The organism is Streptomyces axinellae (assembly GCF_039532135.1).
In the GTDB taxonomy this organism is placed as follows: Bacteria; Actinomycetota; Actinomycetes; order Streptomycetales; family Streptomycetaceae; genus Streptomyces; species Streptomyces axinellae.
Genome location: NZ_BAAARJ010000014.1, coordinates 57,203 through 114,372, shown reverse-complemented (window position 1 = coordinate 114,372; position 57,170 = coordinate 57,203). Strand labels below are relative to the sequence as shown.

The following is a 57,170-nucleotide window of genomic DNA, read 5'->3' as shown; positions in this document are numbered from 1 at the left end:
TCATCGGCGCCGCGCCGGCCCCGTTGAAGAGGTAGTCGGGCCAGTCCCGCTTCTTCATCAGGTATTCGAGGCGGTCACTGCCCTTGGGGTCGAGGTAGGTGGTGGAGGCGTCCGGGTCCTTGCTCATGAGGCCCAGCACGCCGTCCAGGGGGTCGTGTTCGATGCCCTTCTGGCCCGGTTTGCCGTTCCACTGGTCCCACAGCCCGCGGTCCTTGTTCTTCTCCTCGGTCTCCCGGATGTCGTCACCCAGCGACTGGAGGAACGAGCCGTCGTAGGGGCCGCCGCGCTTCATCAGGGTGACGAACTCCTGGTAGCCGCGGACCGGCTCGGTGTTGCTGCCGAAGTTCTTGGCGCCGATCTTCTGGAGGCCGCCGAGGAAGTCCTTGGTGAACTTCCCGTCCCCGCTGTCGAGCCAGGTCTTGTACTCCTTCGAGGTGACCGGCAGCTTGCTGATGTCCTTCGGCGCGCGGGTCGCGGTCGCCAGCGTGGTGGCGACGCTCTTCTCCAGCGAGTCGCCGTCCTTGCCCATGCCGCGCAGCTCGCGGCCCAGCTTGACGGTGTTCTCCGGGCCCAGGCCGTTGAGGAACGTCTGGCTGAACGCCTTGTCCCCCTCGTTGCCCTTCACCAGGGTGCGGAACTCGTTCAGGTCCTTCGTATCGACGTCCTCGCCGCCGGCGATTCTGGTGCCGATGTCCTTGGCGCGCTGCGCCTCGTACCACTCGGGGTCGTCCTTGGCCGCGCTGTTGAAGCCGCCGTTGACGCCCTTCCCGTCGACGTCCTTGGTGACGTCCTCCAGAGCCACCCGGTGGCCGAAGTCGGCCCTGTCGATCGCTTTGACCTGCTCCTTGATGTCGTCGCTCCAGCCCTGCTCGGCCTCGGCGATGTCGCCGGTCTTCTTCTTGTAGGCCGCCAGCTCTTCCGGCGTCATGTCGCGGAACTTCTTCGCGTCGTAGTCGGTGGTGACCTTCCCGGTGACGGGGTCCACCTTGTAGCCCTTCGCGCGGGCGTCCTTGACCAGTTCCTTCAGCGCCTCCTGGAGCCGGTGCAGCTCCGTGTACGCCTCGTCCAGCAGTCCGGCGACCTTGTGCGCCTCGATCTTGGCGGCGGACAGTTCGTGCGCGGTGACGGCGCCGCTCTTGGCCGCGGCACTGTAGCCGAGGCCGATCCAGTTGCCGTTGCCGAGGGAGCCGCGTACGTGGGTGTCGTAGTTCGTCTTGAGGGTGCCGAACTTGTCGCCCATCTCCTTCCACTCGTCGGCGGCGGAGCTGAGGACCGACAGGTCCGTGGTCATCGCGTCCTGATAGGTGAGAGCCATGACTACCTCGGCGGGGCGGGGAGGGTGGGCGCCAGCGGGCCGTTCGGATTCCTGGCCGGATCCGGCTTCGCGATGAGGGAGGGCGTGTCCTCGGTGACGCCGCCGCCGGGGGCTCCCGGCGGGAAGAGGCCGGTGAGCTGCGAGCCGGTGAGATCGTCGTTGAGCAGGTAGCCGTTGTGGGCGGCGCGCAGCGCGCCCATCTCCCCGTTGAGGCGCGCCAGCACGTTGTTGACCTGCTGGCCCCAGTGCTTCATCGCCGTGTTGAGGCCGGTCTTGACCTCCCACTTGTCCAGCTCGCCCGGCCCGCCGAAGGGGACCACGTCGGTGCGTCCGGCGGGAGCCGCGCCGGTGGCGGTCTGGGTGGCGCCGCCCGCGTGCTTACCGGCCTTGACGGTGTCCGGAAGCAGGTGTTCCTCGACGTATTTCGCGGCCTTCTTCTTGGCCGCCGGCGTGGTCAGCACCCCCTGGCCCTCGGCCGGGAGTTCGGGGCCGCCCCCGCCCCCGCCGCCGTCCGCCTCGTTGAGCCGCATGCGCGTGGCGTCCTGCCGTGCGCTCGCCGCGGCTTTGTGCTGCGCCCACTCGTCCTCGAACGTCATCGCTGACCCACACCCCCGTGCCGCCGACGCCTTGGTAGCGGGGCTCACTCGGCAGGAGCCGGCCCCGCCAGCCGACGGTATAGGCATTCCGCGACTCTGACACCCCCTGCCCCAGAACGGTCCCCGGCCCGGGACGGTCTCGTGACGAAGCAACAAGCAGCGGACGCCGGCGAAGTGACACGCGGCGGACGCTTACGCCCGCGGGGCGACCTTCGCCAGGCCGTTGATGATGCGGTCCATCGCGTCGCCGCCGGTGGGCTCGGTGAGGTTGGCGAGCATCTTGAGGGTGAAGCGCATCAGCAGCGGGTGGGAGAGGCCGCGCTCGGTGGCGACCTTCATGACCTTGGGGTTGCCGATGAGCTTCACGAAGGCCCGGCCCATCGTGTAGTAGCCGCCGTAGGTGTCCTTGAGGACCTTCGGGTAGCGGCGCAGGGCGAGTTCGCGCTGGCCGGGGGTGGCGCGGGCGTGCGCCTGGACGATGGTCTCGGCGGCGATGACACCGGACTCCATCGCGTAGGCGATGCCCTCGCCGTTGAACGGGTTGACCAGGCCGCCCGCGTCGCCCACCAGCAGCAGGCCCCGGGTGTAGTGCGGCTGCCGGTTGAAGGCCATGGGAAGTGCGGCACCGCGGATCGGGCCGGTCATGTTCTCGGGCGTGTAGCCCCACTCCCCGGGCATCGAGGCGCACCACGCCTTGAGGATCTCGCGCCAGTCCAGTTCCTTGAACGAGGAGGAGGTGTTGAGCACCCCCAGCCCGACGTTGGAGGTGCCGTCGCCCATGCCGAAGACCCAGCCGTAGCCGGGCAGCAGCCGGTCCTGGGCGCCGCGCCGGTCCCACAGCTCCAGCCAGGACTCCAGGTAGTCGTCGTCGTGGCGGGGCGAGGTGAAGTAGGTGCGCACGGCCACCCCCATGGGGCGGTCCTCGCGGCGGTGCAGGCCCATCTTCAGCGACAGCCGGGTGGAGTTGCCGTCGGCCGCGACCACCACGGGGGCGTGGAAGGTGACAGGGGTCTTCTCCTCGCCGAGCTTCGCGTGCACGCCGGTCACATGGCCCGTCCGCTCGTCCAGCACGGGGTCGGAGACGTTGCACCGCTCATACAGCCGTGCCCCCGCCTTCTGCGCCTGGCGGGCGAGCTGCTCGTCGAAGTCGTCGCGCTTGCGCACCAGGCCGTAGTCCGGGTAGCTGGCCAGCTCGGGCCAGTCGAGCTGAAGGCGCTGGCCGCCGGCGATGATGCGCAGGCCCTTGTTGCGCAGCCAGCCCGCTTCCTCGGAGATGTCGATGCCCATCGCGACGAGCTGTTTGGTGGCGCGCGGCGTGAGCCCGTCGCCGCACACCTTCTCGCGGGGGAAGGCCGTCTTCTCCAGCAGCAGGACGTCCAGGCCGCTGCGGGCGAGGTGGTACGCGGTCGTGGACCCGGCGGGGCCCGCACCGACGACGATCACATCGGCGGTCCGCTCGGAGGCTGGCTGCGCGTGGGGATCGGCCACGAGGACTCCCGCGTCACTTGCTGGATTGAGGCTGACTCCCGCAGTCTATGCGCGCATTCCGGACTCCCCCGGCTCGCCCCCGGCATACATCCCCTCCGGGCGTTCCGCGCGGCTCTGCCCGCGTTCGCGCCGAATGCAGGAGGGCGCCGCCTCTGGAGCGCCGCCCCCGGAGGAGGGCGCCGCCGCCCCGCGCCGCCCGCCCCCGTCTCAGCCGACTCCGGGCTCAGTCGGCTCCGGGGCTCAGTCGGCTCCGGGCTCGCTCCAGGTGTCCAGAGCCGTCTCGAAGACCGGATCACCGGCCGACTCCTCGCCGGGAAAGGCGCGGTGTTCCGAATAGATGCTGTACTCGGTGCCGTCCTCGGCCACATACGCCTGGTCGGTCGCGTGAATGGTGTTCCCCGAATCATCGGACGTGTAGGTGAATTCCCAGCGTGCGCCCGGACGGCCCCGGAAGGTGTTCTTCTTCATTTCCAGCCGCTGGTAGTCGTCCCTTTTCTTGGCGCCCTTCTCCAGAGTGCGGAAATTGGCGTACGAGGACTGACCGGCGTTCTCGATGATGCCGATGCGCAGATAGTCGCCGCCGGTAGGAGCCGCGTAGTCGATCTGGGTGCCGTTCGGCTCGCGCTGCCAGCCCTCCATCACGCCGACGCTGAACCCCTTGGAGTCCTTGACGAGGTGGAACCCGTCCGGCAGGAGGCCCCTGCCCGGAAGTTCGGGGGAGCCGCCGGGGCCGCCCTGGGCCGCTTGGGAAGCGCTGGGGTCGGGGAGGGAGCCGGGCCCGGTGGACTCGGTGGGAGTGGGGGTGGCCGTGGGGTCGGCGGAGGCGGACGGGCCGCCGGCGGGCTTCTCCTTGACGGTGCCCTTGGCGCTCGGCTTCATGTCCTCGTCCTTGTCGCCCGCGAAGTAGAAGGCGCCCCCGGCCGCGGCCCCGCCGACGAGGAAGGCGGCCAGAAGCAGCCCGACCCAGGTGGCGCCGGGACCGCGCCGCGAGGGCGGCGGAACGGCGCCGCCGCCGGGTCCGGCTGGTGCGCCGGGCACCGCTGGTGTGCCCGGTGTGCCCGGTGTGCCCGCCCCGGCGCTCAGGTTGACGGTCCTGGAGTCGGGCGCCGCCGCCTCCCCGGTGGCCGGGGGCGCGGTCGGGGGCGCGGTCGGGGGCGCGGTCGGGGCCGCCCCGGGGAACGCCCCCGCTCCCGGGACGGCGCTCTTGCCCAGCAGCGTCCGTGCGAACGGCACCAAGAGCACCGCGCCGAAGGACCACAGCAGCGCGAAGAGCAGCAGTTCGGCTCCGGCGGCGGCGAACTCCCCGTGCAGGGTGAAGCTCTCCGCGGTGGTGCCGAACTCGCCGCTGTCGGGCACGGCCGCCCCCTCGTGGAAGCCCGCCCGCACGCTCGCCCCCGCGAGCGGGACGAGCGCCAGGACCGACAGGACGAAGAACACCGCCGTCAACAGCTGTTCGCGGCGGTCGGCGGAGCGCCGCACGGCCAGCGTCCCGAGGAGCAGCGCGCACACCAGCCCGCCCGCGAGCGCCCCGACGACCGCCCAGGCGCCGCCCGCGTCGGCCAGCTCCCCGTACCCGAACGACTCACGCACGCCGCCCAGTTGGGTGGCCTCCCAGCGCACATCGATGGGGGCGCCCCAGGCCATGGCCAGGGCGAGGGCACCCAGGTTGGGCAGCAGCACCAGCAGGGCGAGCACGTCCTCGCCGTGGAGATCGTCCACGGTCGTCAGGCCGACGACGAGCATCACCACCGAGCCCAGCGCGACCACGAGCACCAGCGTCAGCAGCGCGGTCCGCAGCGCGCCGAGCACCATCCGGGGTCCGGGCCCCGGCCGGGCGGCCGGCCAGGCGTCGATCACGGCCCGGCCGAGGACCGCGCCCACGACGACGGTGGAGAGCAGAAACGCCCACAGCAGTGTGAGCCCCGGCGAGGTGCTGAGTTCCAGACCCTCGTACGAGGGACGCGCGTACAGGCCGAGCACGAGCCCCCCGAGGCCGCAGAGCGCCCCCACGCGCAAGGCGGCCTCGAACCCGGCCGAGGGCCCGGCGTCCGCGAGCCGCACCCGCTCGCGCCGCGCGGCCACGACCAGCGCGCCCACCCATACCGCGGTGGCCAGCAGCGGCAGCCACGAGAGCGTGGCTCCGCCGACGACCCGCTCGCCGCCCAGGGGGACGCTGCCGTCCGAGGTCACACCGAAGCCGCCGCCGACCCCCTGGAGCAGTCCGGCCAGCGCGACCCGCATCCGCGTGCCCCAGCCGATGTCGAGGTCGTCCAGATCCTCGTTGGACCACATCCCGATCGCACTCGCGAGCACGAACAGCAGCCCGAGCGGCCACACGGCGATCCGCAACGCGCCGGCCCAGTCCCCCTTGACCGTACGCGTGAGAAACAGGCCCACCGCGGTCGGCTGACCCGGCTGACCCGACTGAAATGGAGCCCCCGCCGGCCCCATCGGCTGCACGCCGGGCGGCGGCGGAACGGACGGTTGCGCTCCGAACGGCGGAGGCGCGACGGGCGACGGGGGTGCGGCAGGCGACGGAGGCGCGGCGGGTGACGGAGCCGCGGCCGGAGGCGGCGGGGCCGCGGGCGCGGGCGGCGCCACGAAGCCCGGCGCCACCACGTCCGGCCCCACCGGCACCCCGTGGCCCGCCGTACCCCCAGGCGCACCCGCGTCCCCAGGCGCACCCAGGTCCCCGGGTGTTGCCGTCGGGGCGCCGCAGGCCATGCAAAAACGGGCTTCAGGCGGTGAGCTGGTGCCGCATTTCGGGCAGGGCGCTGACGACGGGGACGACATGGCGCTCCTCTGTTGGCTTCGAGGGACGGCCACGGCGCCCGCGACCGGGCACCGTGCGTGTGCGGGGAGACACGAATGTCGCGTACATGGTTCCCGCGACACGCGACAGCGTCCATCGTTCCCGCTCAACCACCGCCATGGGAAGCGGAGTTACGCAAGCGCAACCGCCGCTCCGCGTCCTGCCCGCCGCCCCCGCGCGCGGGTCACGCCGGCTTGACGCCCCGGTGGAGCGCGACGATGCCGCCCGTCAGGTTGCGCCAGGCCACCCGCGACCAGCCGGCCTCCTGGAGCCGCAGTGCCATGGCCTCCTGGTCGGGCCAGGCGCGGATGGACTCCGCGAGGTAGACATAGGCGTCCGGGCTGCTGCTGACCCGGCGCGCGACCGGGGGGAGCGCTCGCATCAGGTACTCGGAGTAGACCGTGCGGAAGGGCGTCCAGGTCGGGTGGCTGAACTCGCACAGGAGCACGCGCCCGCCGGGCCGGGTGACCCGCAGCAGTTCGGCCAGCGCCGCGTCCACATCGCCGACGTTGCGCAGCCCGAAGGAGATGGTGACGGCGTCGAAGACGCCGTCGGCGAACGGCAGCCGCGTCGCGTCGCCCGCCGTCAGCGGCATCCACGGGTGCCGCCGCTTGCCCTCGCGCAGCATGCCGAGGGAGAAGTCGCAGGGCACGGTGAAGGCACCGGCCTCCACGAACGGCAGCGCCGAGGTGCCGGTGCCCGCCGCCAGGTCGAGGACACGCTCGCCGGGGCGCGCGGCCACGGAGTCGGCGACCGCCCGGCGCCACAGCCGCGCCTGGCCGAGCGAGAGCACGTCATTGGTCAGGTCGTACTTCTCCGCGACCTCGTCGAACATCGCGGCGACGTCCTGCGGCTTCTTGTCCAGGGATGCGCGGGTCACGGAGCGTTCCGTTCCTGTGAGTCGGCCTGCCGGCCGGCCTGCGAGCTTGTCTGTCGGGGCGGCCTGTCAGTTGGCCTCTGCGAGCCGCAGCTCGGGGTGGGCCGTGCCGCCCTCGATCGCGGTGGAGGAGAGGTGCGAGACGACCTTGTCGTCCACCGGGTCGCTGGCCGGGTCGTCGTGCACGACCAGGTGTTCGTAGGTCGTCGCCCGCTGTGCCGGTACGCGCCCCGCCTTGCGGATCAGGTCGATGATCTCCATGCGGTTGGAGCGGTGCCTGGCACCGGCCGAGGAGACGACGTTCTCCTCCAGCATGATCGAGCCGAGGTCGTCCGCGCCGTAGTGCAGCGAGAGCTGGCCGACCTCCTTGCCGGTGGTCAGCCAGGAGCCCTGGATGTGGGCGACGTTGTCCAGGAAGACGCGCGCGATGGCGATCATCCGCAGGTACTCGAAGAGCGTGGCCTGCGTCTGGCCCTTCAGGTGGTTGTTCTCCGGCTGGTAGGTGTAGGGGATGAAGGCGCGGAAGCCGCCGGTGCGGTCCTGCACGTCGCGGATCATCCGCAGGTGCTCGATGCGCTCCGCGTTGGTCTCGCCGGTGCCCATCAGCATCGTCGAGGTGGATTCCACCCCGAGGTTGTGGGCGATCTCCATGATCTCCAGCCAGCGCTCGCCCGACTCCTTGAGCGGGGCGATGGCCTTGCGGGGCCGGGCGGGCAGCAGTTCCGCGCCGGCGCCGGCGAAGGAGTCGAGCCCGGCCGCGTGGATGCGCTCGATGGCCTCCTTCGGCGTGACCTTGGAGATCCGCGCCATGTGCTCGACCTCGCTGGCGCCGAGGGAGTGGATGACCAGCTGCGGGTACGCCTTCTTGATGGCGGCGAAGTGCTCCTCGTAGTACTCCACGCCGTAGTCGGGGTGGTGGCCGCCCTGGAACATGATCTGGGTGCCGCCCAGCTCCACCGTCTCGGCGCAGCGGCGCAGGATGTCGTCCAGGTCGCGGGTCCACACCTTGTCGCTCTTGGGCGAGGCGTAGAACGCGCAGAACTTGCACGCCGTCACACAGGAGTTGGTGTAGTTGATGTTGCGCTCGATGATGTACGTCGCGATGTGCTCGGTGCCCGCGTAGCGGCGGCGCCTGGCCTTGTCGGCGGCGGCCCCCAGCGCGTGCAGCGGGGCCGAGCGGTAGAGGTCGAGGGCCTCTTCGGGAGTGACCCGGCCGCCCTCGGCCGCGCGGTCGAGTACGGACTGCAGGCCGGCATTCGACGCGTGCGCTGTCACCGGGCGTCCCTCCAAAGGTCGCACATTCAGACATCCCGCCGCTTTCGCCTCCGAAGCGACGACCACGCCAGCGTACGCCAGGGTCCTGCCCCGTCTTCCGGCGCCGGGGGCCCGGCCCGCCCCCGGCCCGTCTCAGCCCATCTTCCGGAGCGTCCCGGACGGGCCCCGGCCGCCGCCGGGGCCGGTGCCGGAGTGGTAGGTGAGCGTCCGCTTGTCGCCGCCGTGCAGTCGGAAGACCTCGCCCTTGGTGTTCCCGGAGCACACCTGCGCGCCGGTCTTGCTGACGGCGTCCAAGGTCACCCGGCCGCGGTCGCTGTCCACGGCGCGCAGCTTCCAGGCCGTACGGCACACGGCGCCGGTCCGCCTGGTCACCCCGGTGGCGACCGTCTCGCCCGCGGCGCCCCCCGTGAAGTCGACGGTCAGCCGGCCTCCCGGGGCGCCGGTATCGAAGCTCACATCACCCTGCCAGGTACCGATGAACCCCCGGGGCAGTGAGGGCCTGGCCGCCCCGCCGCTGCCGCCGCCCGTGTCCCCCGGCCCGGGCTGTGCGGGCTGTGCGGTGTCGCCGCCGCCGGTGTTCTGGCCGGGGAAGAGGCCCAGATACCAGGTGCCGGACAGCGCCGCCGCCAACACGACGCACGCGAGCGTGACGACGAGCGTGCAGCTGACCCGGCGCCGGCGGCCCGCCTTCACCCGGGCCTCGGCCACGGGAGCCTGCGCGCCGGCTCCGGCCGGGGCGACCGCCCGGCCGTGGGAGGCGGGCCCGGCCGCCCGGATGTCGATCTGGGTCGGCGGACCGCTCGACGCCTCCGCGCCGGTGCCCGGCCCGGTGCCGCTCCCGGTTCCCGGCCCGGCCCCGGATCCAGTGTCCGGCCCGGTTCCCGGTCCCGTGCCCGGCCCTGTTCCTGGTGCGGCCCCGGGCTGCTCACCGCTGCCCGCCTCGGGCGCGGGGCTCCCGGGCGCCGGGGTCCCGGGCGCTGTGCTCCCGGTGGCCGGGGGCACCGGGCTCATGGCCGCCGGGCTGACGGGCGCCGGGCTCGCGGGGGTGTGCGTGTGCGCCGGAGTGCTGTCGCCCTGGGCGGCCAGGGAGGTGAACGGGACGGGCCCCGAGCGCGGATCGGGCCCTTCCGGTTCCAGGCTGAGCAGCTCGACAGCCCGTCTGCTCACCTGTTCCACGATCGGACCGGGCAGCCAGCCGGAGCGTACGAGCCCCGCCGCGCCCGCCGGGCCCGCCAGTTCCCGGGCGATCTCCCAGGGCAGCGGCCGGGCAGCCGGATCCTTGGCCAGACAGCGCCCGATCACCTCGCGCAACTCGCCGTCGAGCCCGTCCAGATCGGGGGGCTCGTGCACGACGCGGTAGAGCAGCGCGGCCGAACTGTCGCCGGGGAAGGGCACCTTGCGCAGCGCCGCGTACGCCAGCACGGCGCCCAGCGAGAAGATGTCCGAAGGCCCGACCGCCCCACGGCCGAGCACCTGCTCGGGTGACATGTAGCCCGGTGATCCGATCGAGACCCCGGAGGAAGTGAGGGAGGAGTCGCTGTCGGTCGCACGGGCGATGCCGAAGTCGATCAGCCGCGGTCCGTCCACCGTCAGCAGCACGTTGGAGGGCTTCACATCCCGGTGGACGAGCCCGAGCCCGTGCACATGGTGCAGCGCCTCGGCCAGCCCCGCGCCCATCGCCCGTACGGTGTTCTCCGGCAGCGGCCCGTACTCCCGCAGGGCGTCGGAGAGGGCCGGGCCCGCCACATAGCCGGTGACCACCCAGGGCAGCGGCGCCTCCGGGTCGGCGTCGAGCACCGGCGCCGTCCAGTCACCGCCCACCCGCCGCGCGGAATCGACCTCGCGCCGGAAGCGGGCGCGGAACTGCTCGTCCGAGGCGAAGTGCGGATGGACCACCTTGACCGCGACCGTACGGCCGCTCACCGAGCGGCCCAGGTACACCCGTCCCATTCCGCCCGAGCCGAGCCTGCGCAGGAGTCGGTACTCCCCCAGCTCCCGCGGGTCCTCCGGCTCCAGCCGCCACATACTGATGTCCCCCTGCCCCTTCCCCCTACCTCCCGGTCACCGGTTCAGCTTAGGCACCACGCACGGCCGGGCAGCGCCCGGGCCCGGAAAACGGGGGCCCGAACCGGGAGAACGGCTCCCGGAACGGGTCGGAGAACGAACGGGCGTACGGGTCAGGAGAACGAGTGGGCGTACGGGTCAGGAGAACGAGTGGGCGTACGGGTCAGGGGCGCAGCACATCGACGGTCACGTCGGCGGGGAAGCCCGTGGTGCCGCCGGTGCGGCGGGCGAACTCGCGTACGCCCTCCAGCTGCCGCTCGCCGAAGCGGAAGTCGAGGGTGGTGAAGTACCGCTCCAGCACCGGGGGTTCGAAGATCTCGTAGCGCGCGGCGTGCGCGGCGACCTGATCGACCTGTTCGAGCGCCAGATCGCGGGAGGAGAGGAAGGCCCGGTGCACCTCGCGGGCGGTCTCCGGCTCGCGCTCCAGGAAGTCGCGCCGCACGGCCCATACGGCGAAGACGAACGGCAGGCCCGTCCACTCCTTCCACAGCTGCCCGAGGTCGTGCACCTCCAGGTCCTGCTCCGGAAGGTGGCGCAGATAGGCGCGCAGGCCCACATCGCCGATGACGACGGCGGCGTCGGCCTCCTTCATCATCCGCTCCAGGTCGGGCGGACAGGTGTAGTAGTCCGGCTCGACTCCGAAGCGCTCGCTCAGCAGCAGCTGGGCCAGGCGCACGGAGGTGCGGGAGGTGGAGCCGAGCGCGACCCGGGCGCCGTCGAGCTGGTCGAGGGGGACGCGGGAGACGATCTCGCAGGACATCACGTTGCCGTCGCAGCCGACGGCGATGTCCGGCAGGGCGACGAGGTCGTCGGCGTTGCGCAGGAACTCCACGAGGGTGACCGGGCCCATGTCCAGCCGCCCGTCCACGACCATCTCGCTGAGCTTCTCGGGGGTCTCCCGGGTCAGGTCGAGGTCGAGGAGGGTGCCCGTGTGGACCAGGCCCCAGTAGAGGGGCAGACAGTTCAGAAACTGGATGTGCCCTACACGGGGCCGGGTGCGCACATGCCTCGGATTCTCACTCACCCTTCGGAGAGTACGCCTCGGAACATCCGCGTCCGCACGAGGGGCGCGCCGCCCCTCGCGCCCGAGACGCCGCCTCACGCCGCCCGCGGGGCCGCGCCCACGGCCGCCGGCTCCGCCGCCTGCGCGTCGGCTCCGGGTTTCGCCCCGTACACCTCTTTCACGTTGTCCTCGGCCGCGCCGCGCTCCCGTGCCGCGGGCCCCTTGGCGAACCCGTGCAGCACGTTCCGGGTGACCTTCGTGACGAAACGGCGGGTCCTGGCATCCATCCCGTGGCACCGCCCGCCGTCGGAGGTGCCCGCCATCAGCGCCTCCACCCAGCGCATCGTGCCGGTCGCGAACACCCCGGCGCCGCCGCCCACCGTGTAGTACGCCGCGTCCGCGTGGCTGTGGCGGCCGTTGCACACCAGCGGCGAGTGGGCCACGATCTCGATCGGCCGCGGGGTGGTCTCCTGCTCCGGCGTGACGCGGTCGTACTCGACGCCCACCAGGTGCGCGAAGCGGTCGCCGCGGCGCGCGCCCGTACCCCGGAAGACCCAGTGCTCGGGCCGGTGGACGACGAAGGGCGCGTCCGTGGGATAGCCCTCGTACAGCACCCCGGTCAGCGACGCCTCCGAGTCGGGCCGGGGCGCCGCGCGGAAGTCGGTGGTGACCTGCGACGGGTGCCGGGGATAGGCGGGGTCGCGGTGCCAGTCGGTCTTGTAGCACACCACCGTCCGGTCCGGGCCGAGCGCCGAGGACTCCGCACGCACCCGCCGGAAGCAGGTGTTCGCCCCCAGGAAGGCGACGTTGGTGCCGCTGTCCCGCGCCCTGGTGATGTGCCGGCGCTGCTGCGGCGTCCAGTACTCGTCGTGGCCCAGCGAGATGAGGGACCTCGCACCGCGCAGCACACCCGGGTCGGCGGAGAGGTGCAATCCGGTGGTGTACGCCAGCGGGATGCCGAGCCGCTCCGCCAGCACGACGAGGGGCCGCTCGTGGACGAGGAACTTCTCGGCGCCGTTCTTGTCGTAGGGCCGGTCGAAACTGACCGCGAGCGAACGGTCGTGATAGCCGCCGCTCTCCCCCGCATAGAGGTTGTAGCCGCCCCACCGGTTGTACGCCTGCCAGGTGGCGGTCGCGTGCACCAGCAGGGTGCGGCCCCGCGCCGCGGCCGAGCACAGCACCAGCGGCACGTAGCGGCGGTGGCCCGAATCGGCGTCCAGGACCAGCAGATAGGCGCCCTCCGGCCAGCCGTCGGTGGAGATCCGCACGCTGGGCTTCCAGTCGGCCCGGACGGTGCGGGTGGCGCCGTCGAAGTCCGGGCCCTGCTGCCGCCGCCCCCGGACCGGACGCGACCGCCACACCCGCCGGGCCTGCTTGCCCTGGTACCAGCCGACCCGGTACGCGGTCACCCGGAAGGACCCGGCCGTGGTGGACACGAACAGCCGCACCTCCTCACCGGGGCGCACCCCGGCCCGGTCGGCGAACCCCTCGATCGCGTCGTCCGGGCCCTGCGCGTCGATGCGCCATCCCGCGTCGCCGGGCCGGTTCCGTTCGTCGGCCCCGACCGGATCGTGCCTGCTCCCCCGGGCCGCGCCGGGCTGCCCGTCACATCCCGTCGCCGTGAGGCCGAGCGCCGCCGTACCGACGAGCCCGGCGGCGGAACCGAGGACCCGCCGCCGCGCGGGCCGCCCACGGCCGTGGCGGCTGCTGCGTCTGCAGCGGTTGGCCGGATCGTCCATGGCACCTCCTGCCCATGAGGACTGGAGAGTCAGCCCGCTCCTCCAGCCTGGGCCGGGGCCCGTGACCGGGCGAGAGCAGGAGAGCCGCGCGGGTGAAGGCCGGAGGGAGACGGAAGGGGGCGGCGCGGGCGGGCGCTCCGGGTGGTCCGCGGGGGCCGGTCGGGGGAGGCGGACACCGGCGGGCAGAACATGATCGTCAGCCCTTCCCCGTTCCGGATCCTGCGTGCTAGGCTCGCCGCAAGTTGCAGTTTGGTTTCCCTTGCAGTACAGAGCCTGCGGAGCATGTGACCGCGGGCTCTCGTCGTTTTCAGGCTTCTTAGTGGGTTCTGGGAGCAGGGACACCCTTATAGGCCCAAGGAGGGCTTATGGCTACCGGAACCGTGAAGTGGTTCAACGCCGAAAAGGGCTTCGGTTTCATCGCCCAGGACGGCGGCGGTCCCGATGTCTTCGTTCACTACAGCGCGATCAACGCGTCTGGCTTCCGCTCTCTGGAGGAAAACCAGCTCGTGAGCTTCGACGTCACCCAGGGCCCGAAGGGCCCGCAGGCGGAGAACGTGACCCCGCAGTAGTCCCTGTCTCACGCAGTACCCAAGGAGCCCCCGCCCCGGCGGGGGCTCCTGCCTTTTCGCCTTGGCGGCCGGCCCTTGGGGGTTGCCGCCACCGTGGCCTCGGTGTGTTGCCCGGCGGTCGGCAGGGCCCTTCGCCATCCGGCGCAGTGTGCTGGGTCGGGGGTGGCCCTGGCTGTGCTTCGCAGGGTGCGGGTGCGTATGCCCTGAGCGCGCCGTTCCCCGCGCCCCTTCGGGCGCCCCGCGTTCCTTCGGGCGTACCGCCGTTCGACTCGGCGGGGTCCCCTTTTAGGGTGACGGCATGTCCGATGAGTCACCGCTGATCCAGAGTCTGCGCGGCGCGGTCGAGGCCGCTCCGGAGGATGTACCGCTGCGGCTGCATCTGGCCCAGCTCCTGCTGGATGCCGGGCGTGCCGGCGAGGCCATCGTGGAGGCCGCGGCGGCCCTCCAGCGGGACCCGAACAACGTCCAAGCGCGCGCGATGATGACCCGCGCGGTCGGCCCGCCGCCCCCTGGGCCCGCCGCCGCGCCGTCGCCGTCGTCCGGCCAGGCGCCTCATGCCCCCGAGCCCGGCTTCGACTGGCACCGGGCCGAGGACGAGGTCGCGGGCATCGTCGAACCGCGCTTTGTGACGGGCCCGCCCGACGAGTCCGGCGCGGCCGGTACGCCCGAGGTGCCGCTGGCCGCCGGCGGGGACGACGACCCGGGCGCGACCTCGCCCTGGGACGTCGAGTCGGCCGGCGGGCTGCGGCTGGCCGACGTCGGGGGGATGCGCGAGGTCAAGGAGCGGCTGGAGGCCGCGTTCCTGGCGCCGCTGCGCAACCCGGAGCTGCGCAAGCTGTACGGCAAGAGCCTGCGCGGCGGGCTGCTGCTGTACGGGCCGCCCGGCTGCGGCAAGACGTTCCTGGCCCGGGCCGTCGCGGGTGAGCTGGGGGCCGGCTTCCTCAATGTCGCGCTCAGCGATGTGCTGGACATGTGGGTCGGCGCCTCCGAGCGCAACCTCTCCTCGATCTTCAAGACGGCCCGCCGCAACGCGCCCTGCGTCGTCTTCCTCGACGAACTGGACGCGCTCGGCGGCAAGCGCAGCCGCATCCAGCACGGCGGGATGCGCAACACCGTCAACCAGCTGCTGACCGAACTGGACGGCGTCGGCAGCGACAACGAGGGCGTGTTCGTGCTCGCCGCCACCAACCACCCCTGGGACGTGGACTCCGCGCTGCGCCGCCCGGGGCGGCTCGACCGCACCTTGCTGGTGCTGCCGCCCGACGACGAGGCGCGGCGCGCGGTGCTCCACTACCACCTGCGGGAGCGGCCGGTCGCCGGGGTGGACCTGGAGCGGCTGGCGCGCCGTACCGAGGGGTTCTCCGGCGCGGACCTCGCGCACCTGTGTGAGACGGCCTCCGAGTACGCGCTCATGGACTCCGTGCGCAGCGGTGAGCCCCGCATGATCGGCATGGCCGACCTCACCAGGGCCGCCAAGGAGCTGCGGCCCTCCACCGACGCGTGGTTCGCCACCGCGCGGAACGTCGCCCTGTACGCCAACGAGGGCGGCACCTACGACGATCTGCTGGCCTACCTCAAGAAGCGGAAACTGCTGTGACATCCGGCGCCGGCGAGCTTTCCGGGGCCGCTCTGCTGCTGGCCAAGGCGGAACTGCTGATCGACGCGCGACACCCGGCAGAGGCGTGGCCGCTGCTCTTCCAGGCGTCGAAGGAGGACGGGGAGAACCCGATGGTGTGGGCCGAGATGGCCCGCTGCCAGCTCGCCTGGGGCAGGCCGCACGCCACCGTGCTGCTCGCGCGGTCCGCCTTGCACTACGCCCCGCAACTGGCTTACGCGCACCGGCTGCTGACGCATGGTCAGTTGGGCGACGGGGATCTGGCCGGGGGCCTGGCCTCGGCCCGGGAGTGCGTACGGCTGGATCCCGGCTCCTGGGTCTGCCACTGGTCGCTGTCCGAGGCGCTGCGCCGCCAGGTGACCGACCAGACGCCCAAGGCCGAGAAGGAGGCGTACCTGCGCGAAGCGCTGGAGGCCGCCGGGCGGGCGGTGGAGCTGGACCCGGAGAACCCGGGGACGCATGAACAGGTCGCGCAGGTCCAGTCGATGCGGGGCCGCAAACAGGACGCGCACGCCGCCTGGCAGGAGGTGCTCAGGCTCGACCCGGCCGATACCCGGGTCCGCGCCGACCTGGTGCGCAGTCAGGCCGAGGAGGGCCAGGCGCACCTGAGCGACGTCATCTCGGCGGGCACGGACGCGCTCGCCGCGTCACCGCAGTCCGCCGCCGCCCGCCACGAACTGCACCACAGCTACCACCGGATGCTGTGCCGCACCCGCTGGGTCGCCCTGCTCAGCCTGCTGGTGGCGACGCTGGCGGCCCGGGTCTTCCCCACCGGGGACGACCCGGCGGTCCTGCCCGTGGAGCTGGGACAGCGGCTCTACGGGCTGGCCTGGATCGCCGGTATCTGGACGCTGACCTGCGTGCTCGCCTGGCGGCGGCTGCCCCGCGGCGCCTGGCGCGGGATGCGCGCACTGCTGGGCCGCTCCTGGCAGGTGCGCTCGGCACCGCTGGCCGCCGCCTGGTGCCTGCTGTGCGCGGTGGCGCTGCTGGCGGTCGGCTGGAGGGACCGGGCGGCGATGCAGTGGGTCGTGCACGCGGGCTGGGCGGTGACGCTGGCGGTGATGTACGCGGACTACACCGTCCGCGAAAACGTCCCCGGCCGGCGCCGCTGGCCCCGCCTCTACGGGTGAGGGCCGACGCCCCGAAGGGGCGCGAGGAACTGCGTGCTCAGCCCACAAGCACCCGCACCCGCACCCTGCGAAGCACACCCGGGGGCACCCCGTGCTCAGCACCCCCGGACAGACCGCCTGGCTCTAACAACCCTGCTCGTACCCGCTGATCGCGGCGACCTTCTCGGCCGAGGCCGAGGTCTCGTCGAAGTGCTGGTCCAGCCAGTCGTCCAGCAGGGTCCTGGCCAGTTCCAGGCCGATGACGCGCTGGCCGAAGCACAGGACCTGGGCGTTGTTGCTGAGGACCGAGCGGCGTACGGAGTAGCTGTCGTGCGCGGTCACCGCGCGGACGCCGGGGACCTTGTTGGCGCTGATGGCTACGCCGAGGCCGGTGCCGCAGATCAGCAGCGCCCGGTCGGCCTCGCCCGCGGCGATCCGGCGGGCCGCCTCGACCGCGACGTGCGGGTACGCGGTGTGCTCGTCAGAGCCCACTCCGACATCGGTGACCTCCGCGACGCGCGCGTCGTCCTTGAGGTCGCGCTTGAGGGCTTCCTTGTAGTCGAGTCCGGCGTCGTCGCTGCCCACGACGATACGGAAGGGCCGGGGGGCGGGGGTGTTGCTCATGGTGCGTTCCTCCTGGTGCGAGGGGTGCGGGAAGCGAGAGAGGCGGGTGGCGGGGCGAGTGGTCAGCCGTCGGTGGCCAGGGCCGTGGCCGCCTCGGTCAGGACCATCGCCAGCGAGGTGGCGCCCGGGTCGGGGGTGCCGACGCTGCGTTCGGCCAGCGGCCGGGCGCGGCCCAGTCGGGGGCTCAGCCGCGCGGTGGCCTCCGCCGCCGTACCGGCCTCGGCCGCGGCGGCGGCGAACGCCGCCCCGGCGCCCGCCCCTTCGCCGACGCTGCGGGCGAAGGCGGTCACGAACGGGTCGAGGGCATCGACCAGCGTCTTGTCGCCGGGCCGGGCGCCGCCGAGCGAGGTGACGGCCTCCAGCGCGGCCCGGGCCGCGGCGGCCAGTTCGGCGGGCTCGGCCGGCCGGTCGGCGGGGAGCGCGGAACCGGCGGCGCGCAGGCCGGCACCCCACAGTGCGCCGGAGGTGCCGCCCGCCTCGGCGGCCCAGGCGTCACCGGCGGCGGCGAGCAGCGCGGCGCGGGCCGCGTCCGCGTCCTCCGCCTGCTCGGCGGCGGCGAGCGCGGCGTCCACGCCCTTGCACATGCCGCGCCCGTGGTCGCCGTCCCCGGCGACCGCGTCGAGCTTGCCCAGCCGCTCCTCCTGGTCGTGCAGGAGGGTGTGGGCGGCGCGCAGCGCGCGGACGGCCGCTGCGGAGACGGCCACGGCGCCGCCTGTGGCGGTGGGTGTCTCGGTGCGGGTGGCCGTGGCGGATCGGGGCTCGGGGGCCCGTTCCGCCACGGCCGGGTTCTGGGGGGCGACCTCGCCCCTGCGGTAGGAGGGGGTGTCGGCGGGGGCGAGCCACAGCCGCTCCAGCTCGTCGTCCAGCCAGGTGAGGGTGAGGGAGCAGCCCGCCATGTCGAGGCTGGTGACCAGTTCGCCGACCTCGGGGCGCACCGTCTCCAGGCCCGCTTCGGCCAGCAGCCGGGAGACTGTCGCCCACAGGACGTACAGCTCCTCGTACTTGGTGGCGCCCAGGCCGTTGAGGAGGACGGCGACCCGGTTGCCCGCCGCGTCCGCCGGGCGCTCGGCCAGCAGGCCCTCGACCAGGGTGCGGGCCAGGTCCTCGGCGCTGGTCAGTTCGCTCTCGCTGACGCCGGGTTCGCCGTGGATGCCCAGGCCCAGGCCGAGCCTGCCCTCCGGGACGGTGAACAGGGGCTCGCGCTGTCCGGGCAGGGTGCAGCCGGCGAAGGCGACGCCGAGGGTGCGGGTGCGGGCGTTGGTGTGCTCGGCGATCCGGACGACCTCGGCCAGGTCGGCGCCTTCCTCGGCGGCGGCCGAGGCGGTCTTGAAGACGACGAAGCCGCCGGCTATGCCGCGCCGTTTGGCCCGCTCCTCGTCGGAGCCGGCGGGGGCGCTGGCGATGTCGTCGGTGACGGCGAAGCAGCGGGCTTCGATGCCCTCGCCGGTGAGGCGCTGGGCTGCCTGGCCGAAGTTCATGACGTCACCGGCGTAGTTGCCGAACAGGAACAGGACCCCGGCGCCGCTTTCGGCCTCCCTCGCCACGGAGTGGGCCTGCGCGGCGGACGGTGAGGTGAACACGTTCCCGATCACCGAGCCGTCGGCGAAGCCGGGGCCCACCACGCCGCAGAAGGCCGGGTAGTGGCCGGAGCCGCCGCCGGTGAGCACGGCGACCTTCGCCGCCGCCGGGCGCTGGGCGCGGACGACTCCGCCGTGGACGGCCCGGACGTGTTCGGGGTGCGCTGCGGCGAATCCGTTCACCATGTCGTCGGTGAAGCGGGAGGGGTCGTTGAAGAGTCGGGTCATGGAGGGCTCCAGTTGTTTCGGCTCCGGTCCCGCCCTTGGCGAGCCCCGGTGGGGCGGCGCCGTCCGGCCCGGGTCCGGGGGTGTTCGGGGAGCGGCGGCTCCGGGGGGCGGGCCCGCCCCCCGGATGCGGCGGTCACCAGGATTCGCGGGCGGCGGCGAGCGCACGCAGGTACGCGGCGTAGCCCGCCTCGTAGAACTCGACGGCCTCGGGGTCGGCCCGCACCGTGCGGGCCGGTGCGCCGGTCACCTCGGCGTCGGCCCCCAGCGCCGTGAAGGCGACGCGGGCCGCGCCCCGGATGCCGACGGCGTCCTCGCGTACGTGCAGGTCGCGGCCGAGCACTCCGGCGAAGACGCGGCCCCATTCGCCGGAGCGCGCGCCGCCGCCGCAGGCGGTGACCTCGGCGGAGACGCCGAGGGTCTCCAGGCAGTGGCGCGCGGAGTAGGCGACGGACTCGCACAGGGCGCGCACCAGGTCGGCGCGTCCGGTCAGCGGGGAGAGGCCGTCGAGGCGGCCCCGGGCGCGCGCGTCCACGAAGGGGGCGCGCTCGCCGCTGGTGGACAGGAAGGGCAGCGCGGTGACGCCGCCCGCGCCGTAGGGCGACTGGGCGAGCAGCGCGTCCAGTTCCTCGATGCGCACGCCCAGCATCTTCAGCAGCCAGTCCAGTCCGGCGGTGCCGATCATGGCGGGCATGACCTTGAGGTAGCGGTCCGGGTAGGGGGTGGCCAGGACCATGCCGGCCGCCTCGTCGCCGGGCGGCGCGGGGTCGGCGCTGAGGACCTGGCAGGCCAGGGTGGTGCCGATGATGAGGTTGCCCTGGCCGGCCTCGCTGAGCCCGGAGCCGAAGCCGCAGGCCGGGATGTCGAAGGGGCCGGCGCTGACGGGCAGTCCGGCGGGCAGGCCGAGTTCGGCGGCGACCTTGGGCAGCAGCCCGAACAGGGTGCCGGGCGGCGCGGGTTCGGCCAGCAGCGAGCGCCACCGGGTGAGCCCGCACAGCTCCAGTGCCTGCTCGTCGTAGCGGCGGGTGGCCACGTTCAAGAAGGGCAGCGAGGCGTCCGAGGCATCGACGGTGCGCTCTCCGGTGAAGCGCTGCGCGATGGTGTCCACGCAGTATCCGGCCACGTCGGCGGCGGCGAGCCGCTCGGGCTCGTGTTCGGCGAGGTGGGCGAGGAGCGGGGCCGCCGCGCCGGGGAACATCCCGGAGCCGGTGCGGCGGTGCACCTCGCGGGTGATGCCGTCCGCCGTCCACCGGTCCAGGACGTCGGCGGCGCGGCCGTCCATCCAGGACAGGGCGCGGCCGACGGGGCGTCCCTGGGCGTCGCGCAGCCACAGCCCGTCGCCCTGCCCGGTCAGGGCGAGGGCCTCGATGGGCTCGTCCGGATCGAGCTGTGCGGCGTCGGCGACGGCGGCCCGTACGACGGTGACGACCGTGCCGATGACCTCGTCCATGTCCTGCTCCACGCGGTTGCCCGGGAGCGTGTAGACGGTGGAGCGGGCCTCGTGCGCGGGGGTGGTGCGCCCGTCGCGCGCGATGAGCTGGGCCTTGGTGACGGAGGTGCCGACATCGACCCCGACGATCATGACCGGGGTCCCGGGGCCCGCCCCTCCGCCGCCGCGTAGACCTCCGGGTTCGCGAGGAACTCGGGCCGCTCGCCGCGCAGATGGGCCGCCGCCTGGGCCGCGGTGATGGCGGCGGCGCGGTCGGCGGTCTGGCGGGTGGCACCGGCCAGGTGCGGGGTGGTGATGACGTTCGGCGCCTGGTGCAGGGGCCAGTCGGCGGGCGGCGGCTCGATGTCGTAGACGTCCACGGCGAGCGCGCCCAGGCGGCCGGTCTTCAGCAGTTCGGGCAGCGGCGCGTAGTCCATGAGTTCGCCGCGCGCGGAGTTGACGAGCACGGCGCCCTCGGGGAGGAGCTTGAGGTTGTCGGCGTTGAGCATGTGCCGGGTCTCGGGGGTGACGCGGGCGTGCAGGCTGACGACGGAGCTGCGGCGCAGCAGGTCGTCCAGGCCGGTCAGCTCGACGCCGTCGGCCTGGGCCTTGGCCGGGTCGGTGTAGGGGTCGGCGACCAGCACGCGGGAGCCGAAGGCGCGCAGCACGCGGGCGACGATGGAGCCGATGGCGCCGTAGCCGACGAGGCCGACGGTGGTGCCCTCCAGCTCGATGCCGGCGTTCTCGTAGGCGTAGTAGTCGCCGCGCCAGTTGCCCTTCTTCAGTTCGGCGTCGGAGGTGTTGATGCGGCGCAGCGCGGCCAGCATCAGCCCGAGGGCGAACTCGGCGGCTGCGGCGGCGTTGCGGCCGGGGGTGAAGGTGACGGGGATGCCCGCGCGGGTGGCGGCGGCCACATCGACGTTGACGGGGCCGCCGCGCGCGACGGCGATCAGCTTGAGGTTCGGGGACGCCTGGATGACGCGCTCGGTGAAGGGCGCCATCTGGATCAGGGCGATCTCGGCGTCGCCGAGGGCGGCGAGCAGCTCGTCCTCGGTGCCGCTGGCCTCCTTGACGTTGCCCACGGGGCCGAAGGGGGTGTGCGGCCAGGGCGTGGTCTGGGTGCGGAAGTCCAGCTCCGCCTCGGGTGCCGCGGCCTGGAGCGCGTCGACGAACAGCTGGGGGGCGATGAAGTGGTCGCCGGAGGCGAGGACCTGAATCGGGCCCGTCATGCCCGGTCACCTTCCTTGAGCTGGGAGAGCAGGTAGCGGCGTACGGCGTCGTGGTCGGACGCCGAGTACGAGGCGCCGGCGAGCGCGTCCTCGGCCGGCGGGTAGGTCGGGTTGGGGATGGCCACGACCGTCATGCCCGCGGCGGCAGCCGCGCGCAGCCCGTTGCTGGAGTCCTCGACGGCCAGGCAGTTCGCCGCGGGGACGCCCAGCTTCTCGGCGGCGGCGAGGTAGACGTCGGGGCTCGGCTTGCCCCGGGGCACCTCGGCGCTGGAGACGGTCGCCTTGAAGTGGTGTTCGACTCCATGGTGCGCGAGGACCGCGTCGATCACCCGGCGGGGCGCGGAGGAGGCGAGCGCGATGGGGCCGAGCGAGGCGGCGTCGGTGACCATCTCGCGGGCGCCGGGCAGCAGGTCGATCTCGCCGTCCTCCAGCGCCTTGATCATGCCGTCCACGACGGTGCGCTCGGTGTCGGCCGCGCTGTCACCCGCGCCGGCGAACTCGGTGAGGAAGGCGGCCCACTCCGGCGCGCTCATCCCCTGGCAGCTGCGGGTCTGCTCGGGGCCCCACTGCTTGCCCCGGTCTGCGGCGAACGCGGTCCACAGCCCCTCCCAGAGGTGCTCGCTCTCCACGAGCACTCCGTCCATGTCAAACACCACTGCATCGGCCACGGCCGGTACTCCTCACGTTCGGCTCCCTGCAAATTAACACTGCTCCTGTTATCTGTCACTCACGGCCTGATACGAGAAACACCGGTTGTGTGAGACTCAGGCCGGTCCGGCGCATGAGGCGGGGGCGTCACGGTGCAGGATGGTCCGTATGACCGCCCAGGGAACCGCACGCGCCACGCGCCAGAAACGCCAGCAGATCATCGTCGATCACGTGCTGGCCAAGGGCGACGCCTCCGTGGCGGAGCTGACCGAGCTGACCGGCGTCAGCCTGATGACGGTGCACCGCGACATCGCCGAGCTGGCCGACCGGGGCATCCTGCGCAAATACCACGGCGGGGTCTCGGCCCAGCCCTCCACCGTCTTCGAGTCCAGCTCGGACTTCCGGCTGCACGCCCACCCGGACGAGAAGGGCGCGCTGGCCCGCGCCGCGCTGGAGTTCGTCTCGCCGGGGATGTCGCTGATGCTCGACGACTCGACCACCGCCCTGGCACTGGCGAAGCTCCTGCCGCAGGTCGGGCCGCTGACCGTGGTCACCAACTACCGCCTGATCACCGAGGAGCTGCGGGCCGTGGAGGACGTGCGGCTGATCGGCGTGGGCGGCGAGTACTCACGCACCCACGACTCGTGGATCGGCCTCTCGGCGCTGGAGATGATCAAGAGTTTCTCGGTGGACCTGACCCTGGTCTCCACCTCCGCCATGACCGGCGAGATGACGTACCACCAGGAGCAGGAGATGGTCGCCATCAAGCGCGCGATGCGTGAGGCGGGCTCGGTGAGCGTCCTGCTGATGGACCACAGCAAGGTCGGCCGCAGCGCCCTGCACCGGCTGGATCCGGTGCGCTCCTTCGACCACGTCGTCCTGACCGGACCGGTCGAGGACGACGTACTGACGGAGATGCGCAAGCTGACGGACGTCCGGCTGGTCACGGCGGCGTGACGGGACCCCCGGGCCGAGGCGGCACCGGGACCGCCGATACGCCGGAACACCGGGACCGCCGGGCCGGGAACGCCGGGAATGACGGGGGTCCGGGCCGGGGACGCTTCCCGGTGTCACCGGGTGGCGGCGAGGCGTGACGTCACGGCTTAACAAAGAAGCGGGTTACTTTTAACACACCCCTTGATATTTATCGCAGGGCGGCTGAGTATCTGCGGTGCACCAAATGGTTACCTCAGAGTGGAGGCCGCGATGCCGGATCAAGCGACGCCAGACGCGGGGAGCGGGAAGGGGCTGCTCGATCGCATAGGGCTCCCCAAGCCCCTGGTCCTCGGCTACATCGGCGTACTGCTGTTCATGGTCGGCGACGGCGTGGAGAGCGGCTTCATCGCGCCCTATATGGCCGATCACGGCGCGGGCACCGATGTGAAGGCCGGCTACGTCATCACCGTCTACGGCATCGCCGTGATGCTCGCCTCCTGGTTCTCCGGCGCGCTCTCGCAGGTGTGGGGCCCGCGCAAGGTGATGTGGGTGGGGCTCGCCATCTGGGCCGTCTTCGACGCCCTGTACCTGCTCTTCGCGCTGGGCAGCGAGAACTACCTGATGATGCTGATCCTCTACGGCATCCGGGGCTTCGGCTACCCGCTCTTCGCCTTCGGCTTCCTGGTGTGGATCACCGGCAGCGCCCCGAAGGCCCGGCTGGGCACCGCCGTCGGCTGGTTCTACTTCGCCTTCACCGGCGGCCTGCCCACCCTCGGCTCCCTGTGGTCCAGCTTCACCATCCCCGCGCTCGGCGAGATGGGCACGCTGTGGACGGCCCTCGGCCTGATCCTCATCGGCGGCGCGATCGCACTGGTGGGCGCGCACAACCGGGCGGGCGGCGAGCGGCTCGCCCCGCCCGAGGTCACCACCAAGGAGTCCCTCTACAACAGCGTCTCGATCGTGTGGACCCACCCGCGCGTCCTGGTCGGCTGCCTGGTGCGGGTCATCAACACCGCGCCCGAGTTCGGCATGCTGGTCTACCTGCCCCGGATCTTCTCCGACGACGTCGGCTTCGGCACCGACAAGTGGCTCCAGCTGCTGGCGATCATCTACGGCACCAACATCTTCTTCAACCTGATCTTCGGCGCCGTCTCCGACAAGATCGGCTGGCGGACGACGATCGCCACGTTCGGCGCCCTGGGCTGTGCGATCAGCGTGACGGTGCTCTACTTCGTGCCGACCTGGCTCGGCCCCGACTACTACTGGGTCGCCGTACTGGCGGGCATGCTCTACGGCGCCACGCTGGCCGGCTTCGTCCCGATCTCCGCGCTCATCCCGAACATGGCACCGGAGAACAAGGGCGGCTCGATGGCCCTGCTCAACCTGGGTGCGGGCGGCGCCACGTTCGTCGGCCCCGCCATCGCCAGCCTCTTCCTCCCGCTGGTCGGCGCGGGCGGCGTGACCATCGTCTTCCTGGCCCTGTACCTGGTCGCGATGGTGCTGACCTTCTTCCTCAAGATGCCGGAGGAGCAGGATGCCAAGGGTGCCTCCGGCACCGGGGAGGGCTCAGAGGATGGGGGCCCCGACAAGAGCAAGGCGGGCTCGGCGCCGGCTCCGGCGTAACGCCTCGTTGCTGCCCGGGGCGACTCCGCTCGTTGTTGCCCGGTGCTGAGCAGGAGCGTACGCGCTGAGCGCGCCGTTCCCCGCGCCCCTTCGGGGGCACCGACTTCTCCTGGCCCGTCGGGCGGATTACTCCGCGCGGCGGGCCAGGAGTCCGTTCACCCGGTCTCCGAGGCGGACGCCGTCGCGGGCCGTCCAGTGGCGGCGCAGCACGCGGACGCCCACGCAGGTGTTGACCGTCGTGACCTCCGGGAAGGCGCCGAGGTCCGTGGTGATGAAGTGGGCCAGGTCCTCCTCGTCGCGGAAGACGCCGTAGTGGATCACCGAGGAGGAGCCGGCCACCATCGACACGTGGCGGGCCGAGCGGTGGTTGCCCAGGGTGTCGAGCAGGGCGGGGATCGCCTGGGGAAGCACGGTCAGCGACATCAGGGCGTTGAGCGGGTAGCCCAGCAGCGTCGGCTCGATCTCGACCCTGGGCTGGAGGGCGCCGCACTCCAGCAGTGACTGTGCGGTGCGATACGCCGTCGAGCGGCTGACATCCAGCTCGCGGGCGATGTCGGCGGCCGGTATCCGCCCGTTGGCCACCATCAGCTCCAGTGTGCGCCGCTCCAGCTCCGAGAGCTGGTCGGGCGAGGTGCGCCGCTCCTGGGTGACGTGCACGGCGTGCTCGCGCAGCCGCTCGGTCCGCTCGTCGTCGAGCCGGTGGAGACGCCAGCTCTGCCCTCCGGTGTGGGCGCGCAGGACCAGTTGGGACTCGGTGGAGACCACGCCCGGGATGCCGGGCAGCCGGTGGGTCAGCAGGTCGAAGATGTCGGTCCCGAGCAGCGGATAGACGGTGCAGTAGATGTCGGCGCTGCCGGTCGTCAGCAGCAGCGTCTGCACCTCGGCCAGTTCCAGGAGGCGCCGCGCGACCTCCTGCGAGCGCCCCGGCTCGCACGTGATCCATACCTGGCGCGGGTTCTCCGTGGTGATCAGCGGCCAGTCCAGTCGGCCCACCACCCGCAGCAGCCGCTCCGTCAGCAGCCGCGAGAGCCGCCGGGCGACGGTGCTGGGCGAGCTGTCCAGCACCTCCGCGAGGGCGTTGACCGGGGTACGGGGCGCGAGTTGGAGCGCCGCGACCAGGTCGAGATCGACATCGTCGAGAAGCCGCTCCTCCGGGTGCGCCGCGGACCGCCGGGTGTGGACGGCGGGCACGTGATCGGCGGATGCGGGGCCGCTGGTGGGGCGGCCGGCGGGGGCGCGGTCGGTGGACGGGGGCATGCCCCAGATCCTAGCTTCCGCACTGCCAGGAAGTTACGCGGACGAAACAACCACGGTTGCCAAAGTTATTGACACATTCAACCGCGCTGCCGTCTCATGGCGCATGAATAAGCCATCCGATGAGGGCGAGAGGGGTCGATATGGAGACCAGGACGACGGTGGAGCGCCCGGTGACCTCGCGCTCGGTGGCGCTCACGCTGCGGCTGCTCGGCGTCATCGAGCGCGTCGGCAACCGGTTGCCGCACCCCTTCTGGCTGTTCGTGATACTCAGCGGGGTCCTGCTCGTCCTGAGCTGGGGCCTGCACGCGCTGGGCGTCTCGGCCACGTCGCCCAAGGACGGCTCGACGATCGCGGTGCGGAGCCTGCTCTCGGACGCGGGCGTCACGACGATGCTCGACGGAGTCATCGAGAACTACGCGACGTTCCCGCCGCTCGGAGTCGTCCTCGTCGTCATGCTGGGCGTGGCGGTCGCCGACCGGGCCGGGCTGCTCACCGCGATGCTGCGGGCCGCGCTGGCGAAGGTCCCGGTCAAGGCCGTCACGTTCATGATCGCGCTCACCGGGATGATCGCCCACATCGCCTCCGACGCGGCGTTCGTGGTCATGATCCCCCTCGGCGCGATCGCCTACCGCTCCGTGGGGCGCAACCCCGTACTGGGCGCGGTGGTCGCCTTCGTCTCGGTCTCCGGAGGCCACGCCGCCAGCCCCCTCGTCACCCCCTCGGACGCCACGCTGGCCGCGCTGACGACGGCGGCGGCGCACACCATCGACCCCGGGTACACGGTCACCCCGGTGGCCAACTACTTCTTCTCGCTCGTCTCCGCGATCGTGCTGTCGCTGGTCATCACCCTGATCGCCGAGACGCTGCTGACCCGCAGGCTGGCGGCGATGGCCGACGACGACGCGGCGGAGGGGGCCGGGGGCGCGGCGAAGACGGCCGGGCGGAGTGACGGGGCCGCGCCCGGCGACGGCGGCGAGGGTGCCGGAGCGGGGCCCGGTGACGCGGCGGGTGCCGGAGGCGAGACCGGGGCCGGGGCCCGACCCGGAACCGAGGTGCTGCCCGATCTGTCGCTCACGGGCGACGAGCGGCGGGGGCTGCGCGCCGCGGGAGCCACCGCGCTCGCGCTGGTGGCCGCGGTCGCGGTGGCGGCCCTGCCTTCGGGCTCGCCCCTGCGCGGCGAGCACGGCGCCCTCATCGACTCCCCGCTGGTCCACAACATCGCGGTCTTCCTCTCCCTGCTCTTCTTCGCCGCCGGGATCGCCTACGGGCGGGTGGTGGGCGTCGTGCGCACGGCCAAGGACATCCCCGAGATGATGGCGGTGGGGCTTCGCGAACTGACCCCGGTGCTGGTGCTCTTCTTCGCGATCTCGCAGTTCCTCGCCTACTTCAAGTGGACCTCCATCGGCGAGGTCATGGCCATCTCCGGGGCCGAACTTCTGGACTCCTCCGGCGTGCCGATCGCGGGCATCTTCATCGGCGTCATCCTCGTCGTCAGCGTGATGAACCTGCTGTTGACCAGCGGGTCCGCGATGTGGGCGCTGATCGGCCCGGTGTTCGTGCCGATGCTGATGCTGCTCAAGGTCGCCCCCGAGACCACCTGGGCGCTGTTCCGCATCGCGGACTCCTGCACCAACCCCATCACCCCGATGAGCCCGTACTTCGCGCTCTGCCTCGGCTTCGTCCGCCGCTACCGCCCCAGCGCCGGTATAGGCACCTTGATGTCGCTGACCCTGCCGGTCTCGCTGGCGATGCTCGTCGTGTGGACGCTGCTCTTCCTGGCCTGGTACTTCGTCGGCCTCCCGTTCGGCCCGGGGGCGCCCGCGCACTGACCGTCACCGTCACCCCTCGTCACCACCACCGACCCCGCAAGACCCCCGCCCCCTCAAGAATGGAGAACCACGCACCCCATGTCGGCACCCGCGTCCACGCCCGCCCCCGCCTCCGACCCGCTGCCCGTTCCCGGCAGTTCCACGCTGTCGCGCATCGCGGCGTGGTGCCGCGAACAAGAGCACCAGGACGGCTACCTCGCCGATCTGCGCCGACTGGTCGAACAGGAGTCGCCCAGCGACGACAAGCCGCTCCTCGACGCCACCGCCGACCTGCTCCAGGAACTGCTGGCCGAACGGCTGGGCGAGCCGACGCGCACCGTACGCCGCCGTCACCCCGAGGCCGGCGATGTGATCGAGGCCGAGTACGGGGGCACCGCCCGCGGCAGCCGTGCGGATGCCGGTGCGGGCGCAGCGCCGGAGGCCGAGGACGCCCCGGGTCCCGCTGACGCCACGGTGACGGTGGTCGGCCACTACGACACCGTGTGGCCCGCCGGGACCGCCGCCGGATGGCCGTTCACCCTCGCGGACGGTACGGCCTCGGGGCCCGGGGTCTTCGACATGAAGGCCGGTCTGGCGCAGGGCATCTGGGCCCTGCGCGCGCTGCGCGAACTGGGGCTGCCGCGGCCCACCGTTCGGTTCGTCCTCAACGGCGACGAGGAGACCGGCAGCGTCGTCTCCCGGCCCTTCATCGAACAGGCCACCGAGGACGCCGTGGCCACGCTGGTCCTCGAACCGGGCGGCGAGTGGGGCATCAAGTCGGGCCGCAAGGGCGTCGGCATCTTCACCATCACCGTGACGGGCCTGGAGGCGCACGCCGGTCTCGACCCGGCCAAGGGCGCCAGCGCCGTCCACGGACTCTCCGATGTCATCCAGAGCCTGGTCGATGCCGCCGACCTGGAGCGCGGTACGTCCGTCAACATCGGCCGCATCAGCGGCGGTACGGCCCGCAACGTCATAGCGGGCGAGGCGACCTGCCTCGTGGACGTCCGGGTCAGCGCGCAGGAGGAGATCGAGCGCATGGACCGGGTGCTGGCGGGCCTGGCCACCAGGGACCCACGGGCCACCGTCACCGTTGACGGCGGCTGGAACCGCCCGCCGATGCTGCCGGGCGCCGGGGGCCGCCGCCTCTTCGCGCTGGCCGACGGCGTGGCGGCCGGGATCCGGGAGCCCCTCGCGGAGCTGTTCGTCGGCGGGGGCAGCGACGCGAACTTCGTCGCCGCGCTGGGCCGCCCGGTCCTGTGCGGCATGGGCGCCACGGGCGACGGAGCACACGCACGGCACGAGCACGTCCTCCTCGCCGACCTCCCCGACCGCGTCGCCCTCACCGCGGGCACGCTGCTGGGCCTGGCGGGTGAACCGGCGGCCCGTCAGCCCAGTTCGTAGGTGAAGGTCACCGGGACGGCCTGGTCGCCGGGACGGGTCTCGTAGGAGCCCGTTCCGGACAGACCGGCGAGGTCACCGGTCGCGGAGCCGGGTACCACGTCGAAGGTGCAGCGGATGGTGCCCGCGTCGTCGAACGAGCCCTCGTGCCGGAGCACGAAGGAGCCCTCCCGGCCTTCGACGGAGCCGGTCAGCAGCTCCATGCCGGTGAAGGCGCCCTGTGTCTCGCCCGCGTACACCAGCACGTACTGGCACGCGGTGTCCCGCGCCTGGATGCCACCGGTGAAGGTGTTGACGACGGCCGCGTGGGCGAGGCGGGGGCTGTGGGGCGCCGCTTCGGTGACGTCCTTCTCGTCCCAGGAGGCGAAGGTGAAGGCGGCGGTGGTGACGGTCTTCTGGGCCATGGAAGGTGCCTCTCGCTGTGTGGTCCTGACTGCGTGAGACATCCTCATCGGCATACCTGACGTCTTCTGTCAGGTACAGCCGAGGGCTTCCCCAGTGCCGGAATCCTCCGCGCGGGACTCGTCGGCTCCGGACGGCACCGCCCGAGGCTCCCCGGTGCCGGAGCCGCCGCGCGAGAATGCGCACATGCGTGCGGACCGGCTTGTCTCCCTTCTCCTGCTCCTCCAGAACCGGGGCCGGTCCACGGCGCCGGAGCTGGCAGCCGAGCTCGATGTGTCCGTACGCACCATCTACCGCGACATCGACTCCCTCGGCGCCGCCGGAATCCCCGTCTTCGCCGACCGTGGACCCGCCGGGGGATTCCGCCTGCTGGAGGGCTACCGCACCCGGCTGACCGGGCTCACCGGCTCCGAGGCGGGCTCGCTCTTCCTGTTCGGGCTCCCGGGGCCCGCCCAGGAGTTGGGGCTCGGCGCTGTAGCGACCACCGCGCAGCTGAAGGTGCAGGCCGCGCTCCCGGCCGCTCTGGCCGAGCGCAGCCGGCGCGTCCAGGACCGCTTCCATCTGGACGCGCCGGGCTGGTTCAGGGAAACCGAGCCCGTGCCCCGGTTGCCGGACATCGCCGAGGCCGTGTGGGAGCAGCGGGTACTGCGCGTGCGCTACCAGCGGTGGCGCGGCGAAGTCCGCCGTGAGATACGGCCGTTGGGCATCGTCCTCAAGAGCGGCATCTGGTACACCGTGGCCCAGGCCGACGACGCCGTGCGCACGTACCGGATCTCCCGCTTCCAGGAGGCGGAGCCCACACCGGACGGGCGGACGTTCGAGCGGCCGGCCGGTTTCGATCTGGCCGCGTACTGGGCGGAGTCGGCACGCCGGCTGGAGTCACGGCTGCGGCAGGACGTGGCGAGGGTACGCCTCTCCCCCGCCGGGCAGCGGCTGCTCCCGGCGAAGTTCGGTACCCCGGGCGAGCGGGCGCTGGCGGCTGCGGGTCCGCCGGACGGCGACGGCTGGGTGGAGACCGAGCTGGAGGTGGAGTCCGAACCGGTCGCCGTCAGCGACCTGCTCAGCCTGGGAGCCGAAGCGGAGGTCGTCGGCCCGCCGTCCCTGCGGGCGGCCGTGCTGGCGGCTGTGGCCGCCCTCTCCGCCCGCTACCACCACCCCGGTGAGCCGGATCCGGCACCGGCCTCGCGGCCCACCGGTCCAGCACCAGCCACGACGCCGCGACCGGCGTCGGCGTCGGCGTCGGCGTCGGCGTCGGCGCCCGAACCGTCCCCGGCGCCCGGAGGGCCAACGCGCAGGCGAGGGCAACGCCCTGACTGACGCGTTAGTCAGCATCGCAACGCCGCGAAAATTACGTGACATTAATACACGTAACGGGACGCAGGGCACGCACGCCCATTGCGGTTATCTCAACGCGCTCGTACGGTGGCGGCCATGCCGAAGGAAACGGGCGACAGAGTCGAGGACGGCGCGGGCGAGGTCGCCGAGCGCGTCCGCAAGGTCGTCGAGGCCGCGGGATGCAGCCAGCGGGAGTTCGCCCGGCGGATCGTGATGGACCCCTCCAAACTGTCCCGCTCCCTCAGCGGCGCCCGCCGCTTCACCGTTGCCGAACTGGCCCGTATCGCGGACGCCGGTGAGGTGGACGCGGCGTGGCTGCTCGGCTCCCGCTCCACGGCGGCGACAGCGGACGCGCCCGGCACGGTTGCCCCTGGCGGGGACGCGTCCGGCGTCCCCGGCGCCGCCGTCGATGGCGGCGCCACCCCCGCCGCTCCCGCCGACGGCGCGGCGCCCGGCGCCGAGGCGACCGGCGTCGCCCCGTCCGCCACCGCGCCGCCTCCCGTGCCCGGGTCACCCGAACCCCCCGTCGCGGGGCGCCCGTTGCAGATCGTGCGGGAGACGGTCAGGCTCATCGCCGAGCACGGCTTTCACGCCGTACGCGTGTCCGACATCGCCGCCGCGTGCGACACCAGCACCGCCACGATCCACTACCACTTCCCCGGCCGCGCCGAACTGCTGGAAGCCGCCGTGCGCTGGTGCATGGACGAGGACACCGCCCGGCGCGCGGCGCGCATCGCCGAGGCCGGTGCCGAGGACGCGGCGGCCGAGTTGCGCGGCCTCCTCGCGCTCCAGACACCCCGCACCCCGCAGCAGCGACGCCAGTGGCTGGTGTGGCTCGACCTGTGGGCCGAGGCGGCCCGCTCGACCGCCATCGGCCGACTGCACGTGGACTACTACCGGCAGTGGCGCACGACCGTCGCCGACGTCATCCGGCGCGGCATCGGCCAGGGCGTCTTCCGTCCCGTCGATCCCGAGTTCAGCGCACTGCGGCTGACCGCCCTCATCGACGGCCTGGCCTCCCAGGTCCTCGCGGGAGCGGCGGGCGCGGGGAGCGCCGAAGGCGCGGGGAGCGCGGACGGCGCCGGAGGCGGCACCAGCGCCGACGACATGCACGCGGCGCTGCTCGCCCACGTCCGCACCGAACTGCTTTCCGTCTAGTTTCCGAGGCTCCCCCGCCCCCGCGCCACCCACCCCCAGGCCCAAGCCCCCAGGCCCAAGCCCCCACACTCCCCCAACCCCCAACCGCCCGACCCCCAACGGAGGTTCCCCATGCCCATGAACAACAGCGTCATCATCACCTGCGCCCTGACCGGTGCCGGTGACACCGTCGGGCGGAGCCCTCATGTGCCCGTCACCCCCGAGCAGATAGCCGCCTCCGCGGTGGAGGCCGCCGGGGCGGGTGCGGCCGTCGTCCACATCCACGTCCGCGACCCGGAGACCGGCGACCCGTCGCGCGATCCGCGCCTCTACCGCGAGGTCGTCGAGCGGATCAAGGAGACGGGCACGGACGTCGTCATCAACCTCACCGCCGGTATGGGCGGTGACCTCGTGCTCGACGCCGACCAGCCGCTGGAGAAGGGCGCGCTGGAGGGCACCGATCTGGTCGGCGGCCTCGACCGGCTGCCGCACGTGGAGGATCTGCTTCCCGACATCTGCACCCTGGACTGCGGTTCGCTCAATTTCGGCGACAACCTCTACATCTCCACGCCCGAGATGCTGCGCAAGGGCGCGCGCCGCATCCAGGAGCTGGGCGTGCGGCCCGAGTTGGAGATCTTCGACACCGGCCAGCTGGCGTTCGCCAGGCAGCTGCTCGATGAGGGTCTGCTGGACGATCCGACGGTCTTCCAGCTGTGCATGGGCATCCCGTGGGGCGCGCCCGCGGAGCCCGGCATCCTCGCCTCCATGGTCAACTACCTGCCGCCCGGGGCGCAGTGGGCGTCCTTCGCGCTGGGGCGCATGCAGATGCCGTGGGTGGCGCAGTCGATTCTGCTGGGCGGCAATGTGCGGGTCGGGCTGGAGGACAACCTGTACCTGAGCAAGGGCGTCAAGGCGACGAACGCGCAGCTCACGGAGCGCGCCGTGCAGATCACCGAGTCCCTCGGCGCCTCGGTGGCCTCCCCCGACGAGGCCCGCGCCCGCCTCGGCCTCAAGCCCCGCGCCTGACCCCGGCCCCACCCTCTCTGTGTCCTCATCCCACCTGGCCCTCACCCCACCTGGTCCTCACCCCACCTGGTCCTCACCACGAAGGAGCACCATGCGCACCGCACCCCACGGCATACGGCGCGTCACCTGCATAGGCGCGGGCGTCATCGGCGGCGGCTGGGTCGCCCACTTCCTCGCACGCGGATACGACGTCACCGCGTGGGACCCCGCCCCGGACGCCCCAGAGAAGCTGCGGCGGCTCGTGGACGCCGCCTGGCCCGCGCTCATCCAGCTCGGCCTGGCCGAGGGCGCCTCCAAGGACCGGCTCACCCTCGCCCCCACCCTCGAAGCGGCCTGCGCGGACGCACAGTTCGTACAGGAGAGCGCCCCGGAGAAGCTGGAGCTGAAGCGCTCCTTGCTCGCGCGGCTCGACGCGGCGACACCCGAGGGAGTGGTGATCGCCTCGTCCACGTCCGGGTATCCGATGACGGACATGCAGACGGAGGCGGCCGACCCGTCCCGGCTGCTGGTCGGTCACCCGTTCAACCCGCCGTATCTGATTCCCCTGGTGGAGGTGGTGGGCGGCGAGCGCACGGACGGCGCGGCCGTCGAGTGGGCCTCGCGGTTCTACGAGGCGGCCGGCAAGTCGGTCATCACCATGGACCGCGAGCTGCCCGGTTTCATCGCCAACCGCCTCCAGGAGGCCCTGTGGCGCGAGGCGCTGCACATGGTCGCCAACGGCGAGGCCACGGTGAAGGAGATCGACGACTCGATCACCGAGGGCCCCGGGCTGCGCTGGGCGTTCATGGGCCCCTGCCTCACCTTCGCACTCGCGGGCGGCGAGGGCGGAATGGGGCACATGCTCGACCACTTCGGCCCCTCGCTGAAGTCCCCGTGGACCCGGCTGGAGGCCCCCGAACTGGACCGGGAGCTGCGCGACGCGATGGTCGCGGGCTGCGAGGAGGCGGCGGACGGCCGCACCATCGCGGATCTGGTCGCCGAGCGCGATCAGGGCGTCATCGACGTCCTGCGCGCGACGGGCCGGCTGCCCGGCGCGGCAGCGCGCGGGAGCGCACCGCAGAACAGCGGCGCACCGCGGGGCGGGAACGCGCGGCGGGACGGCAGCGCGCGGCAGGGGGACTCGGCGTGAGCGAGCGGCTCCGGGAAGCGCGGCGGCTGCCGGACTTCCACCAGACGGTCCGCGCGGAGTGGATCGACTACAACGGCCATATGAGCGAGGCGTTCTACGTCCTCGTCTTCGGTCACGCGACCGACGCGATGATGGACGCCGTCGGCCTCGGGCCCGGCTACCGGGAGGAGAGCGGCTGCTCCCTCTACACCGTCGAAGCACATGTGCGGTACCTCCGCGAGGTGGCGGAGGGCACCCCGCTCACGCTGCGTACGCGGGTCCTGGGCGTGGACGCGAAGAAGCTGCGGTTCGCACACGAGATGTACGCCGGTCCGGTCGAGTCGGCTGAGTCGGCGGACGTGGACGAAGGTGAGGGCGAACCCGTCGCCACCAGCGAGCTGTTCGCGCTGCACGTGGGGACGGAGGGCAGCGTGCCGTTCCCCGCCGAGGTGCGCGAGCGGTTCGCCGCGCTCACTGAGGAGCCGCCGCCGTGGGCAGGCCGGGCGATCGGGCCGGTGCCGCGCGCCTGATCCCTGGGCGACCGACACAGGCGCGTGGGCCACAGGTGCGCACGCCACAGGCGTACCAGCGGAACCGTCAGCGGGCGGAAGGCCGCGGGGACAGGGAGTCCACTGCTGCGCCAGAAGGGCGGCGATGCGGGGGATATTTGAGTCTTCCCCGGCGCCGCCCACCGCGCTTCCGGGCCCCGCCCGCCACGCTTCCGGGCCCCGCCCGGCACGCTTCCGGGGCCGGGCCCAGGAGTGGCATCCGCGCCCGCCCCGGGCAGGACAGGAGAGAGACACCATGCCCGGTACGCACCCGAACGCCGGCCCGGCTCCGGCCGCCGTGGACCGGCGGCGGCTGCTCCTCGCCGCCCTCCCTGCCACCGCCCTCCCTGCCACCGCCTTGCTGGCCGCCGGCTGCGCCCCGTCCGCCGAGCGCGCGCGGAACGAACCGGACGACCGGCGCCCCCTCGCGCTCGTCTACCGCGGCCCGCAAGGCTGCGCCGGATGCGCGCCGGCAGTGGCCAACCTGCTGCGCCGGGCGCGGCGGCCGTACCGCGTCACGTACGTGGGCCCCGGCACCGGAACCCCCTTGAGCGCCGAAGCGCTGGCCGACGCGGAGTTGTACGTCCAGCCCGGCGGCGGCGCCGACCTCGACGGGGCCTGGCGGCAACTGCGCGGCTCCGCCGACATGATGCGCGACTGGGTCCGCGGCGGCGGCAGCTATCTGGGCCTGTGCTTCGGCGCCTATCTGGCAGGGCGCGATCCGGGCTTCGATCTCCTGCCCGGCGACACGAACGGGTACATCGACTCGCCCGGCACCACGATCCACCACCAGCGCGACACGGTGGTGCCGGTGAAGTGGCGCGGCAAGCGGCGGCACATGTACTTCCAGGACGGTCCGGCCTTCTTCCTCGACGACGGCGCGGACGCCGATGTCCTGGCGACCTATCCGAACGGGGACGCCGCCGTCGTCGTCGCCCCGTACGGCAAGGGCCGCGTCGGGGTGAGCGGCCCCCACCCGGAGGCCGACCGCTCCTGGTACGAGGAGCAGGGGCTGCGCAATCCGGACGGCGTCCGCCTCGATCTGGCCTACGAGTTGGTCGAGGCGACCACACGGCGGCGGTAGGGCCCGGCGGGGCCGTCTCCCTCCACACGGCACGAACTGCCCGCCACCGGCGGCGAACCGCTCACGCGCTCAGCGCGAAGACCTGAGGCGAGGACACCCGGCCTGTCACGGGCTCCGGCCTGCTGCTTGCCGGGAGGGCCCGGGGCCGGTTTGAATGACAAGTGATCAGCCAGAGCCGACGACGCCGATACGTCGATACGCCGTCACGTCTCCGTCTTCGTCTCCGCCTCCGTCTTCGTCTCCGCCTCTGAGAGGAACCGCGCATGCCCGCAGGGACCACCGATCCGGACGAGACCACAGCGATACGCCACAAGCGCGGTGAGGAACTGCTGGCGACGATGAGCGACGGGCGGCCCCCCGCCGTGCTGGACGACCTCAAGCGCGACTTCCCCTTCCTGTCGCACGCCATCCACACCTACGCGGGCGGCGAGGTGCTGGCCAGGGAGGTACTCGACGCCCGAACCCGCCAACTCGCCCTCGTCGCGGCCTTCGCCGCGCTCGGACTCGACGAGTTCGTCACGCTGCACGCCGGCTACGGCCTCAACGTGGGGGCCACCGAGGAAGAGCTGAAGGAGATCGTCTACCTCACCACCATCCCCGGCGGCTTCGCCCGCGCGGTCCAGGCGTCCCAGGCGGTCGCCAAAGCCCTCGACTCCCACCGGTCCGACTGAGGGCCCCACCGGCTGAGCCGGCTCTCACCGGCTGAGGCCCCCTCACTGCTTGCCGGTGCCGACCGGGTCCACGAAGACCTTCTGGTCGGCGCCTTCCTCGACCGGGAAGTTGATGCTGACCGGCAGCTTCTTGGAGTGGGTCTCGTTGGGCGGGGTGACCACCATGCTGGTGATCTCCGCGCCGGTGCCGCCGGTGTTGTTCGGCGGCGTGTGAAGGGTGAAGCGGGTCGTCTCGCCGCCCTGGAGGTTGACGACCGGGGCGGCCTTGTCGCTGCGCTTGGCGCTCAGCGGCCTGGAGGCGTCCTCGGACCGGAGGTCCACACCCGGGAAGCCCTTGAGCGTGCAGGCGTCGCCCTTGTTCTTGATGCTGACGAGCACGTCCCCCTCGCCCATGCCGTGCGAGGTGCTGAAGGCGAGACCGGACGTCTTGCAGGCTCCGGTCGTGATCTTCCCCTGTCCGCTGCCCTGGGCCGACTTCCGAGCAGCCGCATGGCCGCCCCCGGAGTTCCCGCCCGAGGCGGAAGAGGAGGACGAAGATGACGAGGCGGATGAGGCGGACGAGGCGGATGAGGCGGACGAGGATCCGGAGGTGTGCGCGCTCGCCTTGGATTCCTCACCACCCTGGCAAGCGGTGAGCGACAGGCCGGCGGAGAGGGCGAGGGCGGCGAGGGTCAGCTTCTTGGCGCGCATTGTTTCTTCCTTCGCGGTCGGTACCGTCTGACCGGCACGTGGGGGGCGTTACCGACCTGTTCGATACGCCCGGCCCCAGGAAGGTTCACACCGAGCGGCCTCGCTTACGTGCCTGTTACACGCGTCCCGGGAGGGCCCCCTCGGGGCCACCTCCCCTTCTCACTCACCCTTGCGACACCCCATACATCAAAGGCGTTTGACGCCGTCCACCTTCCCATCGAAGGTAAATATTCAGCCAAATAGGCGTAATCGTGGGGTGGATCTCGTGAACTGGCAGGCGGTTGCGTGCGTCGTAACGGGGGCAGGGCTTCAGCGGCCCTTCTGTCCAGCGACCCCGGAACGAGGAAGTGGGAACCGTGGAGAGTTCAGACTTCAGCGAAGGCCCGGACACCCCTACCGTTTATTGGTCACCCGACGACTTCTACCGGGTAGCAGCCGGGGAACACGTGCCGTACCAGCCCACCAAAGAGGAGACGCTGAGAGCGGACCAGCACGCGCAACTCGCCGTGATGATCCGCGGTTGGGCCTGGGCCTCCCGGACACGCCAAGAACCCGCCGGCCCCGAGGTGAGCCTCGTCGACGTCGCGCGCCAACGGGTGCGAGAGCGGATAGAGGCAGGGATCCAGGTACCGGACGTTTCGGCTGCCGTGACCGAGGAGAGCGAGCTTCTGTACGACATGCAAAAGTGCGCTTTCGAGATGGGTACGAAACAGAGGTGGGAGGAGCGGGGAAAGTTCCCCGAGTTCGCCCAGCGCCTGATGGACCAGGGCCATGGGTGGAATGTGCGTCAGCAGGAAGAGCGGGAAGCGCAGCACAGCCCTCTCTCCGCCAGCCCGCCCGCGGACGCGAAGAGTCTGCTTCCCGTCACCGACGAGACGACCCGGCGCACAGCCGACGCGAACCCACGCACAACGCGGTCGTCTTCCGGTTCCTTCAGCGCACTTCGGGCGAAGTGGCGCCGCTCCCCGTCGCCCGATTCGCACGGCCGGTCCAGGTAGGTGATCCGCGTGAACGGTGATGCGCGAGCGACGGGCGCCGCCTCAAGAGGCGTCGGAGGGGCTGGCCACCTGGAGCGTTGCCCCCCACCTCGCCCAGCCCGCCGCTTCAGGCGGCCGAAGCACGACAGAGGGGCGGGCGGATGCGGTGAACCGTCCGGCGCGGGAGTCCGTTTCGCAGACAGACGCCCCTGCCCAAGGCTTCAAGAGGAGGATCCGTGCCTACCCCCAGGCTGGAAAATGACGCGGAACGAGCGAGGGAGGTGGAGTGGTTCTTCAGGGGCCCGGGAGCGGCATCCACCGGGGTGATTCCTCGACAGTCGTCACAAGTGAGTAGCAGAGAGAGGAATTTCAGGACGTGGCTTAACAACCTTTACAGGGAGCGGGTGGATCTCGAGAACGGGTCCCCAGCGCGCACGGTGGGCCCCTTGACAGCGGAGAGCATGCGTACCGTGGGGAGACTTTCCGTAGAGCGGTACGGCGGCCCAGCGGCAAACAGGTGGCGGCTGACCGACGCCAACCCGCTGGCCGAACCCGCCCGTCGAGTTTGGGCAAGAGAACGCCGCGCACAGGCCGGGCAGCACAATGCCCCGGGCCCCCCACAGGCCGGGCCGCGCAACGAACCCCCCGCCGCCGCGCCCCCTCGCCGGCCCGAGGCCGCCGCCGCGCACCCCTATCAGCCCGCCCCCGCGGCTGCTCCCCCGCTCATCCCCCAGCCACTGCCCAGCATCGGCCAGATGACCGCCGGCATCGGGGCGTACGGTACAGACCCACACGCACCCCAACCCCCACCGCGCCTGCCCAGCATCGGCCAGATGGACGCCGGCATGCGGGCAGACGGTACGGGCCCACACGCACCCCAACCCCCACCGCACCTGCCCAGCATCGGCCAGATGGACGCCGGCATGCGGGCAGACGGTACAGACGCACGCGCACCCCAACCCCCACCGCACCTGCCCAGCATCGGCCAGATGGACGCCGGCATGCGGGCAGACGGTACAGACCCACGCGCACCCCAACCCCCACCGCACCTGCCCAGCATCGGCCAGATGGACGCCGGCATCGGAGCGGACGGCAACCCGCTCGGCGGGGCGGTCGGCCGCCATCTCCCTCCCAACGCACCCACCGCAGGCGCCCCTCCGCAGCCCGGCGACGGGGCGCACCGGGGTCGGCCGCCGGCCACGCACACTCAGGGGCAGCAGGGAGGTCGCGGCCGGTCGCTTGGTGGGTCGCGCTGACTTCGGAGAGCCTGTCGCTCCGGGGCGATGTTGACGTCCCACCGCCCGGCTCTCAAAATGGAACACATGATCCCGCACTCCGCACTCCCGGCAGGACGACTCCGCGTCCCCTGGCGGCGTGGGTGTGAGCGATCCGGTCTGTAGCTGCCGTCGGCCCCCGCACCACGTCAGCCAGTACGACGGCGCCGGTACCCCATGTCCCGGTACGGCGCCTCTACCGCGTCACTTCCCGCAGCGTTCGGGACGGTCGGGTGTGCGGATCCCCTGCTTACCCGGCCCCTCGCCCGCCAGAAGTAGCTCGCCGCCCGCGGTGTCCACGAAAGCCGCGGCGCAGCGCAAGGACGCACCATATGAACACTGCCGTCAGTGTGGCTGCGGCCGAGACGCCAAGCACCGGCGGCTCCGGCTGAAAGCCCGGAGCCGGGTGCCCATGAACGTGAGTATGACCGCGAGCACATCCGGGCCGTGGAGCGGAACCCTGGCGGCGACAGCCCGCAGCGCGGCTGCCGCCGTCAGACCGGTCACGGTCCAAGCCACCAGGTACGGCCGCACCTGCCCCGCAGCGGCGAGCCGCATCCCGTACAGCAAGCGGGCCACCCGGGGGTGGCGCTCAGCAGGGACCACAGGACCATGCCCGCCGCGACCCCCCACGTCACCCGGGAGATCACCCGGTCCGCCTGGTGGATAGCCGTTAGATGAGCGTCCTCCACCCGTCAAGGCCATGAACCGTGCGGGGAGTTGGTGCGTCGTCAGGGGCGAGAGTGTTTTCCCTCCGAGGAGGCTTCGTGCCGTCGAACGACGACCTGCCAACCAACGTTAGTGATCTTTCGCCGCAGCAGCGGGAGGCGCTGGAAGAACGCTGGGAGTATCTGGCCAATCCCTCGCGGAAGGGTCTGCGAGGAAGCGATCCCCATCTTCATCAGGTGTTCGAGGAGGCCGCTGCGGCTGACGGGCTCGACCACAACCGCGAGGACTATATTCGCGAGCATGCTGGCTGGCGCACCGAACGAATGGGCGGCACCAACATGGCAAATACCCTACTGCTGGAGAGTGTGTACCAGCTGGGCATGACCTTTGGTCAAGAAGTGAGGAGTCGCGGATCCAAAGATGCTCTTCTGCAAGACCGACTGAATCACGTTCATGCCTTCCTCGCACCCCGTCCCGGTTCTGGCTACACACCTGGAGCGGCACGGGCACATCGGCCATCTGACCCGGCGCCTGAATATTCGCCGACGCCACCTCCCGGGCACAGCGCGGAGCAGCCGCCGCCGCCCCCGTACCGCGGCCAGCAGAACGTGCCGGGCCCGCCCGCGCGCCCCTCAAGCCAAGGCCGGGGGAGGTGAGGGCAAGGGGCAGACGGCTCCCGGCTCCAGGGCGGAGCCGGGAGCCAACTCCCCTCGAACGCGCATGCCGCGGGCGCTCCGGGGCAGCCCAGCAATGTGCCACGTCAGGGTCCGCCGACCACGCACGCTCAAGGGCCGCAAGGGGGGCGCCGCCGGTCGCCCGGTGGATCACGCTGACGTCGAAGCCCTGTCGCTCCGAGGCCATGTTGACGTCTCACGGCCCCGCTCTCAAAATGGAACACATGATCCCGCACTCCGCACTCCCGGCAGGACGACTCCGCGTCCCCTGGCGGCGTGGGTGTGAGCGATCCGGTCTGTAGCTGCCGTCGGTTTCCGCACCACGTCAGCCAGTACGACGGCGCCGGTACCCCATGTCCCGGTACGGCGCCTCTACCGCGTCACTTCCCGCAGCGTGAGTCCCCACGGCGCCCCACCGCGCCGTGCCGGCTCACGCGGCGTCAGTTCGCACGGTCACACCGGATCCTCAGGAGGACCCCGCCCATGAGCATCACCGCACCCGGCCCCGCCACCACCCAGTCAACTACGCTCCGTGAGGCCAGAATCCCCGAGGGTGGCCTCTACGAGGGCACCCGCGTCCTGCGCCCCCTCCCCGAAGGCTGGGAGGAGCGCCCCTACGAGCACATCGAGGTGCGTCCGCAGACCCGCGTCATCGGCGCGGAGATCCGCGGCGCCGACCTCACCCGCCCCCTGGCACCCGCCGTGCGCGAGGAGCTGAACCGCGCGCTCCTGGAGTGGAAGGTCCTCTTCTTCCGAGGCGCCCACCTCACTCCCGAGCAGCAGGCCGGGTTCGCCCGGCACTGGGGCGAGTTGGAGGTCAACCCGCTGCTGGCGCGCGGCACGAGCGAGGAGATCGTCCGCTTCGAGAAGGGCGCGGGCGGCCGTCCGACGTACGAGAACGTGTGGCACACGGACGTCACCTTCCGCGAACGTCCCGCCATGGGCGCGGTGCTCCAGCTCCGCGAGGTCCCGCCGATCGGCGGGCACACCATGTGGGCGGACATGGCCGCCGCGTACGACAACCTCCCGGCCGAGGTGCGCGAGCGGATCGACGGTGCCACCGCCGTGCACGACTTCATCCCCGGCTTCGCGCGCTTCACCTCGCGCGAGAAGCTGATCGAACTTCAGGACGAGTTCCCGCCCGTGGAGCACCCGGTGGTGCGTACGCACCCGGAGTCGGGGCGGAAGATGCTGTTCGTGAACACCTCGTTCACCACCCACATCGTGGGGATGGAACGGGCCGAGAGCGACCGGCTGCTGGCCGAACTGGTGCGCCAGGCGCACGTCCCCGAGTTCCAGGTGCGGCACGCCTGGCAGCCGGGCGACATCGCCTTCTGGGACAACCGCGCCACCCAGCACTACGCGCTCTTCGACTACGCGCCGCACCGCCGCGTCGCCGAACGCGTCGCCATCGTCGGCGACCGCCCGTTCTGACCGAACCCGTTCTCGCACCGACCGTTCCGGCCCTCGGGTGAGGGACTGCCAGACGACGGATGAGGCGGAACCACCGGGGACGCGGATCCCGGTGGTCCGACGACGACGATCACCCCGTGCCGGGGGCAGTGGAAAAGGTTCCCGCTGTCCCCGTACGGCTCCATGTCGTGGTACGCCTTCGGGCAGATCATCTCCGCCCCCACCTCCGCCTCCGCCTCCGCCCCCGTCGCCGTCTCCTCACTCACCGGTGCGCCTCGCTCTTGTGCCGGGTGAGCCGGACGTTCGCGTCCGTGGCGGCGCTGTAGTCCCGCTCGTCGTACGCCGCCGCTCGCTCCTTCGCGTGCGCGGCGCACACCTCGCATCCCTCAACTGGTTCCGGCCACCGGGGCGGTGGGGTGGGGATCGTTCGCACCAGCATGGCGCCTTCCGTTCATCACCGTTCGTGTTCGGACAGCTACCTAGACTGCATGGCTCGGCGTAGCCTGAACAGCCGAAAACTGTGGGTCAACCACATTGCCTATGCGGAGAGTTGCATGGATGAACCAGAGTCCCGCCCCGGCCTGCAACCACTGACGGCCCGGAGGCTGCTCGCGAACCAGTTGCGGGAGAACCGCGAGAAGGCCGGCTGGTCGCTCAGCGTGCTGGCGGACAAGGCCCACTATGACCGCTCCGACCTGCACAAGATGGAACTCGGCCAGAAACTCGGCCCCAAGCATCTGATCTCGAAGCTGGACGGCCTGTACGGCACGGGAAACACGCTGATGCTGCTGTGGCGCCTGGCCAAGGAAGAGCATGTGCGCGACACGTACCGGGCGTACATGGAGATGGAGGCGAGCGCGACAGTCCTACACGACTACGCCACTTCGACCGTTCCCGGCCTGCTCCAGACGGAGGCTTACGCCCGGGCTTTGGTGAACACCTCGCCGATTTGGAGCCAGGAGGAGGTGGAGACCGAGCTAACGAAGCGGCTGGCGCGACAGGAACGGCTGAGCGGGGACGGCGCCTTGCACTACCGCGCGATCCTCGACGAAGCCTGCTTTTGTCGCGTGCCCCCTTCTCAAATCTGGCGGGACCAGCTCGCACATCTGGCCGACATGGCCGACCGACCAAACGTCTCGCTCCAAGTCCTGCCCTTCGCGTCCGGCCTGCATAATCTGAGCGGGGCCAACTTGAGCCTGTTGTGGCAGGCCGACGGCTCCAACGCCGCCTACCAGGAGAGCAGTCACACTGCCAGCGTGATCGTGGAACCAAAAGAGGTGGCCACCCTCCGCCTGTCCTACGATGCTTTGCGGGACGCTGCCCTCACTCCAGGTGACTCACTGACCTACATCCGACGCGCGGTGGAGGAACACACGCCATGCACAGCCCCGGACCTAACCTGCGCGCCGCGAAATGGCGCAAATCCAGCTACAGCAACGCCAACGGCGGGGCATGCGTAGAGGTGGCCGACAACATCCCCGGCGCCATCCCCGTCCGCGACAGCAAGGCCCCCCATGGCCCCACCCTGGTGTTCCCGGCAGCCACGTGGGCAGCCTTCACGGAGACCCTGAAGCCCTGACACAACAAGAAGGGCACGGCATGCACCCACAGTGGCGCAAGTCCAGCTACAGCAACTCCACCGGCGGGGCCTGCGTCGAAGTTGCCGACAACCTCCCCGGCACCGTCCCCGTCCGCGACAGCAAGAACCCGCATGGACCCACCCTCGTGTTCCCGGCGGCCACTTGGGCAGCCTTCACGGACAGCCTGAAGCCTTGACACAGCCAGGAGGGCACGTGATGCACCCACGGTGGCGCAAGTCCAGCTACAGCAACGCCAACGGGGGCGAGTGCGTCGAGGTGGCCGACAACATCCCCGGCACCGTCCCCGTCCGCGACAGCAAGCACCCGCACGGCCCCACCCTGGTGTTCCCGGCGGCCACTTGGGCAGCCTTCACGGACAGCCTGAAGCCTTGACACAGCCAGGAGGGCACGTGATGCACCCACGGTGGCGCAAGTCGAGCTACAGCAACGCCACCGGGGGGAACTGCGTAGAGGTGGCCGACAACATCCCCGGCGCCATCCCCGTCCGCGACAGCAAAAACCCCCACGGCCCCACCCTGGTGTTCCGCACCACGGCGTGGTCCCGCTTCGTCGCCGCCGTCCGGAACTGAACGGCCCCCCGCTCGGCATCCCGGTCCGCGGGTGCCGAGCGGGGCTGGGCCCCTCTGAGGCCACGTGAGGACGACGTTCGAGCCCGGGGTGCCGATGGGCCCCGCTCTCGGCACAACCGCGTATATCCAGAACCTGGAACACCGGCAGCGGATCTATGCCACACGGGCTATCTGACGCCCCGCAGGCCGCACACCAGGCTGTCGCACAAAGGCCACCAACAATTCTGAACGCGTTCACGTCCCTCACGTTTCCACGCGACGGCGGTCGTATCGGAGTTCCAGCCTGGGGCCGGGATCATTGCAGCCCCGAAGGAAAGGGAAAGCCGGACGCGGCGGGATTCGCTGAGCATTTCTCGACCTCGCCCGGGTGAAGAGCGGGGTGGTTGCCTCCGTCGACCGGCGTCGGGCCCGGTATCGGGATATGAGCGACACCACCTGCGAAATATGCCGGGTGTGCCCCTGATATTGCTGGCGCTGTAGCGTTTCGTGCAGCCGTTCGGCTCATTGCCCGTCACAACCACTGACGGGCAACAAGTCGAGCAGTACACCGCACGTGTAAGGAGCAGTAAGTCATGGCACGAACAGAGTTCCGTAAAAGGGTAGTTGGATCAGCCGCCGCGTTCACCTTGCTGGCGGCAGCGCCGCTCATGGCCGCGTGCTCAGGGGGCTCGGACTCCTCGTCCGCCTCGGACAGCGGCAGCCCCTCCCCCTCGGACAGCGCGTCGAAGAGCTCCGGCGCCTCTTCGGGCGACGGCTCCAGCACGCGGGCGGGAGGCCAGCCCACCGTGTCCGCCGCGGCCGGCGGCTGGGTCACCGCGGTCATCGAGAAGGACGCGAAGAGCGTGTGCCTGCGCTCCGTGGAGCCGGGCAGCGACTCGTCCCCGAAGGCCACCACTCCCCGGACGTGCGACAAGGCGAAGACGCAGAAAATGGCTGTCGGCCTGAAGTCCATGAGCAAGGCGTTCACACCGCAGGGCGCCTCCGGCAAGCCGACCGTGAAGGTCGACGCGCCCACCCCCAAGGGCGACGAGGCCACCGTCCCGACGGCCAAGATCAAGGTCGACGGAAAGCCTCTGCGGGCGATCCTGCTGTCCCGCTCGAAGGGGATGGATCCGAAGAGCTTCACCGCGAAGGTGAAGACCAACAAGATCGATGGCAAGTGGTACATCGGCGACTTCGACATGGACATGGGCCATCAGACACTGCAGCCCAAGAAGCCTTGACTTCCCCTCCCCGGGCTGAATTCCGGGAATTTCCACCACGGTCGGTTGACCGTCTCGGTGGGTTCCCGCTTCACAGCACGCCGCGCCGGTACGCGTACCGGAATTACCCGCGCTCCGCAGGCTGACACCGCCAGTCCGGCGGCCCTGGCGGCATTGGCCGCCGTGTTGATGCCCCGGTCGAGGACGGCCCCGCAAGCACCGCATTCCCGTACGCGGATCTGGAGGGGCTCGGGGCCGTCCTGGACGCCGCAGGCCGAGCAGACCTGAGGGGCCTGGGGGTGGGCTGGAGTCGGGCAACCCGTGAGTCGGAACGATCGGTGAGAATCCAGGAGTCGGCCTATGCCAGGGAAGAGCGGGCGCGGGCGCGGGAAGTTCCGGGCAACGCGATCGGCTCAGCCGCGAATTTCGACCCGCCCGCCTCCAACGGACAGCCCTGCACGAACGGACGGCCCCCGCCGCCGCCCGCCGACCGCTCCAACGGCGCGGGGCACACATCCGGCCGCCGCGCGCCGCGCGGACCCGGAACGCGCTGACCGACCCACGGAAACCGCCGGTCCCCCGGCATGAACCCCGAAGGTGCCCCGCCCGCGCGCGGGCAGGAAGCGCACGGGCGGGGTCTCCTCCGCCGCTTCCCTGTCAAAGGCGCGTCCGCCGTCGCAGACCGCGGAGACCGTCGCGAAGTACAGGGCACCGAGGAGTTCGACCAGCACCGACTCCTCGGACATGCGCCAGTCGCGGCAGCCGGAGCAGTTGCGGCTACCTCCTGCGGGCGGCCCCCGAAGGGGGTAGTTCCCGGAAGAGGCAGACGACCCAGGCCGAACCGTGGACTTCAGACCAGGGAGCACGCTGAAGACCCCAATTCGACCTGACATCCTTCCGGTGCGCTCGCGAGGGACGGAAACAAGCCAGCTCGGCAGGAAAAAGTTGAACCACACGTCCGGATTGTTCGTCCTTGTCTCTGACTGATCGCACTTCTAGGAGAGACTGTGTCTGATTTCGTCCCCCACCCCGCCCCCGACCCTGCCGCTTTCAACCCCCCAAAGTCGGGCCTACTGCTGCGCATCGACGAGGTTCCTGAGGCTTACACACGTACTGGCCCAGAAGAGGGGTTGACGGGGCGACGCCTAAAGCACGCCGGACTCGTGGCAGCTGAGGCGCTGAGGATCCTTGGGAAGCTGCCTCTGGCGCCTCTGGTCACCGGTGGGCGCCTGGTTCGCCGTGTGAGCGACAGCCGCAGAACGGTGGACTCAACGGGTGAAGTGAAGAAGAGCCAATCCCCGCTCGCCGGGGCGGGAAGCCAGCTGAAACAGGGGGCTTGGCGCTTGGGGCAGGACGCCAAGGACCGCCTCGAGCGCCTCCGCAGTGGTTCACAGAGCGCTGCGCCCGAGGAGGGGGGGTTCCAAGTGCGAAGGGTTGGCCAGCCCCCCATCTTCCCCACTTCCCAAGCTCCCTCCTCACCCCAAGCCCCCCAGTCCTCCCCTTCCCAAGCCGAACGGCCACTCAGTCCCGTCTCGAGCACGGGCACATTCGATGAGGACAACAATCCCTTCCGAACCTTGGGAAGCTGGCGCAGCCCGCTGAGAGTCACGAATGGAGCATCCTCATCAAGCGAACGTCTGCCAACGATCGACTCTGTTGCGGCTGCCGCGAGGGAATCCGCCGCGAACCTGCCCGCATCACAAGGCGGACCGGCTTCGAGCGGCGGGTATCAGATGCCTCGGACCGCAGGCCAGAGCAACGCTCCCAAAAGGCCGGGACCAACAAGGTGATCAAGCTGTAGGCCCCTCCCCCTCCCCGGCACAGGTACCCCCGAGGCGGCCCCCAGACAGGCCGCGACCCGCTCCACGCTCCAGCCGCCCGACTCCCGTAGCCCCGCCGCCAGGTGAGCGAGGTAGGCCGGGGCAGACGGGACGTGGGGACGTCGGTGGCGCGCCAGGGGGCGGTGAAGGTGAGGACGGGGCGGGAGCGCAGGGTTCCGGCGTGGACCAGCGTCTCGTAGCGGCCGTCGCCCAGCGTGGCGCGGCCATCGGCGAGCACGGACGCCAGGTCGAGGTCGGTACCGGGTGGGCGGTACATCTCCTGGGCCGCGATATCGGCGAACTGGCCCGGCGTGACCAGATGGGCCACGGCCAGCGTGGGGCCCTCGGACTCCGGGTCGTAGAAGGCACGACCGCCGCCCCAGACGGCAGAGACCGTCGCGAAGTACAGGGCACTGGGCAGCTCGACCGGCACCGACTTCTCGGGCATGCGCCGGTCGCGGCAGCCGGAGAGGTTGCGGCTACCTCCTGCGGGGCGGCCCCGGAGGAAACAGTCCCCGGGCAGACGATCCAGGCCGAAGCGTGGACTTCAAGGCCAGAGAGCACGTCAAAGGCCCGGTGTTCGCCCCCAGGAGTCCTTCCGACGCCCTCGTGAGGATCAGGAACATGCGGGCGCTGCACCGGAGTTGAACCGTGAGTCCGGATTGCACGTTCTTGTCTCTGACCGATCGCACCTCTAGGAGAGAACGTGCCCGATTCCGACCCCACGGCTCCCGGCCCCGGTGACTTCGACCCGCGGCGGCGCACTGACACGGGTTTTCACAGTAACGAAGACCCAAACGCCCAGGAACGCGGGAAGGGAAGACGACGCCTGTCGCAAGCCGGAGGCGTGGTAGCTGAGGCGGTATCCCTCCCCATCCGCTCCGGTGTGGGCCTGGCCCGCAGACTGAGCGCGAGGGCCAGCGGCAGGATGCTCGACGCCCAGGGCAATGAGGTGCCGACCCACAGAACGAGGGACGCGCTCGGCAGGACGAGAAGCCAGATTGACAGGCTGGCTCAGCACGCCAGGCGGCTCAGCATTGGCTCACAGGGAAGTAGCCCCTCGTCCCCGGTACCCCAAGAGAGCGGGTTCCAAGTGCGAAGGGTTGGCGATGCCCCCATCTTCCCCACTTCCCCATCCTCCACCCCTTCTCAAGCCCCCCTGTCCTCCCCTTCCCAAGCCGAACCGCCAACCACTCCCATCAACCGCGCGAGCACATTCGGAGCGGCACAAATCGGCGCATCATTGGCCAGAAGCCCGCAACGGGATCCATCCGCCGAGAGCCCGCCGCGCAGCCCGCTGATCGTCGTGAATGGTCCAGAAGCATCCTCTTCGAGCGAATCCCTACCCGCGAACCAAACTGTCGCAGCTGCCGCGAACCTCTCCAGGCAGCAGGTTCCGCTGCTGTCCGCTCCACCGGCCGGACGACCGCGACCGCGGAACGAGCAGGCCGGCGGGTATCAGCCGCCTCCAACCGCAGGCCAGAGCAACGCTCCCAAAAAGCCGGGGCCAACGAGGTGATCAAGCTGTAGGTCCCTCTTCCGCCCCCGGCACAGGCGCCCCCGAGGCGGCCCCCAGATAGGCCGCGACCCGCTCCGCGCTCCAACCGCCCGACTCCCGCAGCCCCGCCGCCAGGTGGGCAAGGTAGGCGGGGGCGGGCGGGACGTGGGGGACGTCGGCGGCGTGCCAGGGGGCGGTGAAGGTGAGGACGGGGCGGGAGCGCAGGGTTCCGGCGTGGACCAGCGTCTCGTAGCGGCCGTCGCCCAGCGTGGCGCGGCCATCGGCGAGCACGGGCGCCAGGTCGAGGTCGGTACCGGGTGGGCGGTACATCTCCTGGGCCGCGATGTCGGCGAACTGGCCCGGCGTGACCAGATGGGCCACGGCGAGGGTGCGGCCCCCGGCCTCTGGGTCGTAGAAGGCGCGACCGCCGCCCCAGACGGCGGAGACCGTCGCGAAGTAGAGGGCGCCGGGTAGTTCGACCGGCACCGATTCGTCGGGCAGGCGGCGGTCGCGGCAGCCGGGGTAGTCCCGGGTGGCCCCTTCCGGGCGGCCCCCGAGGACGTACGCGGCCAGTCGGTCGCGGTGGGTGTTGGAGCCGTACGAGGCGTACCAGAGCAGCCGTGGCGGCCCGGCGGGAGGGTCCGCGGGGTCCACGGGCTCGGTCGGCTCCGGGAGTTCGGCAAAGTTTTTCCGGATCGCCGTGAACCTTTCCGCTCGGGTGGTCATCGAACGCTGTGTCCGCCCGGTCCGGGGGGCCGGGCGGGGCGACGAGCAGCTGTCCGTACATCCCCTGCGACTGACCATCGCAGGCGTCCGGTCGCGCACACCGCACATCGTGTCACCGCACACCGTCACCGCACCTCGCGTGCGGTCACGCGGACCGCGTGCGGTCTCCCCCATACCGCGTGCGCCGCACGCTCAACGCACGCTCAGGGAGGGTCTTCAGTGGAGCACAGAGCCATCACCGCGCGGTGGAAATCGCTCGCCGCCACGGTCACGCCCGGCCGTGTCATCGGGGTCACCACCCTGGTCGCGGGCGTCGCCGTCACCGGTGTGCTGACCTCGGGAGCCGCCACGCCCGCCAAGCCGGCCGCCAAGGCCAAGGCCGCGGCGCCGATGGCGGACTTCGACGCGGACGGCAAGGCCGATGTCGTCACCTCGGCGCCCAACGGGAAGATCGGCGGCAAGTCCGAGGCGGGCTACCTGTCCGTGGTGAACGGGGGCGCCAAGGGTTCGGATGTGACCAAGCGGCAGGTCATCAGCCGCGACAGCCCGGGGATTCCGGGCACGGCGCGGGACGGCGAGCGGTGGGGCGACCGTTCGGTGGCCCGGGACATGGACGGCGACGGCGCCACCGACCTCGTGGTGGGCTCCACCGACACCCGCAGCGGGCTGACGCTGGTGTGGGGCGGCAAGGGCAAGGGCCTCACCAAGGGGGTCGCGCTGCCCAAGGAACTCAAGGTCAGCTCACGGGTGTTCGGCGCGGGCGACTTCAACGGCGACGGCAAGGCCGATCTGGTCACCGGCACCGAGGGGCGCGGGGGCGACACGATGCGGGTGCTGTACGGCCCGTTCACCCGCGAGGGCGCGCCCGCCTCCAAGGCCGATCTGCCCTCGGGTGCGGACTTCGGCCCGGACAAGATCGTCACGGGGGACATCACGGGAGACGGCATCGATGACGTCGTCACCCTCAACTCCATGGAGGAGACCGCCAAGCCCTCCCGTTTCTGGAAGGGCGGCGAGAACGGGCTGAGCGACAAGCCCGCCGACATCGACTCCGCGGCGAACGCCACCATCGGCGACGTGGACAACGACGGCTTCGGCGACCTGGTCATCCGCACCGTGCCCGGCGACAACGTCGAGAACCTGCCCGACGACCACGGCACCCTCAAGGTCCTCTACGGCACCGAGAACGGGCCCGGCGGCGACCGGGCCACCACCCTCGGCCAGCGGAGCGCGGGCGTGCCCGGCACCGACGAGAAGGGCGACGAACTCGGCTTCTCGCTCAGCGCGGGCGACATCAACGGTGACGGCTTCTCCGACATCGCGGCGGGCGTACCCGGCGAGGATGTCGGCAGGGGCGCGGCGGGCCGCGACAGCGGTGCGGTCATCCTGCTCTTCGGCGGCAAGGACGGGCTGAGCGGCGACGGCGCCAAGAGGGTTCACCAGAGCACCCCGGGCGTGCCCGGCGGCAGCGAGAAGGGCGACCGCTTCGGCAGCGCCGTCACCCTCCAGGACACCAACGGCGACAAGCACGACGACCTCTCGGTCGGCGCGCCGACCGAGAACGGTACGGTGAAGGAGCCGGAGGCGGGCGCCGTGTGGACGCTGCTCGGCACCGACGACGGGCTGACCACCGACGGCGTCGTCTCCTACGGCCCCGCCGCGCTGGGCGGTCCCCCCGCGAACGCCGCACTGGGCACCGACTTCGCCCGCTGAGGCCCACGATGTGAGCCCTCCCCGCGCGGACCGGCGCCGAGGGGGCGGGCGAAGAAGCACCGCACGCCGCACGCCGCACCCCGCACGAACTGAACGGAGAACGACATGCGCAGGAAGTTCATGAAGGCCGTCATCACCACGGCGGGCGCCGGAGCGCGGAGCGCCGCGGGCATCGGCGGCCGGACCGCCCGCTGACCAGGGGCGATCACGCCCGCTGACCAAGGGCGTTCACACGTGCCGGGGCGGCCCCCGGCCTTCCACGGAAGGCCGGGAGCCGCCCTTCGGCTTGCGGCCGTGCGGCCGTCGCCCTGCGGCACATGGCCGTGATGGCCGTGATGGCCGTCAAGACGTCGGCCTTCGGCGTGCGGTCATCCGACCGTCAGCAGCGTCTTGCCCAGCGTGGTGCGGGACTCCAGGGCCTCATGCGCCTCGGCCGCCGCCTCCAGCGGGTAGGTCTGGCCGACGACGGGGCGCAGTCTCCCCGCCGCGGTCTCGAACAGGGCCCGGTCCAGCAGGAGTTTGTGCTCGTCGGGGGCGAACTGGACCTGTTCGATACCGGCGAGCGTGATGCCCCGCTCGGCCGCGAGTCCGGCGGTGACCTCGGCGAAGCCGCCGCCGGGCGCGCCGTGCGCGGAGAAGCGGGCCCCCGGCGCGGTGGTCTCCAGCGCCTCGTACCCGCGCTTGCCGCCCGCGCCGTCGAAGACGACGTCCACGCCGCGCCCCCCGGTGGCCCGGCGCACACGGTCCGTCCAGTCGGGCAGGGAGTAGTCCACGACCCGGTCGGCGCCCAATTCCCCGGCGGCGAGGGCCAGTTTGCGCTCGCCGCGCGCCGCCGCGATCACCTGCGCGCCCGCCGCCTTCGCTAGCTGCACCAGCAGGGCCCCCATGCCGCCGGCCGCCGCGAGCACCAGCACCCGGGCGCCCGCGCGCAGACTTCCGCCGCTGACGGCGTTGTCGAAGAGGCGTACGGCGGTGGGCCCGTCGTGCGCCAGCGCGGTGGCCTCGCGCAGACCGAGCCCGGGCGGGAGGGCGCCGAGCGCCGCCGCGTCGCAGCGCGCGCGTGCCGCGTAGCCGCCCCCGGCGGGTACGCCCTCGGGGGCGAGGGTCCTGGCGACGACGGTGCGGCCCGCCCACGCCGCCTCGACGCCCTCGCCGAGCACCGCGACCCGCCCGCCGACGGCGCCGCCGGGAACGTAGGGCAGCGGCGGGGTGAAGAAGCCCGTACCGCGCCGGACCTGCGTCTCCATGAAGATCACGTCCACAGAGGACACCTCGATGACGACCTCGCCGGGGCCCGCCACCGGGTCGGGCAGTTCGGCGGGCTCCAGTACGCCGGGCCCGCCGAACCTCCGCATCCGCATGCCGCGCATGACGACCACTTCCTCTCACTGTCCGGCCTGCCCGGCCCTGCCCGGCTGCTGTGCGGCGGGCGCCGCGGCCGGTATGGCGCGTGTGGGCAAGAGGAAGTCTTCAACTTGAACCGAACTTCAGGTCAAGCTCACCTGGGGCTTCAGGTCCAGCTCGCCCCAAGTTTCGGTGCAGGCTCACCCCACCGGCGACCGCACCTCGTCGCGGATGGTGTTGACCCGGTCGGCGAAGTCCTCCAGATCGACGCTCTTCGGCGGGACGGAGTAGGTCTTGAGGCTGTCGTTGGCGACGTAGGCGGCCGTGCCCGGATCGCTCCAGGCACACACCGGGATCGTCAGCTTGCGGCCCTGCTGGGTCTTGACCAGCACCTCGCAGGTCAGCGGGTCCTCGGCGCCGTCGGGTGTGATGTCGCGGCGCTTGACGGCGACATCCATCGCGGGGCTGGTCTCCATGCCCTTCATCATCTGGTCCTTGGACAGGTCCGGATTGCCGAAGTCGTTGCCCTTGGCAGCGGCGTAGAGCAGGCGTTCGGTGGCGTCGCTGTTCTTGGCGTACGAGCCCATGTGGGCCTCCTCGCCGGGGGTGTCGCTGCGCACCTGGTCGCTCAGGTCCTTGCGCCGGGTGAACGCGCCGTTCTCCAGCGTCCTGGGGAAGGCCAGTTCGTACTTGGTGTCCGACTCGCTCGGGTCGGGCGACGGGCCGGCCGGGTCCTCGCTGTCGGAGGAGTCGTCGGCGGACGCGTCGTCGCTGGGCTCCTCCGACTTCGAGGACTTCTTCGCATCGGCCTTGTCGCCCTTGTCGTCCCCGCCCGACACCGCCAGCAGCGTGCCGCCCACCGCGAGCGCGACCACGACGACGGCGGCCACGACTATCGCCACGATCTTGTTGTTGTTCGGCGGCGTCGGCGGCTGCGGCTGCGTCGGCGGCTGCGGCTGGCCGTAGGGCCCGGGGCCGCCGGGCGGCTGCCCGAACCCGCCCACCGGGGGCTGGCCGAAGCCGCCCTGGGCGGGCGGCGCGCCGTAGGGCCCTCCCCCGTACGGAGCGGCGGGGGGCCCGGCGGGTGCGGGGGGCCGGTCCGAGGGCGGTGGATCCGAGGGGGGCGGGCCGAAGCCACCCCCGCCCGGGGGTCCGCCCGGAGGCTGATTCGGCGGCTGCGGGGGTGTCGTCATCCCGTTCCCTCCCGGCGCGCGGGAGGCGTCTGTCCCGTCCCCCGGCTTTGCTTTATCTCGTACTTATCGCACGGTACCTCTATTTGGCCAAGGGATTACCGTCGGCCGATCGGCTTCCCCACGGACACGGGGCCGGCCCACCCGGACGCCGGGACAGCGGGGGCCGGCGCGCGGGCGACGCGCGAAGAGCCGCCGTCAGCGCGCGTACAGTTCGTCGATCTCCCGCGCGAAATCCCGCACGATCGCGGCCCTGCGCAGCTTCATCGACGGGGTCAGATGCCCGCGCTCCTCGGTGAAGTCCTCCGGCAGCACGGCGAAGCGGCGGATCGACTCGGCCCGTGAGACCTGCGAGTTCGCCTCGTCCACCGCCTGTTGGAGGTTGCGCAGCAGGTCGGGGTCCGTGCGCAGTTCGGCCTCGCTGAGGCCCTGCTTCTTGTGCATCTGGCGCCAGTGCGCGAGGCCGTCGGGCTCCAGGGTCAGCAGCGCCGCCACGTAGGGCCGGTTGTCGCCGATCACCAGACACTGGCTGACCAGCGGGTGGGCGCGCAGCCAGTCCTCCAGCGGGGCCGGGGCCAGGTTCTTGCCGCCGGAGGTGATGATCAGCTCCTTCTTTCGGCCCGTGATGCTCAGATAGCCCTCGGAATCCAGCGCCCCCAGATCGCCGGTGGGCATCCACCCCTCGGCGTCGAGATACGGTACGGCCGTCGCGGTCCCGGCATCCCAGTAGCCGCCGAAGACGTGCCCGCCCTTGATGAGCACCTCCCCGTCGTCCGCGATGCGTACGGCCGTCCCCGGCACCGGCCAGCCCACGGTGCCGAGCCGGGGCTTGAGCGGCGGCGTCGCGGTGGCCGCCGCCGTCGTCTCGGTCAGCCCGTACCCCTCGTAGACGGTGACGCCCGCGCCCTCGTAGAACGCGGCCAGCCGGTGCCCCAACGGGGAGCCGCCGCAGATGACATGGCGGCACCGGCCGCCCAGTGCCGCCCGTATCCGCCGGTAGATCAGCGCGTCGTAGAGCCCGCGCGCGGCCCGCAGTCCCATGCCGGGGCCCGGCCCGAACCCGTGTTCCTGCGCCTCGACGGCCTCGCCGTAGCGCTGCGCGATCCGCGCGCCCCGGTCGAAGGACGCCGCGCGCCCCATCTTCTCGGCCGTGGCCCGCCCGGTGTTGTAGACCTTCTCCAGCACATAGGGGATGCCCAGCAGAAAGGTCGGCTGGAAGCCCGCCAGATCGGCCAGCAGGTCCTCGGTGCGGATGCTCGGCGCGTGCCCCAGCCGCACCCGCGCCCGCAGGCAGCCGATCGCGACCATCCGGCCGAAGACGTGCGACAGCGGCAGGAACAGCAGCGTGGCCGCCGGATCCTTGCTGACCGACCGGAAGACGGGGTGCAGCAGTTCGATCGCGTTGTCCACCTCGGCGAAGAAGTTGCCGTGGGTGAGCACACAGCCCTTGGGCGCACCAGTGGTGCCGGAGGTGTAGATGAGGGTGGCGATGCTCTCCGGGCCCACCCGCGCCCGGCGCTCGTCCACCTGCGCGTCGGCGATCTCCCGCCCCGCGTCCACCACATGGCCCACGGCGCCCGAGCTGAACTGCCACAGGTGCTCCAGCGCGGGCAGGTTGCCACGCTCGGCGCTGATCAGCCGGGACTGCTCGACGTCCTCCACGAAGCAGGCCCGCACGCCCGCGTCCTGGAGAATGTGCCGGGCCTGCGAAGCGGAGGACGTCGGGTAGACCGGCACGGTGATCAGCCCGACCGCCCAGGCGGCGAAGTCGGTGAGCGTCCACTCGTAGGTCGTCCGCGCCATGATCGCGAGCCGGTCGCCGGGCCGTAGCCCCAGCGCGATCAGGCCCTTGGCCATCGCCTGGACCTCGGCCGCGAAGTCCCGTGCCGTCATGTCCCACCACTCTCCGTCCGCTCCGGACCGCCCCTTGCGGCTGAGCACCGGCTCCCCGGGCGCCTCGACGGCGTTGGTGAACGGGATGTCCCCGAGCGATCCGCTGGTCACCGCGGGCGCCAGCGGCGGCACGGACACCTCGCGCACCCGCCCTCCCACCACCCGCTTGTGCGGCTCCACGAGCGTGGGCACCGAAGGCGTTGCGGACTCCACAGACATGGGGCGGCTCCTTTGTGAGGGGTGGGGCGGAGCTGGTGCGAGGACTGAGAGTGAGAGGCGCGAGGTGAGGGGTGGGGGTGAGAAGTGAGGGGTGGGGAGTTGGGGAGTTGAGGGGGGAGGGATGGGGTCGGCCGGGGGGCGGGGCTTCGTCCCGGCCAGACTTCTGACCTGAAAGTAACCTTACTCAGAAGTAAATTTACGCGTGCTGACGCCGTTGGGGAACGCCCCGTTCGCGCCCGATCCCGGCCTTCACCGGACGCACGCGGCCTCCATCAGACGCACGCCGCCTCAGTGGACGCGTGAAGTGGGCACCCAGCGCTCGCCGTTCAAGAGGTTGTGCAGCCCGGACCAGCAGAAGTTCATCAGCGTCGCCGCCGTCTCCCTGGCCGAGGGGGCGCTCGAAGGGGCCGTCCGCGCCTGGGTGTTGGACCACTCCGCCAGCGATTCGGCGGCACCCACCAGAGCGTGCGCGAGCCCGGAGACCTCCCGCTCGGCGAGCGCGCTGTCGCAGCCCGCGTCCCGCGCCGCCTGACCCAGCAACGAGGTCACCAGCGTGGCGACCTCGACGCGCATGGCGGCGACCTCCCGGGCGAAGGGCTCGCCCTGGGTGCGGGCCCGGTGGAGCACCGTCACCCCGTCGGGGCGCGCGGCGGTGTGGGCGAAGAAGGCCGTGAGCCCGTTCCACAACTGCTGGTCGGCGGGGGCCCCGCGCTCGCGCGTGCCCGCCCGTACGGCGGCGACGAGCGCGCCCACCTCGCGGCGGACGCAGGCCATGAACAGCTCTTCCTTCGACTTCAGATAGAGGTAGACCAGGGGTTTGGAGACTCCGGCCGCCTCGGCGATCTCGTCCATCGAAGCGGCCTGGTATCCGTGCCGCGCGAACGCGGCCACCGCGGCATCCAGCATGTGCCGCTCGCGGACCTCACGCGGCATGCGCTTGTGCCCCACGCGCTTCCACCCCTCGTCCCCTGCTCCCCCGCCGGAAACCCCACTGTTGTTCGGCCGCCGCAACCCTACGCGCCCCCGGCAGCCCCGAGTTCAGCCCTCGGCGGGGTGCCGCGCGAGGGGTCGCGGACTGTACTGCTCGGCGCTGTGCGGCGAAGGGGTTGTCGTCCTGGTTCATCAGATCGTGTGCCTCATCCGGGGTTCCGCCGCCGCGCCAGGTTCC

General features: G+C 71.8%; 48 protein-coding genes (1 of these 48 cut by a window edge). 24 read left to right on the top strand and 24 right to left on the bottom strand.

The window, feature by feature from the left end:
• The 9 genes from ABD339_RS21465 to ABD339_RS21425 form a co-directional block, all read right to left on the bottom strand.
• Positions 1-1,315, bottom strand: partial view of a DUF6571 family protein gene (locus ABD339_RS21465; RefSeq protein ID WP_344568031.1) — the 5' portion only. 935 nt of this gene lie to the left of the window's left edge; the window shows 1,315 of its 2,250 coding nt (coding positions 1-1,315); its start codon is at positions 1,313-1,315; its stop codon lies beyond the left edge, outside the window.
• A gap of 2 nt (positions 1,316-1,317) precedes the next feature.
• Positions 1,318-1,911, bottom strand: a complete 594-nt coding sequence (locus tag ABD339_RS21460) for a hypothetical protein (RefSeq protein WP_344568030.1) — start codon at positions 1,909-1,911, stop codon at positions 1,318-1,320.
• 192 nt (positions 1,912-2,103) lie between these two features.
• A complete protein-coding gene (locus tag ABD339_RS21455; protein WP_344568029.1) occupies positions 2,104-3,399 on the bottom strand; it encodes a geranylgeranyl reductase family protein in 1,296 nt (431 codons plus the stop codon).
• A gap of 240 nt (positions 3,400-3,639) precedes the next feature.
• Positions 3,640-5,796 (bottom strand): hypothetical protein, encoded by a 2,157-nt coding sequence (locus ABD339_RS21450; protein ID WP_344568028.1) that lies wholly within the window; start codon positions 5,794-5,796, stop codon positions 3,640-3,642.
• Between the two features lie 599 nt (positions 5,797-6,395).
• Positions 6,396-7,091, bottom strand: coding sequence for a demethylmenaquinone methyltransferase (locus ABD339_RS21445; protein ID WP_344568027.1), 696 nt, complete (start codon positions 7,089-7,091; stop codon positions 6,396-6,398).
• Between the two features lie 66 nt (positions 7,092-7,157).
• A complete protein-coding gene (mqnC, locus tag ABD339_RS21440; RefSeq protein ID WP_344568026.1) occupies positions 7,158-8,363 on the bottom strand; it encodes a cyclic dehypoxanthinyl futalosine synthase in 1,206 nt (401 codons plus the stop codon).
• A 132-nt stretch (positions 8,364-8,495) separates the two neighbouring features.
• Positions 8,496-10,388, bottom strand: coding sequence for a serine/threonine-protein kinase (locus ABD339_RS21435; protein ID WP_344568025.1), 1,893 nt, complete (start codon positions 10,386-10,388; stop codon positions 8,496-8,498).
• Positions 10,389-10,590: 202 nt separating this feature from the next.
• Complete coding sequence (locus tag ABD339_RS21430) at positions 10,591-11,430, bottom strand: menaquinone biosynthetic enzyme MqnA/MqnD family protein (protein WP_344568115.1); 840 nt, start codon at positions 11,428-11,430, stop codon at positions 10,591-10,593.
• Positions 11,431-11,525: 95 nt separating this feature from the next.
• The gene (locus ABD339_RS21425; RefSeq protein ID WP_344568024.1) at positions 11,526-13,169 is read right to left on the bottom strand and encodes a N,N-dimethylformamidase beta subunit family domain-containing protein; all 1,644 of its coding nucleotides are present in this window, start codon (positions 13,167-13,169) and stop codon (positions 11,526-11,528) included.
• A 365-nt stretch (positions 13,170-13,534) separates the two neighbouring features.
• Here ABD339_RS21425 and ABD339_RS21420 point away from each other — a divergent pair, with 365 nt between their 5' ends.
• The 3 genes from ABD339_RS21420 (at position 13,535) to ABD339_RS21410 (ending at position 16,483) form a co-directional block, all read left to right on the top strand.
• Positions 13,535-13,738: a cold-shock protein gene (locus ABD339_RS21420; protein ID WP_344568023.1), complete on the top strand. Its 204-nt coding sequence runs from the start codon at positions 13,535-13,537 to the stop codon at positions 13,736-13,738.
• 298 nt (positions 13,739-14,036) lie between these two features.
• Positions 14,037-15,335, top strand: coding sequence for an ATP-binding protein (locus ABD339_RS21415; RefSeq protein ID WP_344568022.1), 1,299 nt, complete (start codon positions 14,037-14,039; stop codon positions 15,333-15,335).
• Positions 15,332-16,483, top strand: a complete 1,152-nt coding sequence (locus ABD339_RS21410) for a tetratricopeptide repeat protein (RefSeq protein ID WP_344568021.1) — start codon at positions 15,332-15,334, stop codon at positions 16,481-16,483. Before ABD339_RS21415 ends, ABD339_RS21410 begins: the two co-directional genes overlap by 4 nt.
• A gap of 123 nt (positions 16,484-16,606) precedes the next feature.
• Here ABD339_RS21410 and ABD339_RS21405 read toward each other — a convergent pair whose 3' ends face one another.
• The 5 genes from ABD339_RS21405 to ABD339_RS21385 all read right to left on the bottom strand — a co-directional run bounded on the left by ABD339_RS21405 (position 16,607) and on the right by ABD339_RS21385 (position 22,214).
• On the bottom strand, positions 16,607-17,086 hold the full coding sequence (locus tag ABD339_RS21405; protein ID WP_344568020.1) for a ribose-5-phosphate isomerase: 480 nt from the start codon (positions 17,084-17,086) through the stop codon (positions 16,607-16,609).
• Positions 17,087-17,148: 62 nt separating this feature from the next.
• Complete coding sequence (locus ABD339_RS21400) at positions 17,149-18,891, bottom strand: dihydroxyacetone kinase family protein (RefSeq protein ID WP_344568019.1); 1,743 nt, start codon at positions 18,889-18,891, stop codon at positions 17,149-17,151.
• A 133-nt stretch (positions 18,892-19,024) separates the two neighbouring features.
• The gene (locus ABD339_RS21395) at positions 19,025-20,470 is read right to left on the bottom strand and encodes an FGGY family carbohydrate kinase (RefSeq protein ID WP_344568018.1); all 1,446 of its coding nucleotides are present in this window, start codon (positions 20,468-20,470) and stop codon (positions 19,025-19,027) included.
• Complete coding sequence (locus ABD339_RS21390; protein ID WP_344568017.1) at positions 20,467-21,546, bottom strand: 2-hydroxyacid dehydrogenase; 1,080 nt, start codon at positions 21,544-21,546, stop codon at positions 20,467-20,469. Before ABD339_RS21390 ends, ABD339_RS21395 begins: the two co-directional genes overlap by 4 nt.
• Positions 21,543-22,214, bottom strand: coding sequence for an HAD family hydrolase (locus ABD339_RS21385; RefSeq protein WP_344568016.1), 672 nt, complete (start codon positions 22,212-22,214; stop codon positions 21,543-21,545). Before ABD339_RS21385 ends, ABD339_RS21390 begins: the two co-directional genes overlap by 4 nt.
• A gap of 148 nt (positions 22,215-22,362) precedes the next feature.
• On the opposite strand from ABD339_RS21385, the gene ABD339_RS21380 reads away from it, so the two are divergent.
• A complete protein-coding gene (locus ABD339_RS21380) occupies positions 22,363-23,151 on the top strand; it encodes a DeoR/GlpR family DNA-binding transcription regulator (RefSeq protein WP_344568015.1) in 789 nt (262 codons plus the stop codon).
• Positions 23,152-23,400: 249 nt separating this feature from the next.
• On the top strand, positions 23,401-24,753 hold the full coding sequence (locus ABD339_RS21375) for an MFS transporter (protein WP_344568014.1): 1,353 nt from the start codon (positions 23,401-23,403) through the stop codon (positions 24,751-24,753).
• 126 nt (positions 24,754-24,879) lie between these two features.
• On the opposite strand, the gene ABD339_RS21370 is transcribed toward ABD339_RS21375, so the two are convergent.
• The gene (locus ABD339_RS21370) at positions 24,880-26,010 is read right to left on the bottom strand and encodes an Lrp/AsnC family transcriptional regulator (protein ID WP_344568013.1); all 1,131 of its coding nucleotides are present in this window, start codon (positions 26,008-26,010) and stop codon (positions 24,880-24,882) included.
• 140 nt (positions 26,011-26,150) lie between these two features.
• Here ABD339_RS21370 and ABD339_RS21365 point away from each other — a divergent pair, with 140 nt between their 5' ends.
• Both ABD339_RS21365 and ABD339_RS21360 read left to right on the top strand, forming a co-directional pair.
• Entirely contained in the window at positions 26,151-27,839 is a 1,689-nt protein-coding gene (locus tag ABD339_RS21365; protein ID WP_344568012.1) for an AbgT family transporter, read from the top strand.
• Positions 27,840-27,917: 78 nt separating this feature from the next.
• Positions 27,918-29,222, top strand: coding sequence for a M20 family metallopeptidase (locus tag ABD339_RS21360; RefSeq protein WP_344568011.1), 1,305 nt, complete (start codon positions 27,918-27,920; stop codon positions 29,220-29,222).
• On the opposite strand, the gene ABD339_RS21355 is transcribed toward ABD339_RS21360, so the two are convergent.
• Positions 29,207-29,623, bottom strand: coding sequence for a DUF3224 domain-containing protein (locus ABD339_RS21355; RefSeq protein WP_344568010.1), 417 nt, complete (start codon positions 29,621-29,623; stop codon positions 29,207-29,209). The two genes, ABD339_RS21360 and ABD339_RS21355, sit on opposite strands and share 16 nt — an antisense overlap.
• A 184-nt stretch (positions 29,624-29,807) precedes the next feature.
• On the opposite strand from ABD339_RS21355, the gene ABD339_RS21350 reads away from it, so the two are divergent.
• The 7 genes from ABD339_RS21350 to ABD339_RS21320 all read left to right on the top strand — a co-directional run bounded on the left by ABD339_RS21350 (position 29,808) and on the right by ABD339_RS21320 (position 36,530).
• Entirely contained in the window at positions 29,808-30,938 is a 1,131-nt protein-coding gene (locus ABD339_RS21350) for a helix-turn-helix transcriptional regulator (protein ID WP_344568009.1), read from the top strand.
• 114 nt (positions 30,939-31,052) lie between these two features.
• Positions 31,053-32,114: a TetR/AcrR family transcriptional regulator gene (locus ABD339_RS21345; protein ID WP_344568008.1), complete on the top strand. Its 1,062-nt coding sequence runs from the start codon at positions 31,053-31,055 to the stop codon at positions 32,112-32,114.
• A 111-nt stretch (positions 32,115-32,225) separates the two neighbouring features.
• The gene (locus tag ABD339_RS21340) at positions 32,226-33,119 is read left to right on the top strand and encodes a beta-keto acid cleavage family enzyme (protein WP_344568007.1); all 894 of its coding nucleotides are present in this window, start codon (positions 32,226-32,228) and stop codon (positions 33,117-33,119) included.
• Between the two features lie 91 nt (positions 33,120-33,210).
• The gene (locus ABD339_RS21335; protein ID WP_344568006.1) at positions 33,211-34,248 is read left to right on the top strand and encodes a 3-hydroxyacyl-CoA dehydrogenase NAD-binding domain-containing protein; all 1,038 of its coding nucleotides are present in this window, start codon (positions 33,211-33,213) and stop codon (positions 34,246-34,248) included.
• The gene (locus ABD339_RS21330; RefSeq protein ID WP_344568005.1) at positions 34,245-34,757 is read left to right on the top strand and encodes a thioesterase family protein; all 513 of its coding nucleotides are present in this window, start codon (positions 34,245-34,247) and stop codon (positions 34,755-34,757) included. The genes ABD339_RS21335 and ABD339_RS21330 overlap by 4 nt, the downstream gene beginning before the upstream one ends.
• Before the next feature lie 274 nt (positions 34,758-35,031).
• Entirely contained in the window at positions 35,032-35,859 is an 828-nt protein-coding gene (locus ABD339_RS21325; RefSeq protein WP_344568004.1) for a BPL-N domain-containing protein, read from the top strand.
• Positions 35,860-36,122: 263 nt separating this feature from the next.
• A complete protein-coding gene (locus ABD339_RS21320) occupies positions 36,123-36,530 on the top strand; it encodes a carboxymuconolactone decarboxylase family protein (protein ID WP_344568003.1) in 408 nt (135 codons plus the stop codon).
• 42 nt (positions 36,531-36,572) lie between these two features.
• On the opposite strand, the gene ABD339_RS21315 is transcribed toward ABD339_RS21320, so the two are convergent.
• The gene (locus tag ABD339_RS21315; RefSeq protein WP_344568002.1) at positions 36,573-37,220 is read right to left on the bottom strand and encodes a DUF4232 domain-containing protein; all 648 of its coding nucleotides are present in this window, start codon (positions 37,218-37,220) and stop codon (positions 36,573-36,575) included.
• Between the two features lie 356 nt (positions 37,221-37,576).
• Between ABD339_RS21315 and ABD339_RS21310 the strand changes: the two genes are divergently transcribed.
• From ABD339_RS21310 to ABD339_RS21300, 3 genes are all read left to right on the top strand, one after another.
• Entirely contained in the window at positions 37,577-38,218 is a 642-nt protein-coding gene (locus tag ABD339_RS21310; RefSeq protein ID WP_344568001.1) for a hypothetical protein, read from the top strand.
• A 2,020-nt stretch (positions 38,219-40,238) separates the two neighbouring features.
• The gene (locus tag ABD339_RS21305; protein ID WP_344568000.1) at positions 40,239-40,796 is read left to right on the top strand and encodes a hypothetical protein; all 558 of its coding nucleotides are present in this window, start codon (positions 40,239-40,241) and stop codon (positions 40,794-40,796) included.
• A gap of 501 nt (positions 40,797-41,297) precedes the next feature.
• Positions 41,298-42,248, top strand: coding sequence for a TauD/TfdA dioxygenase family protein (locus ABD339_RS21300; RefSeq protein WP_344567999.1), 951 nt, complete (start codon positions 41,298-41,300; stop codon positions 42,246-42,248).
• 241 nt (positions 42,249-42,489) lie between these two features.
• On the opposite strand, the gene ABD339_RS21295 is transcribed toward ABD339_RS21300, so the two are convergent.
• On the bottom strand, positions 42,490-42,666 hold the full coding sequence (locus ABD339_RS21295; RefSeq protein ID WP_344567998.1) for a hypothetical protein: 177 nt from the start codon (positions 42,664-42,666) through the stop codon (positions 42,490-42,492).
• 115 nt (positions 42,667-42,781) lie between these two features.
• Between ABD339_RS21295 and ABD339_RS21290 the strand changes: the two genes are divergently transcribed.
• The 6 genes from ABD339_RS21290 (at position 42,782) to ABD339_RS21265 (ending at position 45,620) form a co-directional block, all read left to right on the top strand.
• Complete coding sequence (locus ABD339_RS21290) at positions 42,782-43,687, top strand: helix-turn-helix domain-containing protein (RefSeq protein WP_344567997.1); 906 nt, start codon at positions 42,782-42,784, stop codon at positions 43,685-43,687.
• Complete coding sequence (locus tag ABD339_RS21285; protein WP_344567996.1) at positions 43,606-43,806, top strand: DUF397 domain-containing protein; 201 nt, start codon at positions 43,606-43,608, stop codon at positions 43,804-43,806. Before ABD339_RS21290 ends, ABD339_RS21285 begins: the two co-directional genes overlap by 82 nt.
• 20 nt (positions 43,807-43,826) lie before the next feature.
• Positions 43,827-44,003: a DUF397 domain-containing protein gene (locus ABD339_RS21280; protein ID WP_344567995.1), complete on the top strand. Its 177-nt coding sequence runs from the start codon at positions 43,827-43,829 to the stop codon at positions 44,001-44,003.
• A gap of 20 nt (positions 44,004-44,023) precedes the next feature.
• A complete protein-coding gene (locus ABD339_RS21275) occupies positions 44,024-44,200 on the top strand; it encodes a DUF397 domain-containing protein (protein WP_344568114.1) in 177 nt (58 codons plus the stop codon).
• A gap of 20 nt (positions 44,201-44,220) precedes the next feature.
• Entirely contained in the window at positions 44,221-44,397 is a 177-nt protein-coding gene (locus ABD339_RS21270) for a DUF397 domain-containing protein (RefSeq protein ID WP_344568113.1), read from the top strand.
• A 572-nt stretch (positions 44,398-44,969) separates the two neighbouring features.
• Positions 44,970-45,620, top strand: coding sequence for a hypothetical protein (locus ABD339_RS21265; RefSeq protein ID WP_344567994.1), 651 nt, complete (start codon positions 44,970-44,972; stop codon positions 45,618-45,620).
• Between the two features lie 1,584 nt (positions 45,621-47,204).
• On the opposite strand, the gene ABD339_RS21260 is transcribed toward ABD339_RS21265, so the two are convergent.
• The gene (locus tag ABD339_RS21260) at positions 47,205-47,867 is read right to left on the bottom strand and encodes a histone deacetylase (protein ID WP_344567993.1); all 663 of its coding nucleotides are present in this window, start codon (positions 47,865-47,867) and stop codon (positions 47,205-47,207) included.
• A 1,071-nt stretch (positions 47,868-48,938) separates the two neighbouring features.
• Positions 48,939-49,643 carry a histone deacetylase gene (locus ABD339_RS21255; RefSeq protein ID WP_344567992.1) on the bottom strand — a complete coding sequence of 235 codons (705 nt, stop codon included), beginning with the start codon at positions 49,641-49,643 and terminating at the stop codon, positions 48,939-48,941.
• Positions 49,644-49,862: 219 nt separating this feature from the next.
• Here ABD339_RS21255 and ABD339_RS21250 point away from each other — a divergent pair, with 219 nt between their 5' ends.
• Complete coding sequence (locus ABD339_RS21250; protein ID WP_344567991.1) at positions 49,863-51,356, top strand: FG-GAP-like repeat-containing protein; 1,494 nt, start codon at positions 49,863-49,865, stop codon at positions 51,354-51,356.
• A gap of 368 nt (positions 51,357-51,724) precedes the next feature.
• On the opposite strand, the gene ABD339_RS21245 is transcribed toward ABD339_RS21250, so the two are convergent.
• From ABD339_RS21245 to ABD339_RS21230, 4 genes are all read right to left on the bottom strand, one after another.
• Complete coding sequence (locus tag ABD339_RS21245) at positions 51,725-52,726, bottom strand: zinc-binding dehydrogenase (RefSeq protein WP_344567990.1); 1,002 nt, start codon at positions 52,724-52,726, stop codon at positions 51,725-51,727.
• A gap of 174 nt (positions 52,727-52,900) precedes the next feature.
• Positions 52,901-53,893 (bottom strand): hypothetical protein, encoded by a 993-nt coding sequence (locus ABD339_RS21240; RefSeq protein WP_344567989.1) that lies wholly within the window; start codon positions 53,891-53,893, stop codon positions 52,901-52,903.
• A gap of 195 nt (positions 53,894-54,088) precedes the next feature.
• Positions 54,089-56,002 (bottom strand): AMP-dependent synthetase/ligase, encoded by a 1,914-nt coding sequence (locus ABD339_RS21235; protein WP_344567988.1) that lies wholly within the window; start codon positions 56,000-56,002, stop codon positions 54,089-54,091.
• A gap of 288 nt (positions 56,003-56,290) precedes the next feature.
• Positions 56,291-56,935 (bottom strand): TetR/AcrR family transcriptional regulator, encoded by a 645-nt coding sequence (locus tag ABD339_RS21230; RefSeq protein ID WP_344568112.1) that lies wholly within the window; start codon positions 56,933-56,935, stop codon positions 56,291-56,293.
• Between the last annotated feature and the right edge of the window lie 235 nt (positions 56,936-57,170).

Excerpts from the sequence above, each read along its gene's own strand:
- ABD339_RS21460 (WP_344568030.1), bottom strand. The coding sequence starts at position 1,911 with ATGACGTTCGAGGACGAGTGGGCGCAGCACAAAGCCGCGGCGAGCGCA.
- ABD339_RS21435 (WP_344568025.1), bottom strand. The coding sequence starts at position 10,388 with ATGTGGCGGCTGGAGCCGGAGGACCCGCGGGAGCTGGGGGAGTACCGA.
- ABD339_RS21425 (WP_344568024.1), bottom strand. The coding sequence starts at position 13,169 with ATGGACGATCCGGCCAACCGCTGCAGACGCAGCAGCCGCCACGGCCGT.
- ABD339_RS21420 (WP_344568023.1), top strand. The coding sequence starts at position 13,535 with ATGGCTACCGGAACCGTGAAGTGGTTCAACGCCGAAAAGGGCTTCGGT.
- ABD339_RS21415 (WP_344568022.1), top strand. The coding sequence starts at position 14,037 with ATGTCCGATGAGTCACCGCTGATCCAGAGTCTGCGCGGCGCGGTCGAG.
- ABD339_RS21405 (WP_344568020.1), bottom strand. The coding sequence starts at position 17,086 with ATGAGCAACACCCCCGCCCCCCGGCCCTTCCGTATCGTCGTGGGCAGC.
- ABD339_RS21400 (WP_344568019.1), bottom strand. The coding sequence starts at position 18,891 with ATGACCCGACTCTTCAACGACCCCTCCCGCTTCACCGACGACATGGTG.
- ABD339_RS21395 (WP_344568018.1), bottom strand. The coding sequence starts at position 20,470 with ATGATCGTCGGGGTCGATGTCGGCACCTCCGTCACCAAGGCCCAGCTC.
- ABD339_RS21390 (WP_344568017.1), bottom strand. The coding sequence starts at position 21,546 with ATGACGGGCCCGATTCAGGTCCTCGCCTCCGGCGACCACTTCATCGCC.
- ABD339_RS21380 (WP_344568015.1), top strand. The coding sequence starts at position 22,363 with ATGACCGCCCAGGGAACCGCACGCGCCACGCGCCAGAAACGCCAGCAG.
- ABD339_RS21375 (WP_344568014.1), top strand. The coding sequence starts at position 23,401 with ATGCCGGATCAAGCGACGCCAGACGCGGGGAGCGGGAAGGGGCTGCTC.
- ABD339_RS21370 (WP_344568013.1), bottom strand. The coding sequence starts at position 26,010 with ATGCCCCCGTCCACCGACCGCGCCCCCGCCGGCCGCCCCACCAGCGGC.
- ABD339_RS21365 (WP_344568012.1), top strand. The coding sequence starts at position 26,151 with ATGGAGACCAGGACGACGGTGGAGCGCCCGGTGACCTCGCGCTCGGTG.
- ABD339_RS21360 (WP_344568011.1), top strand. The coding sequence starts at position 27,918 with ATGTCGGCACCCGCGTCCACGCCCGCCCCCGCCTCCGACCCGCTGCCC.
- ABD339_RS21355 (WP_344568010.1), bottom strand. The coding sequence starts at position 29,623 with ATGGCCCAGAAGACCGTCACCACCGCCGCCTTCACCTTCGCCTCCTGG.
- ABD339_RS21350 (WP_344568009.1), top strand. The coding sequence starts at position 29,808 with ATGCGTGCGGACCGGCTTGTCTCCCTTCTCCTGCTCCTCCAGAACCGG.
- ABD339_RS21345 (WP_344568008.1), top strand. The coding sequence starts at position 31,053 with ATGCCGAAGGAAACGGGCGACAGAGTCGAGGACGGCGCGGGCGAGGTC.
- ABD339_RS21340 (WP_344568007.1), top strand. The coding sequence starts at position 32,226 with ATGCCCATGAACAACAGCGTCATCATCACCTGCGCCCTGACCGGTGCC.
- ABD339_RS21335 (WP_344568006.1), top strand. The coding sequence starts at position 33,211 with ATGCGCACCGCACCCCACGGCATACGGCGCGTCACCTGCATAGGCGCG.
- ABD339_RS21325 (WP_344568004.1), top strand. The coding sequence starts at position 35,032 with ATGCCCGGTACGCACCCGAACGCCGGCCCGGCTCCGGCCGCCGTGGAC.
- ABD339_RS21320 (WP_344568003.1), top strand. The coding sequence starts at position 36,123 with ATGCCCGCAGGGACCACCGATCCGGACGAGACCACAGCGATACGCCAC.
- ABD339_RS21315 (WP_344568002.1), bottom strand. The coding sequence starts at position 37,220 with ATGCGCGCCAAGAAGCTGACCCTCGCCGCCCTCGCCCTCTCCGCCGGC.
- ABD339_RS21300 (WP_344567999.1), top strand. The coding sequence starts at position 41,298 with ATGAGCATCACCGCACCCGGCCCCGCCACCACCCAGTCAACTACGCTC.
- ABD339_RS21295 (WP_344567998.1), bottom strand. The coding sequence starts at position 42,666 with ATGCTGGTGCGAACGATCCCCACCCCACCGCCCCGGTGGCCGGAACCA.
- ABD339_RS21290 (WP_344567997.1), top strand. The coding sequence starts at position 42,782 with ATGGATGAACCAGAGTCCCGCCCCGGCCTGCAACCACTGACGGCCCGG.
- ABD339_RS21285 (WP_344567996.1), top strand. The coding sequence starts at position 43,606 with ATGCACAGCCCCGGACCTAACCTGCGCGCCGCGAAATGGCGCAAATCC.
- ABD339_RS21280 (WP_344567995.1), top strand. The coding sequence starts at position 43,827 with ATGCACCCACAGTGGCGCAAGTCCAGCTACAGCAACTCCACCGGCGGG.
- ABD339_RS21275 (WP_344568114.1), top strand. The coding sequence starts at position 44,024 with ATGCACCCACGGTGGCGCAAGTCCAGCTACAGCAACGCCAACGGGGGC.
- ABD339_RS21270 (WP_344568113.1), top strand. The coding sequence starts at position 44,221 with ATGCACCCACGGTGGCGCAAGTCGAGCTACAGCAACGCCACCGGGGGG.
- ABD339_RS21265 (WP_344567994.1), top strand. The coding sequence starts at position 44,970 with ATGGCACGAACAGAGTTCCGTAAAAGGGTAGTTGGATCAGCCGCCGCG.
- ABD339_RS21260 (WP_344567993.1), bottom strand. The coding sequence starts at position 47,867 with ATGCCCGAGAAGTCGGTGCCGGTCGAGCTGCCCAGTGCCCTGTACTTC.
- ABD339_RS21255 (WP_344567992.1), bottom strand. The coding sequence starts at position 49,643 with ATGACCACCCGAGCGGAAAGGTTCACGGCGATCCGGAAAAACTTTGCC.
- ABD339_RS21245 (WP_344567990.1), bottom strand. The coding sequence starts at position 52,726 with ATGCGCGGCATGCGGATGCGGAGGTTCGGCGGGCCCGGCGTACTGGAG.
- ABD339_RS21240 (WP_344567989.1), bottom strand. The coding sequence starts at position 53,893 with ATGACGACACCCCCGCAGCCGCCGAATCAGCCTCCGGGCGGACCCCCG.
- ABD339_RS21235 (WP_344567988.1), bottom strand. The coding sequence starts at position 56,002 with ATGTCTGTGGAGTCCGCAACGCCTTCGGTGCCCACGCTCGTGGAGCCG.
- ABD339_RS21230 (WP_344568112.1), bottom strand. The coding sequence starts at position 56,935 with ATGCCGCGTGAGGTCCGCGAGCGGCACATGCTGGATGCCGCGGTGGCC.